The following is a 57,671-nucleotide window of genomic DNA, read 5'->3' on the forward strand; positions in this document are numbered from 1 at the left end:
TGTGGTGGAAATCCTGAAAAACTAAATGAAGTTTTATTGTGTAACACCTCATAAATATCTTTCGTACACCTATGGGCGTTGTCCAACCCTGTTTATACTTTTATCACTCATTACTTGACAAATTTAAAACGTATCAATCATGGCAAATTTTTGTTGCAATACGGTGCATTTTATTGGTGATGCTACTAAGAAGGAACAATTACCCGAACTGTTCGCTGCAATGGCTAAAAAAGAAGACGAAACACAGGAAGGGCAATTGCCGCCGTTTGTAGAAGCGACTGAGGGCTATCTATTCCAAACAGCTTTTGAAGATGGTGTGCTGTTCTACCAAACCATATGGTCGCCCAATTTTGAGGTCATTAAAAAAATAGCAGACCATTTTGAATTAGGTTTCCATATAGTTTATGACGAGTTGGGTATATGGTGTATGGTGAGGCTTTGTATGAGAATGGAAAACTGGTAGATGTGTTCTTGGAAGATAGTGATTTTGAACAGTATGAGTACCAAGAGGAAACCGAGGATTACCTATTCGAGGGCAAGGTTTATGAAAGTGATTATGACATTTTGGAAATACTCATGGAACGAAAGAAAGCGGCTTTGGAAGATGGATTTATGGTGACTTGGTAACAGCTACAACCAATTGTAAAACAGTAAATGAGCAATGATGGAACAGGTAAAAGCATTACAGGTTTTAAAAGATAAGTTATTGGGCTTTGAAAATGAAGTACAACAATTAATTGCAGATGAACTGGCAAGGATAAACAGAACAGTGAAAGTGAATGAGCTGGCTTTTGTGCTATTCATTGATGAGGTGGAAACTTATATTGAAGCCATCAAATTAGAAATGGAAGGGAAAGTAGTTGTTGAAACATCTTTTGCAGATGTTGAAGAAAAAGCTTTAGCAGATTTTATTAGCGATAACGAAATAACCCATTGGCAGTTGGTTGAACTGCTTGAAATGTTGATGAAAATAACGTAGTCATTGTTTATTTTGAAGAATGGAAACGAGCCGCTCTAGTATTTAGGGTGGCTCGTTCTATTATATGTATTTGTAATTAGGATTTTTACTTCGCAGCCTTAGTTTAGAGCTTGCTTCCAATCTATTTTAACGATAATAATCAATGAGACAATATTCAATTGAAAATTGAGTGACCACATCTGGTTTCTCAAGTATAAAAAGCTTTATACTTGCTGTGCTTGTTTGACTAAACGTAATGAGTAATTGTGCCTTTCGGATTCGGAACGGGTGGTCAAAACCTTTATCCGCACGTAAGCAAGTAACGTTTTGAATATTAAATGATTGGCTAATTTATTGGGCATCCATGCACCCAAAATTTCAACAGGTTTAATCCCCGTACGAAAAGTGTACCAGCGCTTGTTGATACAAATGCCAAAACCTGTAAATTTTTGCGAAATAATCATCCCGCAAGGTGTTTTTTCCATGAATTGTTTGGGCAACCAGGTAATATTCTTTTGAAAGGTGTCTTCAAAGTCATTTATCTCGCTGACACTGGTTTTTAAACAGCTTTCGATATCGCCTTTGATTTTAAGTCTTTTCTTTTTTGTTGTGCTGATTGATTTGAACTCATGAATGAGCCTGTTTTCAATAGCTTTATCTTGATCTAAATCATTCAATGAATAGAACTGTACGCCATAGTATGAATATTTATTACGTCTTCCATGTGGTTTCAGTACAATTGGTGCCAATAGCAAATTGAACAAGGCACCTGTCAAACTGGGTACTAATTCCTCCAGTTTACTTTTCTTTATCCTAGCTATTTCAATTTTAGGTTTGTCATCAACATTTTCTGTATTTCTTGTTATATGGAAGTTTATATCTGGTGAATTTGAATTATAAGAAATAGAAAAATGAACATCTTCCTGCATTCCTTGAAAACGAAACGAAATCATATGTCCCTGCACCATTAACCAAAGGACCTTATTAATAGAAATATTGTCAATTTGAGTGGGCATAATCGTTGTAAATCTTTATAAAAGTACCTATTCAATTTTCAATTCCGGACATTGTTCTGAGGAATAATTATTTTTTCTAAAAGGGAACAATAAATCTATAATGGTGATAAAACAGAGATTCAGCAAACCTACATAGACTTGGGTTCGAGGGAATTAGTTACTTTCGACGAGACGACATTTCCAAAAACAGCACATTTCTGCAACATCTTATACCGATATGACTGATAAAGAAAAATCAACAATTCAAGAACAACTTGCCACTCTTTATCTCCGTTTAAATGGCTATTTCACAACGGGCTATATTATCCATTCCGAAGAAAAGAAAATTGATGCAGAAATTGACATACTGGCTGTACGTTTCCCATCACATGCACAAGATGACACGGGACATAATTCTTCCCCATATTTGGAACTTTCTTCAAATATCGACATAATTATAGCAGAAGTAAAAAGCAAAGGAAAACCATTGCAGTTTAATGATTGTTTAAAACAGCAAAAAACGCTTGAACCATTAAAAAAACTTCTCCTTTGGGCAGGGATTTTGGACAATGACAAAATCAATGATATAGCTGTTGAACTGAATGCCCTTGTTCAGACAAAAGAAAATTCACAGCTAAAAACATTGCGTTCCACAAAAATTATTGCCACAAGTTTTGGAAATCTGGCAATCAGGCCAATTCTATTTAGTCCTGAACGGCTTAACATTAACAACGCAGACAAGTTTATTAATTGGACAGAATTAAATGATTTCATTTGGTTTTGTTTATGCCCGGCAGAAACAAGGGAAAACTGTGGAACCCGTTATGATTTTACCGCCTGGGGACAAGGCTTTAACGAGATAGTCAAAGCTTATAAGGGTAGGCAGATAACCCAAAATAAATTCAAAAATATTGATGAATTATATAAAGATATTCAGGACAGGCGACTATAGTATGTACGGCTATTTGAATTACTTAAGGTGGCATATTCATATAATTGCAGAATGATAAACGTGAAAATTAAGGCTTTAAAATAATTTTAAAAAAAGGCTAACTACCTTCAACAAAGGGACCAATCGTTTTTTACAAGAAATTCTTATTGCAATCCCCAAACAAAAAGTAAATATGTTCAAGAATGATTAGGATTGACAGCAAAACAAATATTAAATCATTGGAACTGGCTTATGCAGAATTAGCCAAAAAAGTCCCTGTTGACATATCTATATCAAAAGGGTTGTCATTAGCAGGTTTCGGCCTTATCCCAGCTATAATCCAATTCTTTGCTACTTGGTTTAACGATACGTCGGAGGGCAAAATAATTTTTGAGCTGAAGGCTGAGAATGAACTTCCTGAATTTTATGATTCCGACTACTTATTCCCTTCGATTGTATATTGTTGGAGCAGAGAAATCATAGACACTCAAGGCAACGATTTAAAGCCCTTACTTAAACAACAAAATACTATTAGGCATGACAAGATGAGAAAGCAAACTGAAGGAGGTGGTCTCAAAGTATTGCTTTCCTGTTTTGACCATCTATCAATTAGAAATGGCTTACTGAATGCCTTTTACATTGACGGGTATTTTATTGCAAATGAAATGCAGTTTGACTTTGCCATAGATAAATCAATAAGGCAGGTCTTTACATTCAACAAAAGTTTGCTTAGCAACAACCTAAGTCAATTCCACACAGAAATAATTGCGAGCATATATGAACTAATAAAGAACACAGATGATTGGGGCAGAACAGATGAGTACAATAAACCTTTGAACCCTAATTCGAGGGGGCTGTACCTAAAACTGCATAGAAGGACAAGGGAAAGTTTCATTACCGGCTTTGCCGATAATAAAGGGCTTAAAGACTATTTTTCGGCTGCGAATTTTGAGGCCAGCTCAATCAATGAACTATATTTTTTGGAGTTGGCAGTTTATGATACAGGCATTGGATTTATCCAAAGAAATTTAGGCACAGAAACCAACAATTTAGAGGCTGCTCAACAAGTTGAAATAATTAAGAAATGTTTGATTAAAAACAATACTACTGCTACTGGTATTGATAGAGGCATTAAAGGCCAAGGATTGGACAGGATAATGCAAATCCTTGATAACAAAGGACTGTTTTGGCTAAGGACTGGCAATGTTTCTGTATTTAGGAATCTACGAAAAAACAGGTATAGCGACAGTGGCCAAAGCAAGGACATTGAACTGTACGATTCCGTTACAAATTCATCCTCAATTTTCTCGACACTTGCATCTTCAAAAGGAAGTGTCGTTACTTTAGTTTATCCTATTTCAAACATCAGCAATGCCTAATTTTTATATCTACACATCAACCTATAACAAAGAGAATGAGCAGCAAGAAATAGTGCCTTGTTCCGTAACGGTTATTTTTTGCGATAGAGATACAATTGAAGATGTAAACCTCCAGAACGAAATCAAGGTTTTTTACGAGGCTAACTATCAAACTGACGAGATATTTATTATTGGTGGTGAATACAGTGAGGTACTTTTGGAAAAGCTTTTTATTACAGAGCAGCTAACCACTTTCAAGGACATTCCAAAACTTCAACGGGAACATCTTTCCGACACCCTTTTTTTATTTACGTTCAATAAAGATGGTAAGTTAAAATGCGTTAACAAACCAGGAGCAATAACAAAGGAAATTCTTGCCCTTTTAATCAATGATGGGCTGATAAATATTTTCAAGGAACGGGGAGGGTTAATTGAAGCAAAAGGCAATGCCCATCATTTCGTATTTCCTTCTGGAAAGCATTGCAATAAATTTTTGCGGACCGGTAATATTTTGCTCCATAGCTCAGAGATTTATTTTATTGCTTTCACCTTGCTGTCACGATATAAAGAGGATGAGCATAAACAGATATATTGTGATACATCTTCCATCAATACACTTGCATTTGCACTTCTGGAATTGAAAAGGAAACTAGTAGGTGAAACCTTTAAAATTATACCCGTAGAAAGCTTTTCATCTTACAGTGGTATATTTTCCAAATCGGTCAGGTTTTTTGGCAACTCTTTAATATTGATTTCTTCATCAACATCAGGTAATATCATTGAAAAGTTGATAAAACATGATGAAACAATTGACATTAGTAACCTCGTGATTTTATACTTTCTAGGGAGCGACAAGGATTATTTGAGAAACCGCCCGAACATCGTTTGCAACCTGACAAAATCTGCTTCGAATATGTTGGGCTTGCACCATTACGATACATACACTGAACGGGCTTGCATTTATTGCAAAAGTGGTTCTTACGCCGTTGAGGTAAAGGGGGACGTTTTTCTTTTAGAAAAACCCAAAATAAACCGGGTTACTATCAATGTTACAGATGCACCTAAAAGGATGTCAAATTTCATACAACAGTTCAAAACAAAAGCTACTGTAAACAATACCGTTTTTAAAGTCAACTATAAAGAAACGGTTGTTGTAAAAAACAAGTATGAAGTGTATTTTGACATGCACCATGTACTATGTGAAATTGAAAAAGACACCACAGGGAAAATATATAAAGAGTATAGGGAAAAGCTTTTTAATTATATCAATCAGTACATCCCAAGCAATGCAAAGTATTTTATAACACTTCCTGATGAAGGTTCGGGAAAACTGGCTGAAATAATTACAAACCATATTAGGCCAAATTATAAGGACGGGAAATTGCCTGAAATTGTAAAGTTTGATGATGTTGGGGAAAGAATAAAAGATGAGAAAGTAGAAGGTGCTGTTGTTATAATCGGCTCCTGCGTTTCCAATGGAAAAAACCTACTCTATTTAAGCAGGACATTACGCCCTTTTGACAAGTTGCGTTTGGTATATTTTATTGGTCTCACAAGAACCAATAATGAAGAGTATTTAAACTCACTCAAAAGCAATTTAAAACAGGGGCTGTATGGAAAAGAAAGCAACTCTTTTGTGGATGTAGATAATTTCTACTGCAATAAGGATTCAAAGGATACATCATGGTTGAAAGAGAAGGATTTTATTACTGAACTATTAGATGCTCTGGATGAACAATTGCCTGTTGCAGTTGCATATTTTAAAGCAAGAATTGCCATAATTGACGATAGCTTAAGCACCAAAGAAAAAGGGTTGGCCAATACTCTCTTCTACCCAAATACAGAAAAGAAAGAACTTGAATTTAGGAAAGGGTTTGCCTTTTTCAATTTTACAAATTATACCAAAGAAGTAAGCCAAGCGGATGTTTACTTTACAATGTCGGCAGTTATTAATAATTTGAGGAACAGTGATGATTATAAACATTGTTTAAAGCAAACAGAGTTTGTCAGGAATATGCTGGATCCGCATAACTTCAACAGATTCAACGACGGCATTATCCAGGCCTGTATTTTAAGGGGGGCTTTACCAAGTGAATTGTCCTATCATATTGACGAAGAACTAAGCAATGACATGAAGGGAATTCTAGAGAAAATAATAGAACAACACAAGACTCCACAAGGGGAAGGTTTAATTGAATTCCTGTATGCCATTTCGATTGAAAAACTTACGCTAAGAAAAGAGCATCTCACGGAATTATCGCAAAAGCTAGAATCAATTACAGATAACGAATTGGTATCTGCATTTAACTGGTTTATCAAAAAAAATATCCTTTCAGACAAGCCGACGATGCAGGAGCAAATTGAAAAATTAAAAAGGGAAATTGTGGAACTAAAGAATGTTAGATAAAAAGCAGTAAAAATCAATTAAGGGCTGAACAGTTCATCTTTAGTTTAAAACGACAGTGTCATCTGTTTAAAAATTAAAAGGTATTTGTATGTAATGTTAATTTGGATTAAGCATTTTCAATTGAGAAAAACAACTTCTTCAGATGGTTGATTTTGAATTAATAAAAGGCAGGATAAAACAGTACAAACTATCGTCTCTTGTTCATAATATTCTTGAAACATTAAACAGAATGCAAGCGGACAAGGATGGGATGTATCCATTCTGGAATTTGTTGACCTTATTGAAATGGTCATACCTGCATACGCAGGATAGTAACCTTCGCAAAAATGTAAAGCCTGGCGATTTAGAGTATTTACTCAAATTAATTGAAGACTTTGAAACCAACTATCATGGACTGAATTTTAAGGACATGCTATCTGTGAAAAAATCATTTCGGATTATTGCATACCAACAATTTCCATATCAGGATAATTTTTTCAACTCAGTTGTTGATAGGCAACTTGTCTTGTACCTGCAACTGAAATCAAGTTTTGACATAGATGCAGACTTTCAAAAAAGAACTGGAATAAGCATCCGTTCATTTCTCAACTACTGTTACTTTTCTAACTTGTATTTTAATATAGAAGACGTAAATAAAGATTTTAAATACGAGGGCATACTGCACAAAATATACTTCGATTTTTTTAAGGAAAAATTTCCCAACAGTGAATTACAAAAATTCATATCCTTACTTACCATTACCAAGGTTGAGGATTTTGATAGCCTACACAAACTGAATAATGAACTGTTGCAACTTTATGAAACGAATTTTTTCATTACAAAACCATTTCTACTTTTTAGGAACCAAATAAGACTTCCGCATAAAGCAATTTTTGTTCAAACCATTTCACACTTCATTTATTCGTACTTAAAAACCAATTCCCCTTTCTTTCCTGAAGAGTTTGGAAAAAGGCTTGAGAAATATTTAGAACTTGGCCTACAAGAAATCAAGGCAAATTTTATCAATGAAACAGAGCTCAAGAAAAAGTATTCGCTTAAAAAGGTTACAGACTTCCTTGTAGATGAGGATATTTTGGTAGAATGCAAGGCAATAGAGCTACATCCTCGTTCAGCAGTGCTGAGGGAACCGACTGTTATTTCCCAAGACCTGGACGGCACTATTATAAAGGCTTATATACAACTTTTATCTACCGCCAATTCAATTGACCCAAACAAGGAATGGTTCGGGATAATTGTAACCTATAAAGAAATGTATTTGGGCTTTGGTAATGAATCCTGGAATGAATTTTTAAAAGAACCAATAGAAACTTACATTAAAGAAAATTTTTTGAACATAAATACGCTTGCCCCAAGCAATCTGTTCTTTATGTCCATAGACAATTGGGACTGGGCTATGCAGGCACTAAAGGAAGGCACTGCTTCCAACTTTAAGGAAATCCTACTTACTGGGCAGGAATTGAGCAATATTGAAAATCCTCAGGAAAGTGTTTTTATGATGGAACAGGTATTAAAAAAACGCTTCTGAATTGACAGACTAACTTTATCTTATTTAGAGAATGCTCATGAGTTAATTGATGTGATTATGAAATAAACAAACCACAAATAACTTCATCAAACCATGTGATTTGAATTAGTTTACAACTAAGAATCTTTTAGCCAATCTATTTGAATCAAAGCATTGAAATTCGAGTCATCTTCATCTTTATCGCCTCGCCATTCTTCAACTAAATGGATATGGTCTATATCTTCCCATGTTGAAGATGGTGCATGTTCCAGAACAATTACTTGTGTTTGAAAATTCGTCCGAGTCATGAATTGATAGCAAGCCCCAAATATGGCTTTAGTATTTTTTATATCTTCCGATGTCTTTTGCTTTTTAACGGTATTGTCATTCTCATTTTGCTTTTCTGGAAACCCTTCAGGAAAATACACTTGACTTGGTTGATCTAAAACAATAAATGACGGGATATAATTGATTTTGCTCGTTTCAGGTAGCTTTAAGAAGTATTCGTGCAATCCTAATAAGCTTGCGATATGATAACACATGTGATTCGCACCACTACCCAATTTAGAGAGGAAGGTAGAATTCTTTGTTCTGGTATCTTCAATCTTAATACTAACGCTATTATCTGGGTCGAGTTTTACTCGCCTGCTATCCCGTTCTTCAATTGGTAATATTTTTATGTAATTGTCAATCGCTATAGAAACCTTTTCAAGACATAAATCTTTATCAAACTTTTCTTTCAAATTTTTCAGGCTCGCTCTTTTTCTCGACAATTGGCTTCTAATTGTTTCTAGTTCTATTGCCAATGAACCAGAAGGGGTTATCTTGTCTAAATTTTCTAATACATGCTCAATTTTACCAGAGAATTCAAAGATGTCTTGGTAGCTCTCATAATATGCTTTATTTTCATCTAATAGAATTTCAATATTTGCTTCAATATTTTTAATATTCTTTTCGGTTTTAACTATTTCAGTTTTATACTGTGTTTTTTCTTTTTCAAATGAGAATTCCCTAGAACTTGACTCTTCGATAATTGCTTTATTTATTTCTTGATGCCCTTTTAAATGCAACAGTTCATTTATAGCTTTATCAGATGTCGAATCGCAAAACGGACAAATATTCGATCCTTTCTGATTTAAGAACCAATCAATTGGTTTAAGCCTATTTTCAACTTCAATTGTAACTTGAGAGATATATAAATCCTTAGTTCTGTCGAACTTTTCAATCTTTTGCAGTTCGCTTTTTAGTATATCCAATTCCCTTAAGAAATTGACTCTTTGCTTATCCAGCTCTTCTAATTTCTCAGAATATCGCAATGACGAACCCTCTTTAAAAAATTCTCTCTGCTTAATACTTGTAACGATTTTACTTAACTCATCCTTTATCAAATTTACTTTTGATGAATCAATATCAATATCGCTATTGGTAAGACCTAGACTTATTGCCTTAGTGTAATGTTGGTAAATATCAGATTGCCAGTTTTCGTATTGATATTTTACATCGTCAAATTTCCTTTGCTTATCCTTCTCCTCTCTTTCTAATAATTCTATCTCTTTTTCTAACCGCAGCACTTCATACGATTTGTAGCCTAGTACCAAAGGGAACAATGTTTTTAGCCTTTTGAGATGTTCGAATGTATCTGTATTGTAAAATATAGTTGTCGGGTTTGCAATAATGCTTTGAGGCTGGAATTGAAATGCGGTAGTGTCTCTAAAACTTGCCGGTGTATCGAAACCACTTAAAGAAGCATCTCCTTTTTCAGAAATATTCTCAAACCCTGCAATTTCGCCAAGAAAATTCTTTAAATCGTCCCTTGTAGTTTTAAATTTTTCAGCATCTGGAATCCAATGATCAAGGCTGAAAGTCATTTCATCTTCTTTTTCATAGACTTCATAGAACATATTACCAGTCGAACTAAACCCTACAGGATTGTTTCTTGCTATAAATACGCTTTTGTCTCTAAGAGCAATATTTATTGCAAACCTATCGACTAGGTTTCTTATTTTGCCTATAGGAATATTGCATTCAGAACTTCCTAGGCAGTAGTCTATAATATGAATAATGGCAGACTTCCCTCGTTGACTATATCCTGTAATGACATTGACTTTGTTTTGTTCAAATTTTATCACCCGTGGTGTCAAAGCTTGATTTTTAGGATATAGTACGATGTGTTTTATTTTAAGTTTCATTAGAATCTAATATTTAGCTCAAATTGAATATTGTTGATACTTCTTTTTGCAAAAATTGCCCCTAACTTAAAGGCACAATCTTGTATCTTTTTAACACTGTTTTCCTTCAAGTTCATCGAAAGGGTTAATGGAAGTTTTTTGGATTGAAATCCATTTCCAAGTTCAATTGAATTGTTTTCTTTATTTAAAATCAATACCTTTTTACTAAAAGCCATATTTAAACTATCAAATGTTTTAGCTGACATTTTATTTGCTCTGTCCTGAAGTCCTAATACTATTGAACTATCTTTTAATAGTACGCTGTATAGTTCCTGTGAACCTTTGAAAACCTCCATAGCATCTTTATTGTAAACAATTGGAAGAACGTAAAATAAATAGCTTAAAGATGGATACTTTAAGTTATTCTCTTTGTGCTTTGCAACGTTATTATACCCAAGAGTGAAGCTATGTAAGGCAATAGCTCCAACAACAGAGTTTTGAAGTAAATCAAACAAATTATCCTTTTCCATTTATTTATATTTCTTTTCCCATTCAGGATGCCAACCTATTTTAGGAACGTTAGATAATTTTAAGAAACATCCATTTTTCACATACTCATTACTTGTAGTGAAATGGGTGCCTTCAATAAACTCTATTTTAATTTTAGACATTGTGCTATGATAAAGATCAATTGCAATATCAGTTTTCTCTCTTTCGGAATATTCAGTAATGTCATGGGCAATCTTTTGATCAACTAGTCCCTGCCAAATACCGTGGCATTCATCCAGGAAACATTCAAAGTCATGCTCTGTATAATCACCCTTATCAATAATGTATTTCAATTCAATATCAGAACATATAAAATCAATAATGGCATTTTTCACAATACGTTCTCTTGACGCTTTATTCATATCAATATCTTCTATTTGCTTTACAAACAGCTCTCTCTTTTTATTCAGAATTTCTTCATCCGTAATTGACCCTAGTGATTTTTTTGTTCTAAAAATAGCATTGACTATTATTGGGTTACTTATTATTTGAAGAAACTTATCATCAAATGATTTCTTGGTAAACTTTGCAGTCTTGTCATTGTTCCATTTTGCCTTGCTTCCATAAGAAATCCAACCATAAAAATTTTCAAATATTCTATCCTTTTGCAGTTGAGTAAGTTTATCTGAACCAAGATTTACTTTGTTCAAGAAGGCTGGTTTTACATCAATTTCATCTTCTATTTTAATGTTCTCTTTGATTTGTTTAAAAAGCTCTTTTTTTAACAATACCTTCTTAATTAATTCAATTGTTTTTTTCAAGCTAGAGCCGCCTTTTGGATCTTCTTTCCTAATTTCCTTTAGCTTATTTTTTTGGGATTGTAATAAACTCTCCACTTCGATAATAACATTATTAAAGTCCATATCCTTGATTTTGTATAATAAAGCTGTAGTAGGAATTTTCTTGTTTGTGGTACAAACAAACTCTGTTGTTATACTTAACAAATTACCTTCAAGTTTATCAATCCATATTTCCAATGTCCTCCATAGTGCAGTACTAGTATCCCCAAAAGTTGATCCACTACTGGCTATACTATGTTTTGCCTGAACAGTAATCAAGACAGTTCCATCTTCATGATGTGCAGCAATATCATCCACATCTTCAATCGTTACAAAATCATTGAAACCCAAGTTTGCTAACAAAAGCAGAGCTTTTTCAAATTGAAATAAATAGCCTGCTAATGGGCCTTTAGCTGAGTCTGACATTATATTCAGTTGCTTTTTAGTTGTATAAACAAATATAAATTAAATTTAAATGACTAGTTCAAAGAAGTTGTAAAGTCAATTAAAACAACAAATACTCCCTTAATTTAATTAGGGTGTTAATTATCTCATAACTTCCTTTAGCTTAGAGATCGATAAACCGTTATAATAAAAGGTTCTTTCAAAATTCATTATCCCGAGTTTTGAAAACTTCTAAATGCAATGCAAGCTTCCTTTTAGTTTCACCATCAAAACTTGCCAAATAATTTTCTGTAGTGGTCAGTGACTGATGACCAAGTGCTTCTTGTATATACCTTGTTGAAACCCCTGAATTCTTCATTATGGTGGAAAAGGTATGCCTAGCGACATAAGTGGTGATTTTCTTTGTAATGCCTAATTCCTTTTGCATATGCTTCAGCCAATCATTAATCATGTGAATGAACATCTTCCTATCCTCATGCTGCTTGTAAAGATTTGAAGTTAGGTCAAGAACCGGAAAAATGAGACTATTGGGTGACTTGTTTTTATTGCCCCAGTAATCCATTATTCTTTTCATGTCATCCGTAATAAAAACTGAAATTAATACAGGCTTCTCCCTGTTCGCCCTTTCCGTTTTTGCACGCTCAAATACAATGAAACCATCGTGAATGTTTTTGAACCTTAAATAAAGCATATCCTTAAAGTTAATCCCGTTGCCAAAATAGCTGAACAACCACATGTCCTTTGCCCTTTGTCCAGTTGGGTTGTTGGGGTCACAGGGATAGTTGTACATCTTCAATAGTTCCTCATGTGTCAATGCTTTTTTAATTCCTTTTCCAGTAGGCACAGTGTACTTGCGTTTCCCAAATGGGTATTGCTTTACAGTAACAATATCCTGAAAGATTGCCTCATTGAAAACTGCCCTCATGTTGCGTGTGTAAATACCGATTGTTGTTTTGGACACACCTCTCGCCAACAAGCAATTTTCAAACTGAATTAAATAAGAAACAGTAACCTGCTCCAAAAGAACATTGCCTTTAAACTTCTCAAAAGAACGGTAAGAAGTATAATAATTTTCTGCCGAACCGATACGTCCTTCCAGTATCAGTTTCTTAACGATACACTGGAATATATTTCCAATAGTGCCTTCGTCAAAATGCTGCGAGAGTATTTTGTAACGTTTGATAGCATCAGATGGCAACTCTTCGTTGCGGTACATTTCTGGCAATTCAGCTGAATATTTTCTGGATTGCTTTTTTACAATTAGCGGATGATGCTGTACAAACTTCCGCTCGAAATCAGCAAATTCAAAAGGCCTGTTTTCTTTGATAGCCTCTTCTGCCTGCCATTTCAATTCGTTCAGTTGGTCACGTATTTTCCTAAGCCCCTCCCCAATATTTTTGGCTTCCAACTTTTTAAAGTCGTCCTCGCTCAAATCAAGGACGGTCAAGTAAAATTCTGTTTTGCTTTGCGTATATACACGCAATTTAACAGGATAGGTCTTCGTTTTCTTCATTCTCCTTGTGTCAAGGAAAATGGATGTAGTTACAGACATAATCAAATTTTTTTATCATTTTCACAATACAGCCCTTCACAAAAATTTGCATAAAATTTGCACAAATCGAATGGTTAAACACCACCAAACTAGGTTTGACTAAATTAAGTAAATAATCTTTAAACCCTTTGCAGTAAAGGGTTTCAGTAAAATGAGGTAAAGTGGAATTAAGTGCGGTAAAGCCATTTTGAACCGCTCATAATCAGGGGGTCCCTGGATCATGCCCAGGTGGGCCCACAAAGGTTGTCAATAAAATTGGCAGCCTTTTTTTATGCTCGCCTTTTTCAATTTATACATTACACCTTTCCTCGTTTTCCTATTTCGCAATCATTTTTACCGATTGCTACACTTATTACGCCAATGCTTCCATAATCTTGCGGCTTGTAATTAATTAGCCTTATTTTGAACGGTTAATTAACTGCGCAATAGTATTAGTAAGTAAAATAGTATCATTAATGAAACAATGTCTCGTTACCATTTTTGCCTTGGCTGTATTAAGCCTTCAGGCACAAAAAAACACCCTATTAGACCAAGCCTTTTGGCGAAATAATCCTAACCTAGAAGCTGTTCAAGCAGAAATTGCAAAGGGTAGCAATCCATCTGAGTTTAATAGAAATATGTTCGACCCTGTTGTTTTGGCTATCAATAATCAGGCTTCTACAGATGTCATCAAGTTTTTAATAGACCAAAAAGGCAACGAGCCAAATAAGCTAACACACGATGGCAGAACTTATATTTTTTGGGCTGCTGCAAGAGGTAATGTAGAAGTGGTTGAATACCTAATAAGCAAAGGTGCTGATGTTAATATCATCGATAGTCATAGCGCTACCGCTATGTCATTGGCTGCAAGTAATGGTCAACAAAATACTAAGGTGTACGATGCCTTAATTAAAGCAGGTTCAGATGTAAAACAAAAAAGCCAAGAAGGTGCTAGTTTGCTTTTGCAAGCAATAGTAAGTGATAAAGATTTTGCCTTAACCAACTATTTTATTTCTAAAGGGTTAACCTTACAAGATGTAGACGCAGCAGGCAATACAGCCTTTAACTATATTGCAAGAACTGGCAATATAGAGCTAATGAAAACCCTTGTAGAAAAAGGTGTTAAGTACAATAACAACGCCATGATATTGGCTGCACAAGGCGGTAGAGGTGCTGCTACAAAACTAGAAGTGTACCAATATTTAGAAAGCTTAGGGATTAAACCAAATGCTGTAAATGCTAATGGTGAAAATGCATTACATGCATTGGCTCGCAAGCCTAATCAAAGCACCGTTATTAGTTATTTTATTTCAAAAGGTGCTGACGTAAACCAAGCAGATAATGAGGGTAACACACCGTTTATGTTAGCTGCTGGTTTTAACAGAGATACAGCTACAGTTGCTCTTTTCGCTGCTACTGTAAAAAATATAAATCTTGCCAATAAAAAAGGACTTACAGCTTTGGCAATGGCGACACGCAATAATTCTGCTGAAGTAATGCAATACCTAATAGCAAAAGGTGCTAATATAAATGCAGTAGATAAAGAAGGAAATAACTTGGTTTATTATTGGCTGCAATCTTACAGCTCACTTGCATTTCTTGGCAGACAAGAAGGCGGTAGACCAGAAGGCGCACCCAATAGTGGCGGCAGACCTCAAGAACAAGCAGCCCCAAAAACAGATGCTTTTACAGCTAAAATGCAAGTGCTACAAAACAATGGCTTTAATATTATCACACCACAAAAAGACGGTAGCACGTTGTACCACTTAGCTATTGTTAAAAACGATCTTAATTTACTAAATCGCATTGAACAATTAAAAGTAGATGTAAACGTAAAAAATAAAGAAGGATTAACACCTTTACTAAAAGCAGCGATGGTTGCTAAAGACGATGCCATTCTAAAATATCTATTAAGTATTGGTGCTAAAAAAGACAGCACTACAGACTTTAAAGAAACTGCTTACGACCTAGCTAAAGAGAACGAGTTTTTAACCAAGAATAAAATTTCTATAGATTTCTTAAAATAACACAATGGCAAGAACTTTTAAAGGATTAATGGCAACAGTAGTTTGCCTAATAATGACAGGCGCAGCGGTAGCACAAAAAACAGCAACCACAAAGTATAAGTGCATGGTACAAATGACCAATTACATCGGTGAAGGTGCTTACATGGTAGTATCGTTAATAGATAGTAAAGGCGCATACGAGAAAACATTGTATGTAATGGGTTCAGATAAAAAATGGTATCCTAATTTAAAATCTTGGCATACTGCTTTTAAAAAGAAACCAACCAATATTAGTGCTATTACAGGTGCTTCTGTTACTAATGGTGATAGAAGTGTTACTGTAATAGAAATTGAAACAGCTAAAATAAATGTAGGTTATAAACTACGTTTTGAAACGTCTGTAGAAGACAAACCTTACTACGAAAAAGACGTAGAAGTGCCTTTAACCACCGAAGGTTTAAATGGCAAAACAGATGGTACAGGCTACATTCGCTATGTACGTTTTAGCGCAACTAATTAATAGCACATCATGACGATTTCTGTATGGAGATACAGCCACTTAACCCTGGCTGTGTCTTCTTTTATTTTTATAGCATTAGCAGCCATTACAGGCATTGTATTAGCCCTTGAACCTATTAACAATAAGCTACCAGATTACAAGGCAAGTGGCTTTAACCAAATTACAGTAGCGCAAGCTTTGCATGCTATTAAAAAATTGTACACCGATATTACAGAAATCTCAGTTGATGCCAACCAATTTGTAATTGTAAAAGGTGCTGATAGTACAGGTAAAAATGTAGAAGTTTATGTACATCCTATTACAGGTGTTACATTAGGTAAAGTAAGTAAGCAAAGCGATTTCTTTCAGTGGGTTACTGCATTACATCGTTCCTTATTTCTGCATGAAGCAGGTAGATTTTTTGTGGGGTTAACTTGCTTTTTATTGTTGCTAATAGCCTTGTCTGGTAGCATCTTGGTTATTAAACGTCAGCGTGGCATAAAGCACTTTTTTGCAAAGATTATTAAAGAGCATCCTGCACAATATTTTCATGTATTGCTTGGTCGTTGGTCTTTAGTGCCTATCATCATTATTTGCTTGTCTGGTATCTATTTATCGTTGGTAAAATTTGGTGTATTCACAGAGAAAAAAATAACCCATAAAATAGACTTTGATAAGCTAGGTACAGGTGCTAAAAAAGACTTGAAAGACTTCGCCATTTTTAACAGTACACAATTGGCAGATGTACAAACCATTGATTTTCCTTTCTCTGATGATCCTGAAGATTATTACACGGTAAAACTAAAAGATAGAGAGCTAGTGGTAGACCAGTTTTCTGGTGATGTGTTAAGTAATATTGCTTACCCAACTACAGCGCTCATCAACAACCTTAGTCTTGATTTACATACTGGTAGAAAGAGTATTTTATGGGCTATTGTTTTAGGTATTGCTTCTGTTAATATTCTATACTTTATTTACTCTGGTTTTGTAATTACACTAAAGCGTAGAAGTGGTATTGTAAAAAATAAATACAAAGCAAATGATAGCCAATACATCCTACTAGTTGGTAGCGAAAATGGTAGCACATTTGGCTTTGCCAATGCCATTTACAAGCAGCTAATAGCAAGTGGTAAAAAAGTATTTATTACAGAACTAAACAAGTACCAGCTTTTCCCTCAGGCAGAACATTTACTAGTACTTACTGCTACGTATGGCTTAGGCGAAGCGCCTACGAATGCCAATAAGTTCGCCTCATTATTAAACAGATACCATCAAAAGCAAACCATACAATTTGCTGTGCTTGGCTTTGGCTCAAGGGTATACGCTGAGTATTGTAAATATGCCTATGATGCACATGCATTATTAGCAGCACAAGCTTGGGCCGCACCAATGCTTGATGTGCATACTGTGAATGATAAATCACCTGACCAGTTTAAAGTATGGTTAGATGCTTGGACAGAAAAAGCAGGTCTGCCAGCAATAGCTTTACCTGCTTCGCTACACCAGCAACCAAAAGGTTTGCAAAGCTTTAAGGTTGTGGGTAAAAGAACAAGTAGTCATGCAGATGAACCATTCTTAATCACATTACAACCTAGTGGCAAAACCTCGTTTACCTCAGGTGATTTATTAGCTATTTATCCTGCAAAAGATTACCGTGAACGCTTGTATTCTATTGGTAAAATTGGTAAGCGCATACAGTTGAGCGTAAAGCTATTGCCTAATGGTTTGGGCTCAAGCTTTTTGTACCAACTCAATAATAACGATACACTTGAAGCTAGGGTAATTAGTAACACGCATTTTCATGTGCCTAGTACTGCAACTACTGTGGTAATGATAGCCAATGGTACAGGTATTGCCCCGTTTTTAGGTATGATTGATGAGCATACCAAACACAAAGCGTATCACTTATACTTTGGTTGTAGAACGCAGCAAACCTATGCGATGTATGAAACAGCTATCAGTGCTGCTATTGATAACAAACAGCTTGCGCAAATAGAAGTTGCTTACTCACGTGAAGGGAAACAACAGTATGTAACTGATTTGCTAACAACCGATGCAGTTTTTATTGCAAACACATTAGATAGTAAAGGTGTATTGATGTTATGTGGCTCGCTTGCCATGCAGCAAAGTGTGATGGAAGTATTAGCTACTATTTGCACAGCACACACAAACAATACGCTACAATACTACCAAGCACAAGGGCAGATATTGACTGACTGCTATTGATGAAGTGTTTAAATGGTACAATGGTTTAATCTTGATAATTTATCTGCGTTTGTCTGCGTTATCTGCGAGCAACATATGCTTCTTAGAGGTATATACTTTGCCATCATCAGCTACCATAATGCAGCTATAGGCAGGGTACTGATGAATAAGCTGTAAGCCTGCCTCTTTGCCAAGTACCATTAGCGATGTACTAAAGCCGTTACACATCTCTGTACTAGGGCCAAAAACCGTAACACTACAAAGCCCAGTGGCAGGGTAACCTGTGGCAGGATTAATGATGTGCGAGTACCTTTTGCCATTAAACACTACAAACTTCTCGTAACTACCTGAGGTAGTAACTGAGCCACCTTTTAATGGTACAATGCCAAGCAGTTTACTCTTTTGTAAAGGATTGGTAATGCCAATATTCCAATCGTTACCATTTGGTTGCTTACCCCAAGTACTCATATCGCCAGAGCCGTTTACAATGCCTGCTTGTATACCCTTAGCCAGCATCATAGCTCTGCAACGGTCAGCGGCATAGCCTTCGCCAAGGGCACCAAAGCCTATCTTCATGCCGGGTAGCTTGAGAAAAATGGTTGAGTTAATTGAGTCTAAGATGATATTTTGATAGCCCACTTTTGCTACCGATTGTTTCACAGCTTCAGGGCTAGGCATGGCGGTCATAGAGCCATCAAACTTCCATATTCTATCCATTGCGGCAAAGCTGATATCGAAAGCGCCATTGGTGCGCCTAGACCATTCTATGCCCCTTTGGGTAAGCTCAAATACTTCTCTGTCTACCTTTACAGGTGCTATGCCTGCATTGCGGTTTACGGCTGATATTTGGGTTTCGGCTTTCCAGTCAGATATTAAATACTCTATCCTGCGTACCTCTGTTATTACTGTGTCTATGTAGTGCTCTGCTGCGGTAGAATCTTTGGCTACAATGGTAATGTCAAACCTGCTACCCATGAGCAATGTGGTGCGCTTACGTAATACCTGCGCCTCACTAGCCAACAAAAGCCCCATTGCCACCAATGTAAATACCAGTTGTAAATGCCTTATTGCTGCCATAGCCATGTAATAAATGAAGTGATAAGTGGATGTAAATGTTATTAAACGCTAGCCCCTTGCAAATAAACAGGTAATTGCTGCAAGTGGGTTTATAATTTAGGCAAAAACTGGTTATTGATTCGGTAATTTCTTTTACTTCTTTTATGTAACTAGCGCTAGTAATACTATGATGCTTAGGTTGTGTCACTCTACCGATAGCTATCGGTATGTACTTTCTGTTCGCTGTGGGGCTTTATCGCAGCGTAGGTATAATCACTTTTGTAATTCCCCAGTCCAAACCCAGGTCTCGAAGACCTGACGGGTCTCAAATAAAATAATCATTTATCTTTATCCCATGAGCCTGCATTCTATACACCAATACCAAAACGAAGTAGAAAAAATCATCCACTTTGGTGGCACTAAAAAAGAAACTGCCATACGCAATGCCTTTTACAACTTGCTAAACGACTATGCCAAGCAGAAGGGCTTAATGATAATACCAGAAATAACCATTAAAGCACCTAGCGGCAAAAATGTAACACCTGATGGTACTTTAAAAGACATGCTACGCCAAGACTGGGGCTACTGGGAAAGTAAAGACGAAAGCGACGACCTAAATGAGGAAATACAAAAGAAATTTGCCAAAGGCTACCCTAAAGACAATATACTTTTTGAAGATAGCAATACCGCTGTACTGATACAAAACGGTATAGAAAAACTACGCACCAATATCAACGATACCGAAGCACTTCACAAATTACTCACTGCGTTTATTACTTTTGAAAGACCTGAAGTACAAAACTTTAGAAGAGCCATTGAGCATTTTAAAGAAGATATACCCAAGGTTACAGATACCATTAGAAATATTATTGCCGAGGCACAACTATCAAATGCCAAATACCAAAAAGCGTCACATTTGTTTTTATTACTTTGCCACGATAGTATTAACCCTTATGTAACTGAGGCAGATGTGCATGAAATGATGATTCAGCACATACTCACCGAAGATATTTTTAATACCATATTCGATGAAACACAATTTCACCGAGAAAACAACATAGCCCGAGAGCTAGAGAAGGTAATACAAACCTTTTTTACAGGCAATATTAGACGCATGGCTTTAAGCGGTATTAAGCACTATTACGACGCTATTAACGCTGCTGCTGCTGGCATTGCCGACCACCACGAGAAACAAAAGTTTTTGAAAGTGGTGTACGAAACCTTTTACAAAAGCTATAACCCTAAAGCGGCAGACCGCCTTGGCGTGGTATATACCCCTAACGAGATAGTACGCTTTATGGTTGAAAGTACCGACTACCTACTGCACAAGCATTTTAATAAATACCTAGAAGATAGAGATGTAGAAATACTAGACCCTGCCACTGGCACAGGTACTTTTATATGCGACATAATAGATTATATACGCAAGGATAAGTTGGCTTACAAATACAAAAACGAACTACATGCCAATGAGGTAGCCATATTGCCCTACTACATAAGCAACCTAAACATAGAGTTTACCTATACCCAAAAAATGGGTACTTATGGCGAGTTTAAAAACCTTTGTTTTGTAGATACACTAGATAATATTGCAGGACTAAACGAGAAGGTTACCGGCATACACAGCAAGTACAAAGTAATGGGCGATTTATTTGCCGTAACTACCGAAAACTCGCAACGCATTATAGACCAAAACCGCAAAAAAATAAGCGTAGTAATAGGCAACCCACCCTATAATGCCAACCAAGCCAACGAGAACGACAACAATAAAAACCGTGAATACCCCACCATAGATAAGCGCATAAAAGACACGTTTATAAAACAAAGCACTGCCCAAAAAACAAAGGTGTATGATATGTATGCAAGGTTTTACCGTTGGGCATTTGATAGGCTAGATGGTGATGGTATAGTAGCCTATGTAACCAACCGCAGCTTTATAGATAGCCGCACATTTGATGGCTTTAGAAAAACCATACAAACCGAGTTTGATGCGGCTTATATAATAGATACCAAAAGCGATGTACGAGCCAACCCTAAAATAAGTGGTACAGGCCACAATGTATTTGGCATACAAACAGGTGTAGCAGTAATGTTTTTGGTAAAAAAGCTAAAAAAAGACAACGCCACCTGCAAAATACATTATGTAACCATGGACGATTTTTGGCGTAAAGAGCAAAAACTACAATGGTTTGCCGAAAACCCTTTGCAAAAAATAAGCTTTGAAATAGTACGCCCCGATAAAACAACAATTGGATAAACCTAGCAGACAATGATTTTGATAGTTTAATGCCTTTGTGTAGTAAAGATGTGAAAAGTGGTAAAAGTAAAAAGGCTTTGTTTGAGTTGATTTCTAACGGGATTGTAACAGCTAGGGATGAGTGGTCATATGATTTTAATAAAAAAATGCTTGCAGAAAAAGCTAATTTCTTCTGTGATTTTTATACTAATGAGCAAGAAAGGTGGGAAAATTCTAATAAGAAAACTACCGTAAATAATTTTGTTAAGAGAGAAATTAAGTTTGGATCTGAAATAGAATCACATCTTGTAAAAGGGGATGAATTGACTTTTGATGAAAGTAAAATTATTGAAATTAACTTCAGACCATTTTTGAAAAAAAGTTTATACTTCGATAGAATCTACACTCACAGAATTTATCAATTAGAAAATATATTTGGCTTAGATGCAGCTTATAAAAATATTGCTATTACTTTCTTAAGTATTGCTTCCTCACATTTAATTTCTTGTCTTTGTACTAGTACAATTTTCGATGCAGGATTTTTAAAGCAAGGAAATGGCTTAACAAGTTCAGTTTCTCTATATAAATACGATAAAGACGGCAATCAAATAGACAACATCACCGATTGGGGTTTACAACAATTTACTAAACAGTATGGCAAAAAAGGGGTTACTAAAGAAGCCATTTTTCATTACGTATATGCCGTATTGCATCACCCTGCCTATCGCAAAAAATACGAACTCAATTTAAAAAGAGAATTTCCACGCATTCCATTTTACGATAACTTTTTGCAATGGGCTACTTGGGGCAAGCTATTGATGGATTTACATATTAACTACGAAACAGTTGCACCTTATGGTTTAGAAGAAATAAACATAGTGGTTGACTTAGCAGCAGGTGCCAGTTTAGATAAGCTATACAAGCCCAAGCTAAAAGCAGATAAGCTAAATGGTAATATAGAAATAGATGGGTTTACAACACTAGAAGGTATCCCCTCAATAGCTTGGGATTATAAACTAGGTAATAGAAGTGCCTTAGAATGGATACTTGACCAATACAAAGAAAGTAAACCCAAAGACCCTACCATAGCAGCTAAATTTAACACCTACCAATTTGCAGATTATAAAGAACAGGTAATAGACCTATTGCAGCGTGTATGTACCGTAAGCGTACAAACCATGGAAATTATAGGGCAAATGCCAGAGCAGACCTGTCAGGTTTTAAAAACCTGACGGGTCTGTGTAAAGAAACCTGACAGGTCTAAAAAAACAAATAACATCTTAAAAAATGGCACATGAAACCACATGATACCATATTACAAGCAGGTAGATTTTACCACATCTACAATAGAGGTATCAACGGTACCAATTTGTTTTATGAAGAACGTAATTATGGTTACTTTTTACAGAAGTATGCCTATTACATGTGTGATGTAGTAGATACCTACGCTTATTGCTTATTGAAAAATCATTTTCATTTATTGGTACGGGTAAAGGAAGATTTACCAGACCCGTCAGGTTTCGAAAACTTACCAGACCCGTCAGGTCTTCAAGACCTGACGGGTTTAAATAAAAACCTGACGGGTATAAATAAAGGTTTAAAAAAAGGTCTCCATACACCAGAACACATCATTAGCAAAAAATTTTCAGACCTATTTAATGCCTACTCTAAAAGTATTAACAAAGCTTATAACCGCACAGGCGGCTTGTTTGAAACACCATTTAAGCGCATACTAGTAAGTGATGATACTTATTTAAATCGATTGGTTTGGTATATCCACTCAAATTCAGAAAAGCATGGTTTTGTAATAGATTTTAAAGACTATCCACATTCATCCTACCATAGTTTATTAGCTCAAAAGTCTACAAAGCTAGCAAGAGAAGAAGCGATTAGATTATTTGGAAATGCAGAAGCTTATATACAATACCATACAATAAAGCAAACCGAAAGCGTTTTTAACCACTTGGTTATTGAGTTCGATTAAACCTTCCTTTATACCCGTCAGGTTCAAGACCCGTCAGGTTTTTAAAACCTGACGGGTCTATTTATTAATAAGAGGGGTGGTCGCAGACCGGGGTGTCATACCTACCTACCAAACCTTAAAATTTCCTTAATATTATAAAACTAGCAACAAGTTTTTTATTTTGCTATATATAAAATGCCTATTTAGCATTACCCCCCGATGAACGTATATAAAGCTTTTTTTCACCTTTAAATACAAAAATCTATGGCACAGTCCAAAGACAACATCATCACCCACGGCCTAAGTGGTAAAGTAGGCAACATTTTAGTGTTCTCGCAACGCAATGGTAAAACTTACGTAAGTAAAGTACCTAAGCAATCTACCAAAGAACCCACAGCAGGTCAGGTAGCGCACCAACAAAAGTTTCAACGTGCCATTTTATATGGTAAATCAGCCATTGCTAATCCTGCAACCAAAGCCGAGTACGAAGCAGACGCAGAAGTAGGCGAAAGTGCATTTAATGTAGCCGTTGCCGATATGCTACAAGCCCCCGAAATAGATAGTATCGATTTATCGGGCTACACAGGTAAAGTAGGCGAGAAAATAGTAATTATAGCCACCGACGATTTTAAAGTAACAAGCGTAACCGTAAACATTTCAAACGCCGATGGTACATTGGTAGAAGAAGGTGCCGCCGTTTTAGGTAATACAGGGGTAGATTGGGTATATACAACCACTGCCGTTAATGCTAGCCTAGCAGGCGATAAAATTACTGTAGAAGCAAGCGATTTGCCTGGCAATCTGTCAGAGAAGCAAGTAACCATATAGTTAGTAAAAAGTAAAGAAGGAGTATACTTTGAGTATACCTAGAGTATACCCTTAGCACAAATAAAGCATAAAAACTGCCACTGCAATAGTGGCAGTTTTAGTGTTTTCACCTTTGTTGTTAAACAGCAAATTACAGGTGTAGAGCTTACTAGCAACCAACGGTTATGTTACTATTTGTTGTAAAAAGCAAAGACAAACAAACGTAAGTACAATTTCCACCCTTGCTTCTTTGCCCTGTGGTTAATCCCAAATTTCAAAGCCCCTCTTCTTCATCAAACTCAATTCTTCTCGTAATATCTTTCAAAGCACTAAGGCGCTGCACAGCATAAGGTATGGTATCTACACCGCCTACAAATTTTAAGATATAGTTGTAAATGGCTACAATATCGCCGGCTAAAAACCCCTCTTGCCAATGCTTGCCCGTGGTAATGAGTAATGAGGTAATAATAACTGCTAGCACCAATAGTTCCATGGTGCCGAAGTTCCAAGCTTCTTTATCAGATATTTTTACCTGCCACTTACGTAGGTTGTTGTAGTGTTGGGTTATTTTTTTGGTGTTGCGGCTGCCTATTATTTCTACTTGCTTTTCTAGTTCATCGTTTTTAAGTTGGTTAAGGCGCTTCATGCGCTTGCCATAAAAATAGCTAATGATAGATACTGGCACTAACATGGCTAGGCATACAAGCACTACTGCACGGTCGTAAAATAGCAGCATAATTAACGAGCCTAGCAAGTTGTAAGCTGCTTCTACTACATAGTTAAGGTCAAACTCAAGAAAGTCAATAAACTCACGGGCTAGTGTACTATGGGCACTTAATTTAGATACTTCATCGCTCTTGTATTTGCGAGATAATAAGCGGGTAACTAATGCTGTGTAAATGGCTGAGTAAGTACGTGTATCGTACATATGCCTAATGGTACCTGCAATTAACCATAGCACATGTGCTGCTGCTAAGTACACCAAACCTTGGTAGCTACCATCTAGTAAGCCATCTACTGCTTTGCCCAGAAAAAATGGTCGCATCAGTAAGCCCAACATCTCTACACTAAACAAGCTGTACGTGAGTAGTAGCTTGTATTTGTATTGTAGCATGATGGTTTTAAGGGCCTCAAATCTCGACATGGTTAGTGGTTATGTTTTGCTCTTTCGGTAATGGTATTATTGGCTGTACCTGTAATCAAGCCTCGGCAATTGCTAGCCCCACATTGGCACATAAATGGCTGCATATCGGTGCTTAAAAAACTACTGTAATCTAGCGTTAGCTCTTCACCTTTTGCTATCGCTTTTGTAGTATACACGTTTAAGCCTTGGTAAGCCGTATTAGCTTCACAGCTATGGTTTTGTGGTGCCCAATTTTCTGGCTGTTCATCCCACAAAATAAACACTTCATCGCTTATGGGGTAAGCGTAGCGCCTAAAATCTTCTTGCGCTTTTTCGTCCCAATGCTGTTGTACATAGGCTTTGGTAACAATACGCTGTGCAAGCCCTTCGCCTTCAAATAGTATATCACCTGCAGCAATAGGTTGCGTGGCGTAAATGCCAAAGCCTGCAATGGCGTTGCCTTTTACTTCGTATTTCTTTTGCTTGCGTTGGTGCCTAGCCATGCCTTCGGCAATAATATGTTGTAAAAATTTGCGCTGCCCATAGCCATCATGTTGCAGTATAAAATCTGCCGAACCTTCGTAGCCATCTTTGTAAAATACTGAGCAGGTAAAATTGATTTCTAAAAAATATAGCTTGCCTGTGGCAGCATCCATTCTAAAATCTAGTCTAGCGTAGCCCACACCATTAAAGCCTTTAAATATGGCTTCGGCAGCACTACGTAGCTGTGCACCTATTGCCGCATCGGTACAAGGTATATTAGCATTTGGGTGTAGTTCAGAGGTTTTAAGAGCATAGGTTTTGTACTGAAAATTATCAGGAAAAATATATTCTATGGGCTGAAACGTAGTCACTGTTTTGCCATCTGCATTAGCAGCAAGCATTACGGTAAATTCTCTGCCAGCAATATATTCTTCTACCAATAGTTCATCATATTCGGTAAGTACTTGGGCCACTTTTGCCCGTAAGGCAGCCATATCTTTTACCATACTATTATCGTCAATGCCCAGACTATCACCTGCTTTTGCAGGCTTTACAAACAAGGGAAACTGTAAGTGTTTGCAAGCAATAGTTACGTCATCTGTAGCGGTAATTAAAGCATAGCTAGGTGTAGCCACGCCAGCACAGTAAGCCACATATTTCATCAGGGGTTTTGGTGGGTCGTATAATTTGGTGGTAGGGCCAGTAAATGGTAGGTTTAGTAGTTCAAGCGTGTATATCACGTCTATAGATGGTACTTCCCATTCAAGGTAGCCCTCGCACAAGTTTACAAATACATCGTAACCCTTATACTGCAAGGCTTTTAGCTGCTTGTAGGTAGTCAGCTTGTTTAAAAAAACAGTGTCTACCTGTGCTTCAGGTAGTAAGGGTTGTAAGTCTCTTGCAGGGTCGTAATATTGGTAATCTACCGCCGAGGTTGAATAGTCTGGCAGTAGCACACATACTTTAAGCTGCTTAGTAACAGCTGATTGTAAAATGAGTAACCGCTGATTATCTTGATTGGTATGATGTGCCATGATTTATTAACGCTGATGAATGATTAGTAACCGTTGATTAATTATGATATAATGATGTAATTATGATAGGATGGATAAAAGCATCATAGACAACCATACGCATCATTATTAATCAGCGGTTAAGGCTGTTATTAATTATCTGCACTACCAACTCAGTAAAGCTAATATTTGCGAAGCGTAAAATAGCGCCAATGCTCGTAAAGTTTTCATCATCACTTATACCGCATTGTGCATTTACCTCTAGTACATATAGCTTGCCAGTGGCTTTTTCCATACGTATATCTACCCTTGTATAGCCAATGCCTTTTACCGCCACATAAGCATCCCAAGCGACTTGCATGATGCTAGTGTGCAAGGTTTTGTCTGGTACTGCGTACTCATAAAAGTTAGCATTGTTAGGCATGGGTGTTTCATCTTCATATATTTCCCATAGCCTGTCAAACGATAAAAACTGTTCGTGTGGTGGTAAGCTTTCATGAAATACCCTTTCTACCGGTGGGTACACAATGGCTTTGTCTGGTTGGTGGTGGTTGCCCACTATTAACACTGTAAATTCTGGTCCATCTATAAATGCTTCGGCTACCAAACCATCGGTAGCTAGCTGCCATCCACGGTAGCCCGCAAACATGGTCGCTACCTGTTCTTGCAAGGCTGGCATAGTATGTACCACATTTTTTACACCCACACCCATACTACCGCCCGATACAGATGGCTTTACAATAGCAGGTGTGCCTAGTTGGGTAAATAATTCGCTCACATCATCGGTAGGCTGCCTGACGGCTAGCCACTTAGGTGTGGGCACAGCAGCGGCATCAAAAGCCTGCTTCATATCTATTTTAGAGGTAGTAATGTGGTAAAAAAAGGCATCAGCCCCCGTGTAGCAAAGGCCATATTGGGCAAGCAATTTTACTACAGAAATACCCGGTGTGCCATTTATTTCGTCACCATCGCAAAGGTTAAGTACCACTTGCTGTACACTTGTGCTCACTTGTGTTTGAGCTATTTGTGTAATAATATCGGCATAGCTAGCCATGGTTACAGGCTGCCATTGCCAGCTTACGCCTAGCTGAGCAAATACAGCTGTGTATTCAGCAATGCTTTGGGTAAAGTCGTAGTAGTAATCTAGGTTAGCATCGTTGGTTACTACATAGGGCGCAAGCACCCATACATGTAACGCATTGGCAGGTAAGGCAAGGGTTGTGGTATTTGGCATTGGTACATGGGTACTACTTGAAAGCAGCAAGTTGTTGTTTAATAAAATCGGTAAAGCGCTGTTGTGCAATAGCACTATTGCTAAGATAGGCTGCGCCTTGTATTAATTGCAAACAATTTTCAGCGCCACAGTTACACAGAAAGGGTTGGTCCATTTGCCACTCCGTAGATGGGTAGAAAAAACGCAGTTCTTCGCCCTCTGATATCGGCTTAATGCATACCAATTGCATAAGTGTGGTATCGAAAAATACATTGGGGCTGCAACTATGGTTGATGTATTGTAGAAATTCAGGCATCAGCGTAATATGCTTATCAATACCCACTTGTACGGTGAGGTAGCTAGGCCTTGTAAAGGTTTCTTTAGCATTAAAAAAGCTAATTACTTCGCCTGCTGCTATTAGCTTTGTAGCATTTAATGATTTTTGATTGGTATCTGTATTTAGTAATACATCTGCAAACGCATGACGGCTAATAATGGTAAATGTTGGGCTGGCAATGTTATTCATGCAGTATAAGAGTAGCTTACCCCTAAAAGGTTTAACTATAAGTACTCCTTAAAACCTTAAAAATCCATTAATTTATAGCGTAGCCAAGTATTCCATCACTTCGCTAAGTGATTTTTTAAACGAGATATTGTTAGGCACTTTCTTTTTGTACTGCTGCGTAAGCAAGCCCGATACAATCAATTTACCATCAAAAAAGCGGTGGTGTGCGTTTATTAAAAATTTCTCGAAGTTAAAGTTTTGTGCCACAGCTGTAAGGTGCGTGTATAGGTAAGTAGGCTTTTTAAGGTTGGCTACAAACTCTACATCTTTCAGTGGTACATTGGCACCAAGGTATATTACTTTTACGCCCCTTGTTTTTAGCAGGTAGTACATAAATAGCAGGCCAAGTTCGTGGTGTTCGCCTTCTGGCAAAAACAATAACATGGTTTTTGAGCTAGAAATATGGGTAACTAAACCTTCAATACCAACTATTAATTTTTGGCGAATAACATTAGTTACCAAATGTTCCTGTGCAGGATTCACATGGTTGGTAATCCATAAAATGCCTATACGTTCAAGAAAAGGAAAAATAATTTGAGTAATTGTTTTTTCAATACCACGAGCCGAAATATGCGTATCTAATAGTGCTTCAAAGTCTTCTATTTTCATATCCACCATGTGGTGAATCAACTCGTTAATGGCACGTTCTTGCTGCGCCTGGCTTTGCGATAGCGATACGATTTTATCCTTCATTTCAGGATAACTCATACGATCTATATGCGATATCTTGAACCCGTACTTGTTTAGTAGGGCAATGTTTAGTACGGTTTTCAGCTCATCGTTAGTGTAGTAGCGAATATTGGTATCGGTACGCTGCGGCTTTAAAAAACCATAACGTTGTTCCCATATACGAATGGTATGGGCTTTTATGCCAGACAATAACTCTAAATCTTTAATGGTAAAAGCGTTCATGTAGATAGAACAACAGTTTTGGGAAAAGGTTTAAACTTGGGCTGCGTAACGTTAAACAAAGGTAGGGTAGTTGAGTCTGGAAGGCAAATGGGCAGGAAGGCTTCAAGGTAGTATACTTTATAATTTTTTATTTCATTATTCAAGTAAAAAATCATCGTAAATCCGTCCCAACTGCGTCATTCGTGCTCCTATCTTCTTAACTTTAACACTAAAACCAAACTATACATGAAAGCAATATTTGCCATAGGCTTGCTCTGTACTATTTTTTCGATAAGCAGCTTTACACCAACTGCCCCTACACCAGATGCAGCAAAAGACAAACAACTAATAGCGGCTATGCTAGATAGCTTTAACGTCGCAGCATGCAAGGCCAATTATCAGGCTTACTTTAACTTCTATACAAGCGATGCTATTTTTATAGGCACCGATGCTACAGAACGCTGGGATAAAACCCAGTTTATGGTATGGGCCAAGCCTTATTTCGACCGTGGTAAAGCATGGAACTTTAAAGCCTTAGAGCGCCACATTTACCTAAATGCTAAAGGTGATATGGGCTGGTTTGACGAACTACTACAAACACAAATGAAAATATGTCGTGGCTCGGGTGTAGTAGTAAAACAAGGCAATACCTGGAAGGTGCAGCAGTATGTACTATCTATGACCATACCTAACAGCAAAGTAGATAGTATTGTAGCTATAAAAGCACCTATTGATGATGTCTTAATTAGTAATTTAATAAAATAATATGTGCCAATGTTATAGTTATCAGCGTTTAGAAAAAGCTTCTAACAATTCTCTTTCACGCTTGCTTAAGTTATCTATACCATGCCTGCCAATTTTATCTAGTATCGCATCTATGGTATCTGCTTCCATCTTCTTTTGGGCATTATATTTTTGGTCAATAGTGTAATAGGGTAGGTTGTTTTTTACAAATAAATTATCTACCAATAGTAAGTGCGGCTTGATAATAATCATGTAAATGAAAATAATAGCAGGAACAGTAATGAGTAAAATGGCTGTGTAGTTATAGCGTAATACTTCTGGCTCGCAGGCAATAGCTGCAAGCATACCTACTAATGCACCACCAAGATGAGCCTCGTGGCCAATATTGTCTTTCTGAGACTTAATACCATAAATAGACACTGCTACAAATAGAATACCGTATAGCCAACCCGGTAAGTAGAAAAATACCGATATGCTAGGCTGCAAGGCAATAGCTGCGAAAATAATACCACTTATAGCACCGGATGCACCCACTGCACTATAATCGCTGTGATGCCTGTGTACAAATAGCGATAGCAAATTGCCACCCACCAAACTGATAAAATATATCAGCAGAAACATGCCGCCACCAAACACTAGTTCTACACTATTGCTAAACATGTACAGGCTAAGCATATTAAACACTAAGTGCTGCCAATTAACATGTAAGAACCCTGAAGTAATGAGACGTTTATAATCTTTACGTTTTAAAATGGCATCAACCTCAAACTTATAACCATCAAAAAAGGTTTGGTTTGTAAACCCTTGATAAGACGCAATAACGTTGATAACAATAAGTATAAAACCTAAAATACCACTGAACGACATACAAATAGATTTAGCGCATTGGTGTTAAACAAATATAATGCGTGTGGTAATATTTGTGACAATAGCTATCCACTTGTTCTGCTATTTTCAGCTAAATAATTTTAATTTGAATTAAACTCTTATTTACTTAAAGGCGTTGTATCGTTACAGTATTTTTGTAGTCTCTTTAATTAAACCACCTAACAATGCCTTTTTTACAAATAGCCGATGTGCCTGTTACCGATATTATTGAAGGATATCATGCCCAATTTATTCATACAGATAGTATGACTTTTAGTTTTATAGATGTAGATGCGAATAGTGCTTTGCCTTTGCATAGTCATCCACACGAGCAAGTGAGTCAAGTAATTTCTGGTAAGTTTGAACTAACAGTAGATGGTGTTTCAAAAGTATTAGAACCGGGTGATGTAGCTGTCATTCCTTCAAACGTGGTGCACGGTGGTGTGGCTATTACCGATTGCAAATTGCTAGATGTATTTACACCAGTAAGAGAAGATTATTTGCAAAAAAGCTTGGCCGCAGCTGCGAAAAGACAGGAACACTGATTTTAAAAGATTTAAAGGGATAGACAAAGGATGGAATCAGTGCAAATCAGTTGTATCTGTGACATCTGTGTTACTATCAAATTACTTCATCATTTGCTGTAAATGCAACATTGCAGCAGTGTTAATGCTATCATTTAGCGATACTGCTATGTCGTTTTTCTCAGCTGTTGTTAAGTGAAAGCTTAAACTAGCTCTTGCGGCTTCTTTGGTAGGTATGTATTGAAAAGTGACACGATTAAAGTTGCTACCATAACTACGGCGTAAATATTCTATCGCATCATGCTGGTAATAGTCTTGCATTTTAAACCAGTTGTTTTGCAACAGCAAAAATGGTTTTGTAAAAAAGCTGACAATGCTATTGCCATCCATCGGTTTATCCCAATCATCCATGGCTCTGTCGCGTATTTGAATTAACACCACACCGCTTGTATTTGCTTGTAGCCAATCTTTAAATGTTTCTATAAAACGCAGTGTTGTTTCTTGCCCAAAATTATCTCGTAAGCCTGCATCCATTACATCAATAATAGGATTGGTAGGTAACCATACATTAGGCAATACATAAGGAAACGTTGCATTCATACGCAAAGCACTCAATACTCTAATATTGGTACTGCCTTGTTTAGCAAATAAGCTATTAAAATCAACCGCATCTGGTTGGTAAACCGTTAAGCGATTACTATCTGTAACAGGTTGCATTAAAAAACGCATAGGCTGTGTGCCAATAATCATTTTCCTGCCATCTCTAGAAATAACTGAGCTGTAAAGCATAGTAGGAATATTGGCGGCAACTTCATCTTTTATGTAAGCTTTTAAAGGCTTGTCTAGTAGGTTATTCGTGTTAGTATTTAATTGCTGCTCAAAAGCATAGCCTCTATCTTTTGTGTACTTAATATTGTTGTTGGTAAATTTTTGTGCTGGTCCTAAAATATCTCTAGCTACAAACGATGAAAACAAAGGATTTAAAAGGTCTTTAGAAATGTCATCTACATAAGTTTTCTGAAAGAGATTGATGGGCCTGCCTTTCAGCTTTTGCAAATACAATTCACGATAATAAGCAGCACCAAGCATACCGCCAGAAGCACCATTAATTAACATGGTTTGGCGCATTAATGTACCGCCCATGAGGCTATCAATACGCTGTAATGTGTGCATGGTAAATGTAGCACTACGCGTACCACCGCCACTTACATTAATGATGTACATGATAGGCTTATTGGTAGTTTGTTGTTGTTTCCAATTATTTAAGCGTTGCAAAAATAGTTGCTTATCTGCCAGTTGGTTGCTATCACTTGCAAGGGCGTTAATGGTCTCAGAATTATAGAGCGGCCTATCATCTTTTGTTTGATAAGCAAGACCGTAAGCTTTGTTTCGTGGGTCAAAATACTCTTGCTCGTACAAGTAGTTGAACAATAAAAAAGTTACTAGTAATACAGGAATGCTCCAATTTTTTAAGAGGATAGAAAAAGCACCGCCAACCGCTACCAATATGGCAAAGAGTAAGGTAATACTAGCGGCAGCAGGTATTATAAACACAGGATTATCCAAGAAGAAGCTTATGCCTACCAAAAACATAAAAGCAATAAGAATGGCATATACAGACGCCAAGTGGTGTCGCTTAAAAATACTGTTTAAATAATCATCTGAATAGTGCCGTACATCTCGTGGCTGACGCAAATGAAACATGGCACTTAAAAACCAATCAACTCTTATGTCATCATGCTTTGCAGGTAATTTCTTTCGGCTTACTACACGATTATAATGTTTATTGGCGCTAGTAATTACAGCCACCATACTGCGATAAATGGTTTTATCGGCTGTAAAAAAATATAAAAATGCTATGGCAATAGCAGCCATTAAACCAACAACAAACCCCATTACAAGCAGTACAATACTTGCAGTAGAATTGTATTCTTCCTGTTGCTCGTACTTAATGGCTTTTAATAAATAATACAGTAAAAATGTTACAGGAATAATGGAATTGTTAATACAGTATTTTAAAAAAGGCTGTGCAGTTGTCGCTAAAAAGCGTACTACTTTGCTATGCAGAATAAAGGTGGTGATGTTCCAACTCATGATAAATACACCAATGGCAACACCTACAATAGCCGAACTGAAAAAGCTCACATTGCCCATGTATTCAGGCGCAAGAAATAAAGACACCGCACCAAAACTGCTCATGAAATTACTAGCTATGGTAGCAAATAATATATACCAAAATACTAGGAATATTTGGTAGCGTTTAAAGTGTAGTAAGCACAATTGTATGGGCAAACTATACCAAAACCCAATAAGGTATTTCTTCATGGGCAAGTGAAATTATTACACAACAATGTAGCATAAAAATAGCAAGATTGCCTGCTATTTATTTTACTTTTAGCTGTAAGAAATTGTTAAATACTACAGCCACTAATATTGACGATACAAGCAAATGTGCAGGTTGTGCCGCAGGCGGAAAATTTACATACACCAATATAATACCTACAATAATTTCTAACAGTATCACACCAATGGTATTTTTAAAGCGTACCGCAGTTTTAAACACTGTTCTTGATTGTAAGTAGGCATAAATGGCAAGGGCAACAATTACCAAAGAAAAACTTCTATGAATGTAGAAATATAGATTCAATTGTTCAACCCAGCCGCTACGATTTAAGTAGTTTAAATGTTCGGCTATCGTATCTATTTGTGTACGTACATTGGTGCCAAGTATTATTTGTGCAAATACAAGTAATAGCAATACCACATTAAGGTTCACAATTTTTCGAGACGTAAATACCAAGCGTTTGCCTTTTACCAAAAACATAATGTACAAGCATAAAAATACCATTGCCAATGCACCAAACATGTGTAGTGATATTTTAAGTGCAGCGAGGTTACTATCAACTACTGTCTTTCCAAGCCAAGCTTGAAAACCTGTTAATAGAATTAAGCCAAAACTAAGTAAGGCAATGCTTTTCTTTTGGCGCCAAAACCACAAACTCCAAATAAATTGGATGGCAATGAAAATACCTAGTAAAGCACCTAGTAAGCGGTTAATGTATTCAATCCAAGTATTTAAAACGTTGAATACAGCATAATTGTGTTTCTCGTATTGTTTCCAATTCGTAGGGTTAAATGTTGTGCCACTTACAAACTTTTCTTGTGCATATTTCAAGCTATCATTATGAATAATAAACTGCCCTTTTTTATAAGCATGATTGGGTTGAAACATGACTTCTTTAACATCAGTTGGTGGTATGGCTTTGCCAAAACAAGTAGGCCAATCTGGGCAGCCCATACCACTTTGCGTAGTGCGTACAACGCTACCTGCAATTATTACTAAAAATACATTTACCAACACAAACCACAGGTATATTCTAAAACTTCGTGAAGCTGTCATTGCCATTCAATTAAGTCGGTAAAGTTAGGTTTAATAAGTATGATTTATGGGTGGCTGTTAAAACAAACGGCTTCTTATTCTTCTAAGCGAAGAACAAAAAGCCGTTTAAATGTTGAGATAAAATAGTTATCTATTCTTCTATTTTTTCGTACTCACCTTGTAATGCGTACCAGCCAAATATTACTAAGCCAATGGCTATTGGAATGAATATGGCGATGAAAACACCCCATTGAATTTTAGTATCAATAACAGGCTTTTTTTCCATTTCATGCCAAGCTGTAACTACTAAATAGTATAAACTTATTGGGCCTAATAGTAGCCAAATGATGCCGAGATATTTTTTTATTGCGTTCATAAATAACCGCTGATTTATTTGATTGAATGTAACCGTTGATTAGAATTGATAGAATGATGTACCATGATTCAAAACATCATAGTAAATCCAGTTATCATTATTCATCAGCGGTTTCTGTTACTTTTTTATTTGTTATATACACAGCACCAATTACCAAGCATACTGTTGCTACGATAATTGGGTACGATAAACCTGCTAATTTATCATTGGTATAAATAGTAGTTAATAGCGTTGCAATAAAAGGTGTTAAACCACCAAAAACACCATTACCTATGTGATAAGGCAAACTCATAGATGTGTAGCGAATTTTTGTAGGGAACATCTCAACCAAAAAGGCTGCAATTGGTCCGTACACCATGGTTACATATACAATCATAATGAATACTAAGCCTATCATTTTCCAATAACTACTAGTGCCAAGCGTTTTGACTGTAGTTAAAGAAACAGGTGATTTTAAGTTAAGCGTAGCTACATCACTTGAATCTCTTACTGTTCTAGTAATAGTAGTGCCATCATCGTAGTAGTTGGTTGTTTTAATCACTCTTACAAATTCCTTACTATCTTTTACAGGATAAGAAATAGACTCAATCTTTTTGCTATCAACTACTTCTACTTTGCTTTTCTCGTTACTTAGTTCTAATAAGCCTGAAAATAAAGGTTTGTAGGTAACAACTGCTAGCAACATACCTACTAGCATAATCCATTTACGACCAATTTTATCGCTCCAGCCACCAAACAATACAAAGCCCGGTGTAGCAAATACAATTGCCCAAATCAATATGGTTCTGCTTTGTTCAAAGTCTACCTTACACACGTTTTCAATAAAGCTTTGTGCATAAAACTGCCCTGTGTACCACACTACACCTTGCCCCATAGTAGCGCCAAACAATGCTAGCAATACCATCTTTAAATTTTGCTTTTTGCCAAAGCTTTCTTTTAGAGGATTGGTGGAAGTTTTACCTTCAGCTTTCATTTTACTAAACAATGGGCTTTCGCTCATTTTTAAGCGTATGTAAATAGACAAACCAACCAATGCTATAGACACCCAAAAAGGAACACGCCAGCCCCAATCGTTAAACGTATCTACGCCTAAAGATTTACGTGTTAGTAATATTACACCAAGAGACACGAACAAGCCCAATGTGGCGGTGGTTTGTATCCAACTGGTAAAATAGCCACGTCTGTTAGCAGGTGAATGTTCGGCCACATAAGTAGCGGCACCACCATATTCACCACCAAGTGCAAGGCCTTGAATTAAGCGTAACAACAACACCAAAATAGGTGCTACATAACCAATTTTAGAGAAGGATGGTATTAAGCCAATGGCAAATGTAGAGCCACCCATTAGCACTAGCGTTAGTAAAAAGGTATACTTTCTACCAACAATATCACCCAGCCTACCAAATACCAATGCACCAAAAGGTCTCACAATAAAGCCTGCGGCAAATGTGGCTAATGTACTAAGTAAAGCTGCTGTAGGATTGGTAGAAGGGAAAAACTGCGCTGCAATAATAGGCGCAAGACTACCAAAAATGTAAAAGTCGTACCACTCAATAAGGGTACCCATAGACGAGGCCATAATTACTTTTCTAATGGCACTGCTGTTTAATTCCATAAGGCGTTAGTTATATCGTTTAAGTTTTGAAAATAATACTTTATCTATTACAAACCATGCTGCCCCATCTTGCAACGAGAATTAGTTGATCATAAATTCCTTTTCAATTATTCCCAACATCAAATTATCTTCATCACTTAAAAAATAAAAGTATTTAACGAGCCATGTCATATCCTTACCAGATTAATTCATTTGAAGATTACCAATCAGCGTATAAACAAAGTATAGAAAACCCTGAAGATTTTTGGGGTGAAATTGCCAGCAATTTTATTTGGCGAAAAAAATGGGATAAAGTTCTTAATTGGAATTTTAAAGACCCAACTATTGAATGGTTTAAAGGTGGTAAACTTAATATTACAGAGAACTGTATTGATAGGCATTTAGCCACTATGGGTGAAAGACCAGCTATCATTTGGGAGCCAAATAATCCTGAAGAAAGAACACGTATTGTAACCTATAATCGTTTACACAAAAGGGTTTGCCAGTTTGCACAAGTACTTATTAATAATGGTGTAAAAAAAGGTGACCGTGTATGTATTTACATGGGTATGGTGCCAGAACTAGCTTATGCTGTGCTTGGTTGTGCTAGAATTGGTGCTATTCATTCTGTAATATTTGGTGGTTTTTCTGCGCAAAGTATTGCTGATAGATTGTACGATGCTGGTGCAGAATTTATAGTTACTTGTGATGGTGCTTACAGAGGCGAAAAAGTAATTCCGCTTAAAAATGTAATTGACGATGCTTTGATTGGCAACAGAACGGTGAAAAAAGTAATTGTGTATACACGCACAAGAACACCAGTGTCTATGCTAAAAGGTAGAGATGTATGGTGGGAGGACGAAATGGAACACGCAGAACATCAAGTAGAGAAAGATGGTGTTGTAAGCTTTCCTGCTGAAGAAATGGATGCAGAAGATCCGCTGTTTATATTGTACACAAGTGGTAGTACTGGCAAGCCAAAAGGTGTGGTACATACTTGTGGTGGTTATATGGTATACACTAACTACACTTTTGTAAATGTGTTTAATTACAAACAAGGCCAAGTACATTTTTGTACTGCCGATATAGGTTGGATTACAGGGCATTCGTACATTGTATATGGCCCTTTAAGTGCTGGTGGTACAAGCTTAATGTTTGAAGGTGTACCTACGTACCCTAATGCTGGTAGATTTTGGGATATTGTAGACAAGTATAAAGTGAGCATTTTATACACAGCGCCTACAGCTATTAGAAGTTTAATGGGCTTTGGTTTAGAGCCTTTGCAAGGCAAAGATTTATCATCGTTAAAAGTGTTAGGCACAGTAGGCGAACCAATTAATGAAGAAGCATGGCATTGGTATGATGAACACATTGGTAAGAAGAAATGCCCAATTGTAGATACTTGGTGGCAAACAGAAACAGGTGGTGTACTAATAAGCAATATTGCTGGCATTACACCATCAAAACCAGGCTGGGCAACATTACCACTGCCAGGTGTGCAAATGGTACTAGTAGATGAAAAAGGCGAAATTGTAGAAGATGGTGAGGAAGACACAGTGAGTGGTAACTTATGTATTAAAGCGCCTTGGCCTTCTGTTTTACGTACCACTTATGGTGACCATGAACGTTGCCGTGTAAACTATTTTGCTACGTATGAAGATTTGTATTTTACTGGTGATGGTGCATTGAGAAATAAAGATGGTTTTTATAGAATTACAGGTCGTGTAGATGATGTATTAAATGTTAGCGGCCACCGTATAGGAACTGCAGAAGTTGAGAATGCATTGAACATGCACGCTGGTGTAATAGAAAGTGCTGTAGTTGGCTATCCACACGATATTAAAGGGCAAGGTATTTATGCGTATGTGGTGCTAGATAAAGTACATGGCTCGCATAATAATGATGAAGCGTTAACCAGAAAAGATATTTTACAAACTGTAACAAGAGTAATTGGTGCTATTGCAAAGCCAGATAAAATACAGTTTGTGAGTGGCTTGCCTAAAACTAGAAGTGGTAAAATTATGCGTCGTATTTTAAGAAAGATAGCAGAAGGTGAAGTTGAAAATTTAGGTGATACTTCTACACTATTAGACCCAAGTGTGGTTGATGAAATTAAAAATAATAAGCTGTAATTAGCAATAGCTTAAGTATTAAAAAGCCCTACAGTTATAGTACTGTAGGGCTTCTTTATTATTCGCACTTAGCGTTTATTTTTAAAAAAATCTTTCATTAGTTTGGCACATTCAAAAGCTAAAATACCAGATATAATTTCTGTTTTTGGGTGTAAAGGACTGCTACTTGTGAATTTTCTGTAACCATTTTTGTCATCAGTAGTGCCATAAACAATTTTACCAATTTTACCCCAATACATGGCGCCGCAACACATCAGGCATGGCTCTACCGTTACGTACAAGGTAGCATCTGGTAAATATTTACTACCAAAAGCATTGTAGGCTGTTGTTAATGCTAATATTTCAGCATGCGCTGTACTGTCGTTTAGTATTTCTACTTGGTTATGGCCTTTGGCAATAATTTTATTATTCACCACTACCACAGCACCTACAGGTACTTCATCTTTATAAAATGCTTCTTCAGCTTCTCTTAAAGCTTGGCGCATAAAATATTCATGTGAAAATTTAACCTCATCAAACATTTGCGCAAAATAATCATTTGTTGAAAGCTGTATAAAAAAGATGAACTTGGCAACTTATTTCGTCCATTTTTCGTTTTACTTAAAAATCAATCCATGACCGTTAGACAACGCATTTTAAAAGCCATTTATCCATTAATCATGTTGAAAGGAAAATTGTTTCCTTCTAAAATTGATGTACAGAAAAATGTTTTACAAGCACCTAGTACTACATCAATATACGACTTAGAATTCGTTTTAAATAATGGTACTACCGTTGCTCTGAGCAAATACAAAGGGCAGAAATTGGTAATTGTAAATACTGCTAGCGACTGCGGTTATACTGGTCAATACGATGAATTGGAAAGTGTTTTTACTGAATACAAAGGCAAAGTGATGATGCTTGCATTTCCTGCTAATGATTTTAAAAACCAAGAAACCGCAGATGATAACACTATTGCGCAGTTTTGCAGAATGAATTATGGTATTAGTTTTCCTATTGCGCAAAAGACTAACGTTGTCAAAAGTGCTAGTCAGCATCCTATTTTTCAATGGCTTTCTAGTAAAGAAAAAAACGGTTGGTGCCGCCAAGCACCCGTTTGGAATTTTTGTAAATACGTAATTAACGAGGAGGGAATTTTAACCCATTTCTTCTCGCAAAATATTTCCCCTGCGAGTAAGGTGTTTTTAGAATCCCTAGTTTAAGGGGTGTGTAATTGTTAAGCTATTTGCAAATTGTCTGTACTTTTATCTGCCCTAACAAATTAAAGAATTGCCATGCTTACGAAAAACGACATTGAAAGATATTTTATTTCCGAAAAAAACGACGCTCGTATTTTTATTATTATTGGAATTACTTCTGCTATCATTGGCATTTTAGGCTTTTTTATTTACAAGTCTCAAGCCTGGAAAGGCGCAGCACTGCCATTAATTACAATTGGTTTTATAGAGGTAATAGTTGGTTACTCAACTTTTAAAAGAAGCGATGATGATAGGTTAAGAATGATTTATGCTTACGATATGAATCCGAGTGAAATTAAATCGTACGAACTACCTAGAATGAATGTGGTAAATAAAAATTTTACAACGTACCGCTTATTAGAATTAGGATTGGTAATAGCTGGTATAATGTTGGTATTTTATAATAGTTTCTTCTCGTTACCTGAATACAAACAAACAGAAGAGTATTCATTTTCTCATGGCCTAGGCATTGCATTAGCTATTCAGGCGGTTATTTTATTAAGTACCGATTTTTTTGCTGAGAAGCGTGCCGCTAAATACACCACACAAATTAAAAGCTACGTTCAAGAACTTAAAATTTCTAGATAAATCTTTTACCCTGTAAAACTTATTAAGCCTTCTACGGCTTTATCTAAAGTTGTTTTCTGCTTCGCAAAGCAAAAACGCAGCACCTGATTATCTGTACCATCTTTGTAAAATGCTGATATAGGTACAGTTGCAATGCCATGATGTTTGGTGAGATAAATAGCTAAGTCTTTATCCGACAAATTGCTCAAACCTTTGTAGCTATAGCACTCAAAATAGCTACCATGTGATGGTATTAATTTAAAAGCTGTGTTTGCCATCAAGCTTCTGAAATAATCACGTTTTTCTTGTAATGTTTCACCAAGCGATAAATAGGCGTCTTTATTAGTAATGTATTCTGCTAATGCTACTTGCTTTGGTGTATCGCAACTAAAACAATTAAACTGGTGTACTTTTCTAAACTCAGCCATTAAACTTGGCGCAGCAATACAATAGCCCAATTTCCATCCTGTACAGTGATATGTTTTGCCAAAAGAAAAACATACAAAACTGCGTTCTAGCAAGTCTGCGTGGCGCAAAATGCTTTGATGTGTAATGCCATCATATATCAAATGTTCGTACACTTCATCGCTTAAAATAATGATGTTGGTATTGGCTACAATACTTCTCAATTCTACAATGTCTTTTTCACTCAGCACACTACCTGTTGGGTTATGTGGGCTGTTTATCATGATCATTCTTGTTTTGTTGGTGAGCTTTGCCCTTACTTCATCCCAAGGAATTGAATAATCTGGATATTGCAATGCAATGCGCACCGCTACACCACCATTTACTTCTATGTTAGGTATATAACTATCATAGGCTGGTTAAAAAACAATTACTTCGTCACCTGGTTGCAATACAGTAGTTAATGCTGTGTAAATGGCGTAAGTGCCGCCAGGTGTAACGGTTATTTGTGTATCTGGGTTAATAGTAGTTTGATACAATTGGGCTACTTTCTCAGCCAATCTTTCTCTTAACAATGGTAGCCCATTCATGTGTGCATATTGGTTAAAACCATCACGCATGGCTTTGGTTACAAGGTCAGTTAGTTCTGCACTCATCATAAAGTCAGGAAAACCCTGCCCTAGGTTTATAGCTTTGTGTTCTATTGCTAGCTGACTCATTAATGTAAAAATGGTTGTGCCTACATTGGGTAGTTTCGATTGAATGTGCATCAGAGATATAATTGAGATTACTTGCTTCTAAGATTTTTATAAATTTTTATAGCACTCATTAGCACGGCAATAAAACAAGCCAAGCCTACCAAGCCCCATACTAAACTCATGGCTTGTTTTACTACTACAAGCATTACAATTACTATTAAAAATATGGTGGCAACTTCATTCCATACACGCATTTGCTGCGATGAATATTTAAACACACCTTTCACTTGCTGCTTAAATAAAACATGTAGCGTATAAAAGTATGCGTACAAAAAAACAACGAAAATGAGCTTTAGTAATAGCCATCTGCTACCAGTATCTAATAAGCCGTATTGCCAGTGACCCATAAATAAAATGGCTGGTCCAAATATGAGTGTTAATACAGCTGATGGCCATGTAATTCCATACCATAAGCGTTTCATCATTATGGTAAATTGTTCTCGTAGAGCCTGCTTAGCTTCTTCAGGTTTTTCACCTGCTTCTATGTTGTAAATGAACAAGCGAGGCATGTAAAACATACCAGCAAACCATGTGACAATAAATATGATGTGCAAGGCTTTTAGATATAAATACATAACCGCTGATTAATAATGATAGTATGATATGCTATGCAATTATACACTTTATCTCAATTTCCCTTCATTGTCGCATTATCAAATCATCACATTATACCATTACGGCTTCACCCTCACTTTCCTTTACCCATTTTGTTACTGCATTTATCCATAGTGGATGCGTGTTTAAGCAAGGTATCATTTCGTAGCTTTCACCACCTGCTTCTATAAAATCTTCTTTACCACGTATTGCTATTTCTTCTAGGGTTTCTAAGCAATCACTTACAAATGCAGGGCAAACTACCAATAGCTTTTTAATCCCTTCACCTGGCATGTCTTTTAATCTAAAATCGGTGTAAGGTTTTAACCAAGGGTCTCTACCAAGCCTTGATTGAAACGAATAGCTGTATTTATCTTTTGGCAAGCCTAATGCTTGTGCAGTTAATTCTGTAGTAACTAAACATTGGTGTCTATAGCAAGTTTCATGCGCTACAGAATCTACGCTACAGCAGTTTTCTTGCATCAAGCAATGTTGCTTAGTAGGGTCAGTTTTTTTCAAATGTCTTTCTGGTATACCATGATAGCTAAATAATATATGGTCATACTCTTGCGACAAATACGGCTTTATATTTTCTGCAAAAGCATGAATATAATCTACATTATTATAGTAAGGCTTTATCGTTTGCAGCTTAAATGGGTATTGATATTTTGAATGTACTTCTTTCATGTAGTCAACAGCCGTTTCATAACTACTCATGGCATAATGCGGGTAAAGCGGCACCAATACAACTTCTTCAATGCCTGAATGTTCTTGCATCAATTTGTCGTAAGCATATTTTGGCGAAGGATTACCATAGCGCATTGCAATCTCTACTGGTTCTTCAAAGTTCTCTTGCACTTTAGCTTGCAGTTGCTTCGTTATTTGTATCAGTGGTGAGCCTTCTTTCCACCAAATTGTTTGGTAAGCATGTGCACTTTTAGGCGCACGTAGCGGCACAATAATACCACGTACCAATAATAAACGCACCAAATAAGGGATGTCTATCACTTTCTCGTCCATCAAAAACTCAGCTAAATATTTGCGTACATCACTCGTTTTGGTACTATCTGGCGAACCAAGATTCATTAAAATAATACCACGTTTTATATTACTCATGTAAATTGTTTTAAAAGTTGTGCTAGCGTTTCTGCGCTGTTTTTAATGGTTTCTCTTTTGGCGTTCCCTTCGGTCGGGCTTTGCGTTGCAAGTCCTCGCAACACTTTGTGTTGCTGTGGGCTTTCCACTGCCATCCCTTACGCAATAGCACAGTCACACTTTTTATTTGGCAACACCAGCTCTTTGTCTATCAAAGTTGCCCGCAAAAATAACCGTCATTCAACCAAATTGTTCGGCAATATGATATTAATCAGGTTTCAACAATTTATGACATTAGCATGACAGAGAAAAGCATCCTCGAACAAACTCAGCAATACCTTTGCATCTAATTAAGAGGAATAAAGCAAGCAGATGAACCCAAAACAATCGATTGACATTTCTAATTTTTACATTGTAGGTATCAATTACCGCAAGTCAGATGCGTCAATTCGTGGGCATTTTGCTATTTCAAACGAGCGTAACGCTATTCTTCTTCAATCAGCCGCACAATATCATGTAGACGAGTTTTTTGTACTATCTACTTGTAACCGTACCGAAATTTATGGTGTAGCACCAAGTGCTGATAACTTAATCGACTTATTGTGTACAGAAACTGTGGGCGATAAAACAACATTCAAACAAATGGCTTACATCAAACGTGGTTATGATGCTATCAACCATTTGTTTTCTGTAGCCGCAGGTTTAGATTCTCAAATTTTAGGCGATTACGAAATTGTGGGCCAATTAAAATTGGCTGTAAAACTTGCTAGAGAATATAATTGTATCGGTGCATTTTTAGATAGATTGGTAAATATTGTATTGCAAGCATCCAAAAGCATCAAAAATAACACCCAATTAAGCGGTGGTACAGTGTCTGTTTCTTTTGCAGCTATCCAGTTTTTAAAAGAAAATGTAAGCGACATCGCTAGTAAAAAAATTGTGTTACTCGGTACAGGTAAAATTGGTAGAAATACTTGTAAAAATGTGGTTGATTATTTAGAAACCACCAATGTTACTTTAATAAACCGCACAGAAGATAAAGCCATCGAATTGGCCGCAACTTTAGGCTTACGTACAGCGCCTTACAGCAGCATAGAACAAGAGGTAGCTTCAGCAGATATCATAATTGTAGCTACCAATTCTCAAGAACCTATTATTACAAAAGCACAGCTACAACATAGTAATAGCAAGGTGTTGATAGATTTATCAATACCAAATAATATAGATCCACGTTGTAAAGAGTTGTCACATATTACATTGGTAAATGTGGATGATTTATCTAAAATTAACGACGCTACTTTACAGAAACGTGTGGCCGAAGTGCCAAAGGCGAAAGCCATCATTCAAACGCACATTAATGAGTTTGCAGAATGGTATCAAATGCGTAAAAACGTACCAGTTATTACTGCTGTAAAAACGAAACTACAACACATGCAAGCCTGCAACTTGTACATGAATTATTCATCACAATTTACAAGTACAGCCACTGCATTACCTACAGAAGAGCGCATTAAAAAGGTAATTAACAACATGGCGCAAAATATGCGCAAGCAAAATAAAGGCGGCTGTAATTATATAGAAGCTATCAACGATTTTATGGCTCATAGCGCCAACTAATTTCATTATGCATACACCCATTCGCATAGGCACAAGAGAAAGCCAGCTAGCCGTATGGCAAGCTACCATTGTACAGCAATTATTATTACAAAACGGCTTTGCTGCCAAACTTGTGTACATTAAAAGTGATGGTGATATTGACCTTAAAACACCTTTGTACGAAATGGGTGTGCAAGGTATTTTTACACGTAGTTTAGATATTGCTTTACTCAATGGAAGCATTGATATTGCTGTACATTCAATGAAAGATGTACCAACGCAATTGCCAAAAGGTATTATACAAAGTGCTGTTTTAGAAAGAGCAAGTTTCAAAGATATTTTGGTACTCAATAGTCAATGGTCAATAGTCAATGGTCAATTGCCAACAGATATTGTCGATTATCAGCAACCAGCAACTAGTAACCAGCAACTTGTCATCGCTACTAGCAGCATTCGCAGAAAAGCACAGTGGCTACATCGCTATCCAAACCATAGTATTGAGAATTTAAGAGGTAATGTAAATACACGATTAAAGAAAGTGGCAGAAAGCAATTGGGACGGAGCCATTTTTGCAGGTGCAGGTTTAGAGCGTATTAATTTACGTCCAGCAAATAGCATTGATTTAAATTGGATGTTGCCAGCACCAGCACAAGGCGCTATCATGGTAGTTTGTAGAGAAGGCGATGCAACATGCTTTGAAGCCTGTCAGCATTTTCATCATGCTGAAACAGCTTTATGTACACAAATAGAACGCGACTTTTTAAGAGCGTTAATGGGCGGCTGTTCTACACCAATAAGTGCATTGGCACAAATACAAAACAATCAGGTACATTTTAAGGGAAATATTGTAGCCGTTGACGGCACTGCGAAAGTAGAGATAGAAAAAACAGTTCTTGTTTCTGAAGCAACAGACTTAGGTTATATTGCGGCAAAAGAAATTTTAGAACAAGGCGGCAAAGCCATTGTAGACACTATTAACCATGCTAACTAAACCTGTAAACGTTTTATTTACCCGACCATTAGATACGATACTTGAGCAAAAAGCATCGTTAAGAAAAGTATTTGTAGACACTGCCAAATTTATTGAAACAAAAACTACTACTGACGAGGCAACAATTACTAGTGTAAAAGCAACGAGTGATAATACAGCAACTGTTGTTTTTACAAGTACCAATGCTGTAGAAGCGGTTGCATCTTTTATCAATAATAAACCAAACTGGGACATTTATTGTATTGGTGGTGCTACTAAAGATGCTGTGATTGAAGTATTCGGTGAAGCAGCAATTAAAGCTTTAGCTAAAAGTGCAGCAAACTTGGCGGACAAAATTATAGCTACTGGCACGGTAAAGAAGGTAGTATTTTTTTGTGGTGATCAGCGCTTAACTACCTTGCCTGAAACACTTGCTGCACATGGTATTGAGGTAGAAGAATTGGTAGTGTATAATACAGAATTAACACCGCAGATTGTAGAGAAAAATTATCATGGGGTGGCCTTTTTTAGCCCCAGCGCTGTGCATAGTTTTTTCTCTGAAAATACAGTTGCTACAAATGTTATCATGTTTGCAATTGGTAAAACAACTGCAGCCACCATTGCTAGCTATTGTAGCAATAAAATAGTTACCTGCGAATGGCCAGGTAGTGAGCAAATGCTTGATACGGTCATTCATTACTTTGAGAAGAATTAAACTTAAACCTATAAGGTTTTTAAAACCTTATAGGTTTATAATACAAATAGAACAATGCTACAAAACGATTTACTATTACGCACATTACGTGGCGAGGCAACAGAAAGAGTACCAGTTTGGATGATGCGTCAAGCAGGTAGATTTTTACCTGAATACAGAGCGTTGAGAGAGAAGTATAGTTTCTTTGAAAGATGCCAAACACCAGCATTAGCGGCTGAAATTACTATTCAACCAGTTGATATTGTAGGTGTAGATGCAGCTATCTTATTCTCTGATATTTTAGTAGTGCCACAGGCCATGGGCTTAGAGGTGCAAATGGTAGAAAGTAAAGGCCCTATTTTACCAGAACCAATATTAACACAAGCAGATTTAGCTCGTATTCAAGTGCCAAATGTGGATGAAACATTAGGCTATGTTTTTGATGCTGTAAAATTGATTAAGCAAGAATTAAATGGTAGTGTACCGTTAATTGGTTTTGCTGGTGCACCTTGGACGTTGTTGTGTTATATGGTAGAAGGTAAAGGCTCTAAAACTTTTGATAAGGCTAAGCAATTTTGCTATGCACAGCCTGAACTAGCGCATACGGTGTTGCAAATGATTACCGATACTACCATTGCCTACTTAAAAGGTCAGGCGAAAGCAGGTGTTGATGTGGTACAGATTTTTGATAGTTGGGGTGGCTTGTTAAGCCCTACAGATTTTGAAAATTTATCGTTGAAATATATTCGTCAGATTGTTGCTGCTTTAAAAGATGAAGTGTTAACGATTGTATTTGCAAAAGGTGCATTTAATAGTTTAGATGCTATGGCAGCAACTGGTGCAGCTGGCTTAGGCATTGATTGGTGTATTAAACCACAATTGGCTCGTCAGTTGGCTGGTGATAATATAACCTTGCAAGGCAATTTTGACCCAGCAAAATTATTAGCACCAATACCAGTGATTGTTGAAGAAACAAAAGCCATGTTGAAGGCTTTTGGTAAGGGTAGGTATATCGCTAATCTTGGTCATGGTATTTTGCCAAATGTGCCTGTAGACCATGCGAAAGCATTTATCAATACGATTAAAGAATGGCGAAGCGAGTAGTAAAAAGTGAAAACCGTTTTTGCGAAGCTAAAAAAGCACCGTCAACCAGTTAATTATGCTTTTTTCACTATGCAGAAGCTCGTTTACTGGTTAAAACCGTTTTCGTGAAGCTAAAAAAGTACCGTCAACCAGTTAATTATGCTTTTTTCACTATGCAGAAGCTCGTTTACTGGTTCAAACCGTTTTTGCGAAGCTAAAAAAGCACCGTCAACCAGTTAATTATGCTTTTTTCATTATGCAGAAGCCCGTTTACTGGGTAAAACTGTTTTTGCGAAGCTAAAAAAGCACTCATAGATGCTTTACAACCTATAATATGGATTTAAACAATATTATCAGTACTACAAAATCATCCCCTTTGGGGATTAAGGGGCTTTGGATTAACTACATTCATACGCTTCAAAATCATATTTGTCAGGCACTAGAGCTTGCCGATGGCAAAGCGGTGTTTGTAGAAGATGCGTGGGAAAGACCTGAAGGTGGTGGGGGCAAAACGAGAGTGATTGCCAATGGCGATGTGTTTGAAAAAGGTGGTGTAAATACATCGGTGGTGGAAGGTTTGGTAACCGATGCAATGCGTAAGCAACTAAATATTCAAGGCCATAAATGGTTTGCATGCGGCTTAAGTTTGGTGATACATCCTTACAATCCTTTTGTGCCTACGGTGCATTGCAACTACCGCATGTTTGAGTTGTACGATGAGCAAGATAATGTGATAGATAGATGGTTTGGTGGTGGTACAGATTTAACGCCTTACTACTTGTTTGAAGAAGATGCCAAGCATTTTCATTTGACGTATAAAACGGTTTGCGATGGGTTCGATAAAAGCTTTTACCCAACCTTTAAAAAAGTGTGTGATGACTATTTTGTAAACACACATCGTGGTACTGAAAGACGCGGTATTGGTGGTATTTTTTATGACCATCAAAAGCCTTCAGAAACAAAGGATATTAACTTTTGGATGAACTTTGGAAAAGCTTGTGGCAATGCATTTACAGAGGCTTACATACCTATTGTAGAACGCCGAAAACACATGGCTTTCACGCCTGAAAATAAACATTGGCAAGAGATAAGAAGAGGCCGATATGTAGAGTTTAATTTGGTGCATGATAGAGGTACTTTGTTTGGTTTAAAAACCAACGGTCGTATTGAAAGTATATTGATGAGCTTGCCGCCAACAGTGCGTTTCGAGTACAATTATCAGCCTGTTGCTGGCAGTGAAGAAGATAAGTTATTACAAGCTTGTTTGCACCCAAAAGAATGGGTGAGTGAGCAAGAAATTGATGCAGATGTGTGGGCAAGAAAAGTGAATAGTTGTTAGGATATTTTGGTGACCAGCTTTTGTTTTTCAATTAAACAGCGTTGCGTCGCACACTGCAAGGTTTAGCTCTTTTCTTAACAAAAAGAACTTTGGCTAAAGCCAAAATATACTAGTCATTTAACCCAAGGCTTAAGCCTTGGGTTAAAACAAGAATCTACAAAAGGCTTTAGCCAAAGACTAGCCTTTGCGGGTTCTGTAAAAAATAAAATCACACAATTATGATTTTACAACGTAGAAATCGCATCCTTCGTCAGTCCTCTGCTATTCGTAGCCTTGTAGCAGAAACTATTTTAACGCCAAACGACTTTATTGTGCCTTTGTTTATTGTAGAAGGTGAAAACATAACAGAAGAGATTGCTTCTATGCCAGGCTATTATCGCTACTCATTAGATAATACAGTGAAAGAAGTGAAACACTTATGGTCAATGGGTTTAAAGTGTGTATTGCTGTTTGTAAAGTGTAAAGACGAGTTAAAAAACCAATATGGTACAGAAGCTTTAAATACCAATGGATTAATGCAACGTAGCATAAAAGCTATTAAGGATGCGGTGCCAGAGATGCTTATCATGACAGATGTAGCATTAGACCCTTTTAACTCTGATGGTCATGATGGGGTGGTAAAAAATGGTGAAATTGTAAATGATGTTACAGTTGATATTTTAGCAAAAATGAGCGTAAGCCATGCACAAGCAGGTGCTGATTTTGTAGCACCAAGCGATATGATGGATGGCCGTATTGCAGCGATACGCATGGCTTTGGAAGAAAATAATTTCACCAAAACAGGCATTATGGCCTATAGTGCCAAATATGCGTCTTGCTTTTATGGGCCGTTTAGAGATGCGTTAGATTCAGCACCAGGCTTTGGTGATAAGAAGACGTACCAAATGGATTATTGCAACCGCACAGAGGCTGTAAAAGAAGCGATCATGGATGTTGAAGAAGGTGCTGATATTATTATGGTGAAGCCAGCATTAAGCTATTTAGATATTATTCGTGAAGTGAAAAATGCGGTTGACTTACCAGTAAGTGCTTACAATATAAGTGGTGAATATGCCATGATAAAAGCGGCTGCTAAAATGGGCTGGATTGATGAGAATAAAGCCATCTTAGAAACACTCACCTCTATTAAAAGGGCAGGTGCAGATATGATTGCTACTTACTTTGCTAAGGATGTGGTGAAACTGATAAGCCAGGGTTAACCACAAAGGCACAACGACACAATGAAATAATTACGTTGTGAATCGATGTGTCGAAGTGTCGTTGTGGTAAAATTTTCGCTTCGGTAAAAGCTGAATAAAGTATCTAGCCGTTGAAGTGTGCGACGCAACGAAGACCAATAGAATTACAAAAGCTGATAAACAAAATATTATGTACGCATCGAGTAAAACATTGTTTGAGAGGGCACAATTGAGTATTCCTGGTGGGGTAAACTCGCCTGTTAGGGCTTTTAAAAGTGTGGGCGGCACGCCTTTGTTTATAAAGCATGCTAAAGGTGCTTACTTGTATGATGTAGATGATAACAAATACATTGATTACATCGCCTCATGGGGGCCAATGATTTTAGGCCATGCTTACGAGCCTGTGGTAAAAGCAATACAAGAGCAAGCGGTGTATTCAACATCGTATGGGGCGCCAACTGAGTTAGAGGTAAAGATGGCTGAGTTAATAAAAAGCATGGCACCAAATGTAGACTTGATACGCATGGTGAGCAGCGGTACAGAGGCCTGTATGAGTGCATTGCGTGTGGCACGTGGCTATACGGGTAAAAACAAAGTGATCAAATTTGAAGGTTGCTATCATGGTCACGCAGATAGTTTTTTAGTAAAAGCTGGTAGTGGTTTGGCAACATTGAACATTCAAACAGTACCTGGTATTACAGCAGGTGTGGCTAACGATACATTAACGTGTGCTTATAATGATTTAGATGCCGTGAAAGCCTTGGTAGCAGCTAATGAGAATGAAGTTGCAGCCATTATTGTAGAACCTGTGGCAGGTAATATGGGTTGTATTTTGCCTGCAGAAGGCTTTTTAGAAGGGCTAAGAGCAATATGCGATGCGAACAATATTGTATTGATTTTTGATGAGGTGATGACAGGCTTTAGACTAGCGAGAGGTGGTGTGCAAGAGAAGCTGAAAGTTGATGCAGACCTGGTAACTTACGGTAAAGTGATAGGTGCAGGGTTGCCTGTTGGCGCCTTTGGCGGTAAGCGACATATTATGGAAGTAGTTGCGCCGTTGGGTGGTGTGTATCAGGCGGGTACTTTAAGTGGTAACCCAATAGCTATGATAGCTGGTTATACAATGTTAACCACTTTAAATAACCATCCTGAACTATTGGATGAGTTAGATGCGAAAACACAATACCTAAAGGAAGGCCTTGACAGCGTACTAAAAGCATCAGGAACGCCTTATGTGATTAACCATCTTGGCTCTATGATTAGTGTGCATTTTAGCGATAAACCTGTAACAGATTTTGCTAGTGCTGCTGCTGCCAATAATGAGTTGTTTAAACAACTGTTTCATGCAATGTTACGCAGAGGGGTTTATTTGCCACCTAGCGCTTTTGAGAGCTGGTTTTTAAATAACGCCCTTAGCTATGCTGACTTAGACGCAACGATTGTAGCATTTGAAGCAAGCTTGAAAGAGATTTTATAAGGTCATGTGTGGATGTATAGTTACAGTTTAGATGAAAAACTACCTCTATAAAAAAGTACGACATCGAAAAATTCAATAGTGTGGCAGCATAAATCATCTACTTTTTTTGATTGACTGTGATAAATAAACCAATTAACTTCCATCCCTTAAAATGATACAAAATATGTTGCAAAAGATTAGTTGGTTATCACTTTGCTTGTTTGCTGTAACAACTGCCAAGGCGCAATACAGACGCATAGATACTACCATGAAATACACAACAGCAGGTTATAGAGTGTATACTAATAATAAATCGGCTGATAAAAATACCATTACTATTTCGCTAGTAGGTTTTGATAGTAAAGCTCAAAGAGATGCATCTTTTGAAATTAAAGGTGTGGTAAAAGGTGCTGCTGTAGATGATTTTAACAACGATGGTTTTCCTGATTTGGTCATCTATCTTTATGCTGGTAAAGATGCTATAATGGGTAGTGTAGTAGCTATCGCATCGGAAAAAAATGAAGGTATTAGACCGATTATTTTTCCAGATATTTTAGATGATTCGAAACTACGAGTAGGGTATAAAGGGCAAGACAAATTTCAATTGATAGAAGGTACTTTGTTACGAAGCTTTCCTGTATATGATGCAACCGATACAACTAATGTCTTGAAGCCATTAAATGTTGTAAGGAATATACAATACAGAGTAATAAGCGGTGAAAATGGCGTACTTAAATTTAAGGCCGTCAGAACCTACGAAACCAAGTTGTAAAAAGCAAGTATTGAATTAGAAGTGCAATTAACTTTATACTTTAAAAAGTAAACAATGAGTGTAGTAATAGCAGATATAAGAAGAGATTATAAGTTACAATCGCTTAGTGAAGAAGATGTTGCAAGTAATCCTATCGATCAATTTACCAAATGGTGGGATGAAGCAGTTGCAAGCAATATCGACGAAGTAAATGCGATGACTTTAGCCACAGTAGATGTCAATAGTAAACCTTCAGCACGTATTGTTCTGCTAAAAGGTTATGCCGCTGATGGTTTTACATTTTTTACCAATTATAACAGTCAAAAAGGTCAAGAAATTGCAGCCAATCCATTTGTATCATTGGTGTTTTTTTGGAAAGAATTAGAAAGACAAGTGTGCATAGAAGGTACAATAGAAAAAGTGAGCGATGAAGAGAGTGATGCTTATTTCTACAGCAGACCAGTAGGTAGTAGAATTGGTGCTTGGAGCTCTCCACAAAGCAGCGTAATAAGCGATAGAAGTATTTTAGAAAATAACGCAAAACAATACGCTGTGCAGTTTGGTGAAACCGTACCAAGGCCGCCGCATTGGGGTGGATATATAGTAAAACCTATGCAAGCTGAGTTTTGGCAGGGCAGAAGCAGTAGATTACATGATAGAATTGTTTATAAAAAAGAAAAAATAACAGATAATTGGCAGATTGTTAGGCTTGCACCGTAGTTTTTACACTTTACATCATTACATTTGTTTATACACTTTATTAATTTATGCTTAAAAGAATAATAATAATAGTCGTTTTTATAAGTACACTGCAAGCTGCTACTGCCCAAATGTATGATGCATATGTGCACAAGGGTGAGTTAGGTGCGTCAATAGGTCTTGGTCATTATTTTGGTGACTTAAATACAAGTGCTGCTATTAACAAGCCCAAGTTTTCTGCTGGGGTTTATTATTTAAAACAGTTTAATGGCTATGTAGGCTTAAAAATAGATGGCTCGTACACGTTTCTTGGTTACAGCGATGCTAATAGCCCAAATGTGGTGCAAAGAACACGTAACCTAAGTTTTAATACCGATGTATATGAGCTAAGTGTAAGTGGGTATTTTAATTTCTTTAAATTTCTACCAGGTTTTCCTGAATACAGTTATACACCTTATGTAAGCCTTGGTGTTGGTGTTTTTTCTTACGATCCTTATGCTTATTTAAATGGTGAAAAATACTATTTACGCTCAATAGGTACTGAAGGTCAAGGTAGTACACAATATCCTGAACGTAAGCAATACGGTGGTACTGCTATGAGTATTCCTTTAAGTTTTGGTTTTAAATATGCTATTAATGAGCGTATCAACTGGTATGCAGAAGTCTCTTATCGCTTTACTGGTACCGATTATTTAGACGATGTAAGTGGTACTTATGCGCCTGATGCTTTCCCTGCAGATCCCAATACAGGCTTACCAACTATTGGTTATTTATTGCAAGATAGAAGTTACGAACTTACTGGTACTAATGTGGGAAATAAAGGCAGACAACGTGGTAACAGTGCACAGAAAGATGCATTTGCAACTTTTAGAGTTGGATTATCATTTAATTTACAATCTTACAGATGCCCTACAGCGAAATAAAAAAGCTCAAAAACTATTATCATTTTTAAACATGGCGCTGAAATGATTCTTACTACTGGTATAATATACAATAGATAGCTTTTGAACTACTAGTGGAATTGTGTTTTAGGTATAAGCATTACTACAACCCTACTTTGCTTAAAAAAAGCAATTACCAGCTATTTCTAAATTTAAAAAAGACTGCCCTAGAATAGAAATAATAAGGCAGTTTTCGAAAACCAAAAACAAGTATGAGAAAAAACAAACTTTATTTACAAACTACGTTTTGTGTAATAGTTAAATTATAAATGCTAGTGGTTGCATTATACGAACCTGTACAAGTAAGACCGTTTACAGTAAAATTGCCAACAATTGAAGAACTTACAGTGCCATAGCTTGAAGCGCTTCTGTAGGTTGTATAATCTACGCCATATATATAGTAATTTGCACCATCTTCTAATTGAAAAGAAGCCCTGCCATTGTAAGCATACACCCACTGACCATAATAGGTACCAGCTTTTTGGAAATATAACCACCCATTGAAGTATGATAAGGCATTTTTATTTGTGCATTTACCATAGGCTAGTAAATTTACTGTAAATATCTTAGGTAATGGCGGTCTTGTAATATTTAAAGTTATTATTCCCGATTGACTACATGGTGTAAATGCTGCAGACCTAGCTACAACTTGCCCCGTTAATCTATCTAGTATAATTACTTGAGCTGCTTGTGTACTTACAAAATTATTTAAAAAATTAAAATACGAGTTATGTCTAATGCTACTACCATAAAATCCACCAAGAAAGCCTGTTTGCCAATTATAGTTAAATGATGCATATCCACTGCTATAAAAGGGTGAGAAATTAGGTGAAGCAAGTATAATATCGTATTTGCCAGATTCGTAATTGCTTTGGTCGGTTGTTGTAACTCTTATATATACACTTCTGAAACATCTTGTAATAACTGGTCTGATAAACCAATCTATATTCCATGGCGATAGGTGTGATGCCAGAAATACAACATAAGGATTACCATTTGCATCAAGGGCTACTGTGGCTTCACTTTCGTACTTCCATTGCCCTGTTTCTTCATTCATGCTCCAAATTGGTATTTTATCACCAGATTTTACTGCAACTCCTGTTTCAGGGTTAATTAAGTTTTTGTTTATTTCTACATTTACATTAATAGGGGTGCTAAACCTTTTAACTTCTGTATTGCCAGCTTTCATATTTATTGATACAAGCCCTGCTGTTTTAAAAGAAGTGCCATCAACTATTGGTGTTCCGCCGGGGCCAATAACATCTTTTGGCTCTAACCCGCCAGGAAATGCATCTAAAGATGATGATGTATTTGGACTAAAATATACAATCTCTGATTTTAAAGTAGCAGCATTAATAGTATTTCCATTTGCATCTTGCATTACTGTACTAGCAGGTATTGTAATGGTAGCTTTTTCTGTTGCTTGACCTACTATTGGCGTACTTATGATTCGTTGTGAAGACGTGCCTCCGGATAATGAAGTAATATCTATTTTAGATGATGTACCGTTTACTGGGTTATAATAATCAACCATTTTAACAGTTTGCACAGTAGACGTGGTATCACTAATAATAATAGTTTGGCTAGTTGGCGCAAAGCTATCTATTGCCACATTTACATTAAAGGTAATAGGGCTTGTAGCAGTTGGTACTGCTGTACTTAATAAAGCTAATTGTAACATACCACCTACTACTTTAAAGTTAGTACCACCAGATTGCATCACTACTTTGGCTGCATCTTTCCCAGTAATGGTTACTGTAAAATCCCTCGGCTGTACTGGTGATGTTTCATTGGCATTTACAAAACTTATTACTGTTGGTGCTATATAAATATTTGTATTAATAACAGTGTCAATACCTTCTGTTAATTCTCTTTTGCAGCCAGCAAACAGCAAGGCTGTGAATAGTGTTAAAACGGTTAATTTATTTAATATTTTTTTCATTGTTTTATATTTTAAAATTTAAAAGTGAAGTTTAATTGCAATACTGGTAAAAAACGGTAATCTGCTGCATTCTCGGTTAGTTTAGCATCATTTGCTCCATTGTCTCTATAAGACCCTGTGCCAATAAATGAGCCTTGTGGCGCACTTAAGTAATAAGTACCTAAGTCTAGGTTTATATTAAATACTTTTTTAGGAAAACATTTAAACAAACCAATACCTACATATGGTGCTACACCTTGCCAATCTAGGTTAGTGGTTAGAGTACCAGTTTCGGCAGCAGTAAGCTCTATATTTATGTACGTAAACTTATCAGTTGGCTGCATTAAAATACTAGCTTTAGCAGTAGTAAAATACGCAGCACCGCCAACCAATCTAAAACCTTTGCCTTTAAAAGGTGCATAGTCAATAAATAAATGTGCATTTGTAAAATTTGCAGATGCGTACGTAGTAGATTTAATATCTTTTGTTACTATTAAATCTACTATATCAGGTACCGTTAGAAAACCAACACCGGCTCTAAGTGCTAATTTTGGCTTTAGTCCGTACTTTAATTCAAATACCCCACCTTGTGTGCCACCTGCAAATGCTATTGCAAAAGGGTGTTTTTTTTCTTTTGGGTTTATGGTTTGCTTTGGCTTTGCTGCCGAATCTGGAAAAAGACTCGTTTGTTTACTTGTTGTTGTACTGTCCTGCGCCTTTGCCAGCATTGTAGCACTTAGCAGCAGCAGTAGCAATTTTGTTGCTTTCATGGTTGCTTTGTTTTGTTAGTAAAAATGGTTATTTGTTTAGGAAATAGTTTGGTCAGTTTCTATTTTGCATACTTAAGTACCATAGTATTGCTTCACTTCTATTACGTACTTGCAGTTTTTTATAAATGTTGGTTGTATGTTTTTTTACTGTGTTTACACTAATGTTTGTTTGAGCACTTATTTCTTTATTTAAGCTACCTCTTGCAATAAACACAAGAATTTCTAGCTCTTTTGTTGTAAGATTTGCGGCTAACATTTATTTAGGTTTTGGTTGCTTATAGAGATTATGTAAATGTGAGATGTTTTATTGATGAAAAAAATAGCACTTTGGTAGTAGATGGCTCAATTTAATCAT

The 57,671-nt window shown here is 36.7% G+C and carries 51 protein-coding genes and 1 pseudogene; 29 read left to right on the forward strand and 23 right to left on the reverse strand.

Annotation, left to right across the window (positions count from 1 at the left end):
* The first annotated feature begins 139 nt into the window (after window positions 1-139).
* The 3 genes from ACT9TX_RS08625 to ACT9TX_RS08635 are packed head-to-tail and all read left to right on the forward strand — an operon-like array spanning window position 140 to window position 979.
* Complete coding sequence (locus ACT9TX_RS08625) at window positions 140-463, forward strand: DUF1281 family ferredoxin-like fold protein (RefSeq protein WP_481337874.1); 324 nt, start codon at window positions 140-142, stop codon at window positions 461-463.
* An 8-nt stretch (window positions 464-471) separates the two neighbouring features.
* Entirely contained in the window at window positions 472-627 is a 156-nt protein-coding gene (locus ACT9TX_RS08630; protein WP_481337875.1) for a hypothetical protein, read from the forward strand.
* Window positions 628-664: 37 nt separating this feature from the next.
* Entirely contained in the window at window positions 665-979 is a 315-nt protein-coding gene (locus tag ACT9TX_RS08635) for a hypothetical protein (RefSeq protein WP_481337876.1), read from the forward strand.
* A 203-nt stretch (window positions 980-1,182) separates the two neighbouring features.
* Here the strand turns inward: ACT9TX_RS08635 and ACT9TX_RS08640 are convergent, their stop codons facing one another.
* On the reverse strand, window positions 1,183-1,974 hold the full coding sequence (locus ACT9TX_RS08640) for a hypothetical protein (RefSeq protein ID WP_481337877.1): 792 nt from the start codon (window positions 1,972-1,974) through the stop codon (window positions 1,183-1,185).
* Window positions 1,975-2,191: 217 nt separating this feature from the next.
* Between ACT9TX_RS08640 and ACT9TX_RS08645 the strand changes: the two genes are divergently transcribed.
* The 4 genes from ACT9TX_RS08645 (at window position 2,192) to ACT9TX_RS08660 (ending at window position 8,174) form a co-directional block, all read left to right on the forward strand.
* Entirely contained in the window at window positions 2,192-2,905 is a 714-nt protein-coding gene (locus ACT9TX_RS08645; RefSeq protein ID WP_481337878.1) for a hypothetical protein, read from the forward strand.
* Between the two features lie 182 nt (window positions 2,906-3,087).
* Window positions 3,088-4,263 (forward strand): hypothetical protein, encoded by a 1,176-nt coding sequence (locus ACT9TX_RS08650; protein WP_481337879.1) that lies wholly within the window; start codon window positions 3,088-3,090, stop codon window positions 4,261-4,263.
* Entirely contained in the window at window positions 4,256-6,649 is a 2,394-nt protein-coding gene (locus tag ACT9TX_RS08655) for a hypothetical protein (protein WP_481337880.1), read from the forward strand. The genes ACT9TX_RS08650 and ACT9TX_RS08655 overlap by 8 nt, the downstream gene beginning before the upstream one ends.
* Before the next feature lie 142 nt (window positions 6,650-6,791).
* Complete coding sequence (locus tag ACT9TX_RS08660; RefSeq protein WP_481337881.1) at window positions 6,792-8,174, forward strand: hypothetical protein; 1,383 nt, start codon at window positions 6,792-6,794, stop codon at window positions 8,172-8,174.
* A gap of 116 nt (window positions 8,175-8,290) precedes the next feature.
* On the opposite strand, the gene ACT9TX_RS08665 is transcribed toward ACT9TX_RS08660, so the two are convergent.
* From ACT9TX_RS08665 to ACT9TX_RS08680, 4 genes are all read right to left on the reverse strand, one after another.
* Complete coding sequence (locus ACT9TX_RS08665; RefSeq protein WP_481337882.1) at window positions 8,291-10,342, reverse strand: DUF3732 domain-containing protein; 2,052 nt, start codon at window positions 10,340-10,342, stop codon at window positions 8,291-8,293.
* Window positions 10,342-10,851, reverse strand: a complete 510-nt coding sequence (locus tag ACT9TX_RS08670; RefSeq protein WP_481337883.1) for a three component ABC system middle component — start codon at window positions 10,849-10,851, stop codon at window positions 10,342-10,344. Before ACT9TX_RS08670 ends, ACT9TX_RS08665 begins: the two co-directional genes overlap by 1 nt.
* Window positions 10,852-12,075 carry an ABC-three component system protein gene (locus ACT9TX_RS08675; protein ID WP_481337884.1) on the reverse strand — a complete coding sequence of 408 codons (1,224 nt, stop codon included), beginning with the start codon at window positions 12,073-12,075 and terminating at the stop codon, window positions 10,852-10,854.
* Between the two features lie 178 nt (window positions 12,076-12,253).
* Window positions 12,254-13,606 (reverse strand): tyrosine-type recombinase/integrase, encoded by a 1,353-nt coding sequence (locus tag ACT9TX_RS08680; RefSeq protein ID WP_481337885.1) that lies wholly within the window; start codon window positions 13,604-13,606, stop codon window positions 12,254-12,256.
* A gap of 455 nt (window positions 13,607-14,061) precedes the next feature.
* On the opposite strand from ACT9TX_RS08680, the gene ACT9TX_RS08685 reads away from it, so the two are divergent.
* The 3 genes from ACT9TX_RS08685 to ACT9TX_RS08695 are packed head-to-tail and all read left to right on the forward strand — an operon-like array spanning window position 14,062 to window position 18,316.
* On the forward strand, window positions 14,062-15,612 hold the full coding sequence (locus ACT9TX_RS08685) for an ankyrin repeat domain-containing protein (protein ID WP_481337886.1): 1,551 nt from the start codon (window positions 14,062-14,064) through the stop codon (window positions 15,610-15,612).
* 4 nt (window positions 15,613-15,616) lie between these two features.
* Window positions 15,617-16,111 (forward strand): DUF2271 domain-containing protein, encoded by a 495-nt coding sequence (locus ACT9TX_RS08690; RefSeq protein WP_481337887.1) that lies wholly within the window; start codon window positions 15,617-15,619, stop codon window positions 16,109-16,111.
* A 9-nt stretch (window positions 16,112-16,120) separates the two neighbouring features.
* A complete protein-coding gene (locus ACT9TX_RS08695; RefSeq protein ID WP_481337888.1) occupies window positions 16,121-18,316 on the forward strand; it encodes a PepSY domain-containing protein in 2,196 nt (731 codons plus the stop codon).
* Between the two features lie 39 nt (window positions 18,317-18,355).
* On the opposite strand, the gene ACT9TX_RS08700 is transcribed toward ACT9TX_RS08695, so the two are convergent.
* Window positions 18,356-19,372 (reverse strand): FAD:protein FMN transferase, encoded by a 1,017-nt coding sequence (locus ACT9TX_RS08700; RefSeq protein WP_481337889.1) that lies wholly within the window; start codon window positions 19,370-19,372, stop codon window positions 18,356-18,358.
* A gap of 334 nt (window positions 19,373-19,706) precedes the next feature.
* Here ACT9TX_RS08700 and ACT9TX_RS08705 point away from each other — a divergent pair, with 334 nt between their 5' ends.
* The 4 genes from ACT9TX_RS08705 (at window position 19,707) to ACT9TX_RS08720 (ending at window position 24,378) form a co-directional block, all read left to right on the forward strand.
* Window positions 19,707-21,608, forward strand: a complete 1,902-nt coding sequence (locus ACT9TX_RS08705) for an Eco57I restriction-modification methylase domain-containing protein (RefSeq protein ID WP_481337890.1) — start codon at window positions 19,707-19,709, stop codon at window positions 21,606-21,608.
* 29 nt (window positions 21,609-21,637) lie between these two features.
* Window positions 21,638-22,819, forward strand: coding sequence for a type ISP restriction/modification enzyme (locus ACT9TX_RS08710; RefSeq protein WP_481337891.1), 1,182 nt, complete (start codon window positions 21,638-21,640; stop codon window positions 22,817-22,819).
* 62 nt (window positions 22,820-22,881) lie between these two features.
* On the forward strand, window positions 22,882-23,571 hold the full coding sequence (locus ACT9TX_RS08715; RefSeq protein ID WP_481337892.1) for a transposase: 690 nt from the start codon (window positions 22,882-22,884) through the stop codon (window positions 23,569-23,571).
* 243 nt (window positions 23,572-23,814) lie between these two features.
* Window positions 23,815-24,378: a hypothetical protein gene (locus tag ACT9TX_RS08720; RefSeq protein ID WP_481337893.1), complete on the forward strand. Its 564-nt coding sequence runs from the start codon at window positions 23,815-23,817 to the stop codon at window positions 24,376-24,378.
* A gap of 253 nt (window positions 24,379-24,631) precedes the next feature.
* On the opposite strand, the gene ACT9TX_RS08725 is transcribed toward ACT9TX_RS08720, so the two are convergent.
* The 5 genes from ACT9TX_RS08725 to ACT9TX_RS08745 all read right to left on the reverse strand — a co-directional run bounded on the left by ACT9TX_RS08725 (window position 24,632) and on the right by ACT9TX_RS08745 (window position 29,666).
* Window positions 24,632-25,501, reverse strand: a complete 870-nt coding sequence (locus tag ACT9TX_RS08725; RefSeq protein ID WP_481337894.1) for an ABC transporter six-transmembrane domain-containing protein — start codon at window positions 25,499-25,501, stop codon at window positions 24,632-24,634.
* A gap of 2 nt (window positions 25,502-25,503) precedes the next feature.
* Window positions 25,504-26,997, reverse strand: coding sequence for an SET domain-containing protein-lysine N-methyltransferase (locus ACT9TX_RS08730; RefSeq protein WP_481337895.1), 1,494 nt, complete (start codon window positions 26,995-26,997; stop codon window positions 25,504-25,506).
* A gap of 112 nt (window positions 26,998-27,109) precedes the next feature.
* A complete protein-coding gene (locus tag ACT9TX_RS08735) occupies window positions 27,110-28,210 on the reverse strand; it encodes a D-alanine--D-alanine ligase family protein (protein ID WP_481337896.1) in 1,101 nt (366 codons plus the stop codon).
* Window positions 28,211-28,223: 13 nt separating this feature from the next.
* Complete coding sequence (locus ACT9TX_RS08740) at window positions 28,224-28,715, reverse strand: SET domain-containing protein-lysine N-methyltransferase (protein ID WP_481337897.1); 492 nt, start codon at window positions 28,713-28,715, stop codon at window positions 28,224-28,226.
* Window positions 28,716-28,787: 72 nt separating this feature from the next.
* Window positions 28,788-29,666 (reverse strand): MerR family transcriptional regulator, encoded by an 879-nt coding sequence (locus ACT9TX_RS08745; RefSeq protein WP_481337898.1) that lies wholly within the window; start codon window positions 29,664-29,666, stop codon window positions 28,788-28,790.
* Between the two features lie 225 nt (window positions 29,667-29,891).
* Here ACT9TX_RS08745 and ACT9TX_RS08750 point away from each other — a divergent pair, with 225 nt between their 5' ends.
* Window positions 29,892-30,410: a nuclear transport factor 2 family protein gene (locus tag ACT9TX_RS08750; protein ID WP_481337899.1), complete on the forward strand. Its 519-nt coding sequence runs from the start codon at window positions 29,892-29,894 to the stop codon at window positions 30,408-30,410.
* A gap of 21 nt (window positions 30,411-30,431) precedes the next feature.
* Here ACT9TX_RS08750 and ACT9TX_RS08755 read toward each other — a convergent pair whose 3' ends face one another.
* Window positions 30,432-31,256 (reverse strand): rhomboid family intramembrane serine protease, encoded by an 825-nt coding sequence (locus ACT9TX_RS08755; protein WP_481337900.1) that lies wholly within the window; start codon window positions 31,254-31,256, stop codon window positions 30,432-30,434.
* A gap of 185 nt (window positions 31,257-31,441) precedes the next feature.
* On the opposite strand from ACT9TX_RS08755, the gene ACT9TX_RS08760 reads away from it, so the two are divergent.
* Window positions 31,442-31,801: a cupin domain-containing protein gene (locus ACT9TX_RS08760; protein WP_481337901.1), complete on the forward strand. Its 360-nt coding sequence runs from the start codon at window positions 31,442-31,444 to the stop codon at window positions 31,799-31,801.
* Window positions 31,802-31,882: 81 nt separating this feature from the next.
* On the opposite strand, the gene ACT9TX_RS08765 is transcribed toward ACT9TX_RS08760, so the two are convergent.
* The 4 genes from ACT9TX_RS08765 to ACT9TX_RS08780 form a co-directional block, all read right to left on the reverse strand.
* On the reverse strand, window positions 31,883-34,105 hold the full coding sequence (locus ACT9TX_RS08765; protein WP_481337902.1) for a patatin-like phospholipase family protein: 2,223 nt from the start codon (window positions 34,103-34,105) through the stop codon (window positions 31,883-31,885).
* A 58-nt stretch (window positions 34,106-34,163) separates the two neighbouring features.
* Window positions 34,164-35,180 (reverse strand): COX15/CtaA family protein, encoded by a 1,017-nt coding sequence (locus ACT9TX_RS08770; RefSeq protein ID WP_481337903.1) that lies wholly within the window; start codon window positions 35,178-35,180, stop codon window positions 34,164-34,166.
* A gap of 130 nt (window positions 35,181-35,310) precedes the next feature.
* Entirely contained in the window at window positions 35,311-35,535 is a 225-nt protein-coding gene (locus ACT9TX_RS08775; RefSeq protein WP_481337904.1) for a DUF6814 family protein, read from the reverse strand.
* 97 nt (window positions 35,536-35,632) lie between these two features.
* Window positions 35,633-37,150 (reverse strand): MFS transporter, encoded by a 1,518-nt coding sequence (locus tag ACT9TX_RS08780; RefSeq protein WP_481337905.1) that lies wholly within the window; start codon window positions 37,148-37,150, stop codon window positions 35,633-35,635.
* A 164-nt stretch (window positions 37,151-37,314) separates the two neighbouring features.
* Between ACT9TX_RS08780 and acs the strand changes: the two genes are divergently transcribed.
* A complete protein-coding gene (acs, locus tag ACT9TX_RS08785; RefSeq protein WP_481337906.1) occupies window positions 37,315-39,261 on the forward strand; it encodes an acetate--CoA ligase in 1,947 nt (648 codons plus the stop codon).
* Window positions 39,262-39,329: 68 nt separating this feature from the next.
* On the opposite strand, the gene ACT9TX_RS08790 is transcribed toward acs, so the two are convergent.
* The gene (locus tag ACT9TX_RS08790; protein ID WP_481337907.1) at window positions 39,330-39,782 is read right to left on the reverse strand and encodes a nucleoside deaminase; all 453 of its coding nucleotides are present in this window, start codon (window positions 39,780-39,782) and stop codon (window positions 39,330-39,332) included.
* Window positions 39,783-39,875: 93 nt separating this feature from the next.
* Here ACT9TX_RS08790 and ACT9TX_RS08795 point away from each other — a divergent pair, with 93 nt between their 5' ends.
* Together ACT9TX_RS08795 and ACT9TX_RS08800 are read left to right on the forward strand one after the other, a co-directional pair.
* The gene (locus ACT9TX_RS08795; protein ID WP_481337908.1) at window positions 39,876-40,463 is read left to right on the forward strand and encodes a glutathione peroxidase; all 588 of its coding nucleotides are present in this window, start codon (window positions 39,876-39,878) and stop codon (window positions 40,461-40,463) included.
* Window positions 40,464-40,535: 72 nt separating this feature from the next.
* Window positions 40,536-41,087 (forward strand): hypothetical protein, encoded by a 552-nt coding sequence (locus tag ACT9TX_RS08800; RefSeq protein WP_481337909.1) that lies wholly within the window; start codon window positions 40,536-40,538, stop codon window positions 41,085-41,087.
* A gap of 5 nt (window positions 41,088-41,092) precedes the next feature.
* On the opposite strand, the pseudogene ACT9TX_RS08805 reads toward ACT9TX_RS08800, so the two are convergent.
* From ACT9TX_RS08805 to hemH, 3 genes and pseudogenes are all read right to left on the reverse strand, one after another.
* Window positions 41,093-42,241 (reverse strand): annotated as a pseudogene (locus tag ACT9TX_RS08805) (methionine aminotransferase).
* A 17-nt stretch (window positions 42,242-42,258) separates the two neighbouring features.
* Window positions 42,259-42,804, reverse strand: a complete 546-nt coding sequence (locus tag ACT9TX_RS08810; protein ID WP_481337910.1) for a CopD family protein — start codon at window positions 42,802-42,804, stop codon at window positions 42,259-42,261.
* Between the two features lie 91 nt (window positions 42,805-42,895).
* Complete coding sequence (hemH, locus tag ACT9TX_RS08815) at window positions 42,896-43,939, reverse strand: ferrochelatase (protein WP_481337911.1); 1,044 nt, start codon at window positions 43,937-43,939, stop codon at window positions 42,896-42,898.
* A gap of 351 nt (window positions 43,940-44,290) precedes the next feature.
* Between hemH and hemA the strand changes: the two genes are divergently transcribed.
* The 10 genes from hemA to ACT9TX_RS08865 all read left to right on the forward strand — a co-directional run bounded on the left by hemA (window position 44,291) and on the right by ACT9TX_RS08865 (window position 54,607).
* A complete protein-coding gene (gene hemA, locus ACT9TX_RS08820; protein ID WP_481337912.1) occupies window positions 44,291-45,535 on the forward strand; it encodes a glutamyl-tRNA reductase in 1,245 nt (414 codons plus the stop codon).
* Between the two features lie 7 nt (window positions 45,536-45,542).
* Window positions 45,543-46,505 carry a hydroxymethylbilane synthase gene (gene hemC / locus ACT9TX_RS08825; protein WP_481337913.1) on the forward strand — a complete coding sequence of 321 codons (963 nt, stop codon included), beginning with the start codon at window positions 45,543-45,545 and terminating at the stop codon, window positions 46,503-46,505.
* On the forward strand, window positions 46,495-47,199 hold the full coding sequence (locus tag ACT9TX_RS08830) for a uroporphyrinogen-III synthase (RefSeq protein ID WP_481337914.1): 705 nt from the start codon (window positions 46,495-46,497) through the stop codon (window positions 47,197-47,199). The genes hemC and ACT9TX_RS08830 overlap by 11 nt, the downstream gene beginning before the upstream one ends.
* 54 nt (window positions 47,200-47,253) lie before the next feature.
* Complete coding sequence (gene hemE / locus ACT9TX_RS08835) at window positions 47,254-48,282, forward strand: uroporphyrinogen decarboxylase (protein WP_481337915.1); 1,029 nt, start codon at window positions 47,254-47,256, stop codon at window positions 48,280-48,282.
* A gap of 313 nt (window positions 48,283-48,595) precedes the next feature.
* The gene (gene hemF, locus ACT9TX_RS08840) at window positions 48,596-49,600 is read left to right on the forward strand and encodes an oxygen-dependent coproporphyrinogen oxidase (protein WP_481337916.1); all 1,005 of its coding nucleotides are present in this window, start codon (window positions 48,596-48,598) and stop codon (window positions 49,598-49,600) included.
* Window positions 49,601-49,818: 218 nt separating this feature from the next.
* The gene (gene hemB / locus ACT9TX_RS08845) at window positions 49,819-50,799 is read left to right on the forward strand and encodes a porphobilinogen synthase (protein ID WP_481337917.1); all 981 of its coding nucleotides are present in this window, start codon (window positions 49,819-49,821) and stop codon (window positions 50,797-50,799) included.
* Window positions 50,800-50,968: 169 nt separating this feature from the next.
* The gene (gene hemL / locus ACT9TX_RS08850) at window positions 50,969-52,255 is read left to right on the forward strand and encodes a glutamate-1-semialdehyde 2,1-aminomutase (protein ID WP_481337918.1); all 1,287 of its coding nucleotides are present in this window, start codon (window positions 50,969-50,971) and stop codon (window positions 52,253-52,255) included.
* 163 nt (window positions 52,256-52,418) lie between these two features.
* Window positions 52,419-53,006, forward strand: a complete 588-nt coding sequence (locus ACT9TX_RS08855; RefSeq protein WP_481337919.1) for a hypothetical protein — start codon at window positions 52,419-52,421, stop codon at window positions 53,004-53,006.
* 54 nt (window positions 53,007-53,060) lie between these two features.
* A complete protein-coding gene (gene pdxH, locus ACT9TX_RS08860; RefSeq protein WP_481337920.1) occupies window positions 53,061-53,705 on the forward strand; it encodes a pyridoxamine 5'-phosphate oxidase in 645 nt (214 codons plus the stop codon).
* Between the two features lie 47 nt (window positions 53,706-53,752).
* Complete coding sequence (locus tag ACT9TX_RS08865; RefSeq protein ID WP_481337921.1) at window positions 53,753-54,607, forward strand: DUF6089 family protein; 855 nt, start codon at window positions 53,753-53,755, stop codon at window positions 54,605-54,607.
* 247 nt (window positions 54,608-54,854) lie between these two features.
* Here ACT9TX_RS08865 and ACT9TX_RS08870 read toward each other — a convergent pair whose 3' ends face one another.
* Genes ACT9TX_RS08870 through ACT9TX_RS08880 form a run of 3 tightly spaced genes read right to left on the reverse strand, consistent with a single transcriptional unit; the run spans window position 54,855 to window position 57,572 of the window.
* Window positions 54,855-56,567 (reverse strand): hypothetical protein, encoded by a 1,713-nt coding sequence (locus ACT9TX_RS08870; RefSeq protein WP_481337922.1) that lies wholly within the window; start codon window positions 56,565-56,567, stop codon window positions 54,855-54,857.
* Window positions 56,568-56,578: 11 nt separating this feature from the next.
* On the reverse strand, window positions 56,579-57,316 hold the full coding sequence (locus tag ACT9TX_RS08875; RefSeq protein WP_481337923.1) for a hypothetical protein: 738 nt from the start codon (window positions 57,314-57,316) through the stop codon (window positions 56,579-56,581).
* A gap of 52 nt (window positions 57,317-57,368) precedes the next feature.
* Window positions 57,369-57,572 carry a response regulator transcription factor gene (locus ACT9TX_RS08880; RefSeq protein WP_481337924.1) on the reverse strand — a complete coding sequence of 68 codons (204 nt, stop codon included), beginning with the start codon at window positions 57,570-57,572 and terminating at the stop codon, window positions 57,369-57,371.
* Window positions 57,573-57,671: the final 99 nt, after the last annotated feature.

The sequence above is a fragment of the Parasediminibacterium sp. HNIBRBA5674 genome (assembly GCF_056745525.1).

Bases quoted from the DNA above. Each gene is read 5' to 3' on its own strand.
- ACT9TX_RS08625 (WP_481337874.1), top strand. From the start codon at position 140: ATGGCAAATTTTTGTTGCAATACGGTGCATTTTATTGGTGATGCTACT.
- ACT9TX_RS08635 (WP_481337876.1), top strand. From the start codon at position 665: ATGGAACAGGTAAAAGCATTACAGGTTTTAAAAGATAAGTTATTGGGC.
- ACT9TX_RS08640 (WP_481337877.1), bottom strand. From the start codon at position 1,974: ATGCCCACTCAAATTGACAATATTTCTATTAATAAGGTCCTTTGGTTA.
- ACT9TX_RS08645 (WP_481337878.1), top strand. From the start codon at position 2,192: ATGACTGATAAAGAAAAATCAACAATTCAAGAACAACTTGCCACTCTT.
- ACT9TX_RS08650 (WP_481337879.1), top strand. From the start codon at position 3,088: ATGATTAGGATTGACAGCAAAACAAATATTAAATCATTGGAACTGGCT.
- ACT9TX_RS08655 (WP_481337880.1), top strand. From the start codon at position 4,256: ATGCCTAATTTTTATATCTACACATCAACCTATAACAAAGAGAATGAG.
- ACT9TX_RS08660 (WP_481337881.1), top strand. From the start codon at position 6,792: ATGGTTGATTTTGAATTAATAAAAGGCAGGATAAAACAGTACAAACTA.
- ACT9TX_RS08665 (WP_481337882.1), bottom strand. From the start codon at position 10,342: ATGAAACTTAAAATAAAACACATCGTACTATATCCTAAAAATCAAGCT.
- ACT9TX_RS08670 (WP_481337883.1), bottom strand. From the start codon at position 10,851: ATGGAAAAGGATAATTTGTTTGATTTACTTCAAAACTCTGTTGTTGGA.
- ACT9TX_RS08675 (WP_481337884.1), bottom strand. From the start codon at position 12,075: ATGTCAGACTCAGCTAAAGGCCCATTAGCAGGCTATTTATTTCAATTT.
- ACT9TX_RS08680 (WP_481337885.1), bottom strand. From the start codon at position 13,606: ATGTCTGTAACTACATCCATTTTCCTTGACACAAGGAGAATGAAGAAA.
- ACT9TX_RS08685 (WP_481337886.1), top strand. From the start codon at position 14,062: ATGAAACAATGTCTCGTTACCATTTTTGCCTTGGCTGTATTAAGCCTT.
- ACT9TX_RS08690 (WP_481337887.1), top strand. From the start codon at position 15,617: ATGGCAAGAACTTTTAAAGGATTAATGGCAACAGTAGTTTGCCTAATA.
- ACT9TX_RS08695 (WP_481337888.1), top strand. From the start codon at position 16,121: ATGACGATTTCTGTATGGAGATACAGCCACTTAACCCTGGCTGTGTCT.
- ACT9TX_RS08700 (WP_481337889.1), bottom strand. From the start codon at position 19,372: ATGGCAGCAATAAGGCATTTACAACTGGTATTTACATTGGTGGCAATG.
- ACT9TX_RS08705 (WP_481337890.1), top strand. From the start codon at position 19,707: ATGAGCCTGCATTCTATACACCAATACCAAAACGAAGTAGAAAAAATC.
- ACT9TX_RS08710 (WP_481337891.1), top strand. From the start codon at position 21,638: ATGCCTTTGTGTAGTAAAGATGTGAAAAGTGGTAAAAGTAAAAAGGCT.
- ACT9TX_RS08715 (WP_481337892.1), top strand. From the start codon at position 22,882: ATGAAACCACATGATACCATATTACAAGCAGGTAGATTTTACCACATC.
- ACT9TX_RS08720 (WP_481337893.1), top strand. From the start codon at position 23,815: ATGGCACAGTCCAAAGACAACATCATCACCCACGGCCTAAGTGGTAAA.
- ACT9TX_RS08725 (WP_481337894.1), bottom strand. From the start codon at position 25,501: ATGTCGAGATTTGAGGCCCTTAAAACCATCATGCTACAATACAAATAC.
- ACT9TX_RS08730 (WP_481337895.1), bottom strand. From the start codon at position 26,997: ATGGCACATCATACCAATCAAGATAATCAGCGGTTACTCATTTTACAA.
- ACT9TX_RS08735 (WP_481337896.1), bottom strand. From the start codon at position 28,210: ATGCCAAATACCACAACCCTTGCCTTACCTGCCAATGCGTTACATGTA.
- ACT9TX_RS08740 (WP_481337897.1), bottom strand. From the start codon at position 28,715: ATGAATAACATTGCCAGCCCAACATTTACCATTATTAGCCGTCATGCG.
- ACT9TX_RS08745 (WP_481337898.1), bottom strand. From the start codon at position 29,666: ATGAACGCTTTTACCATTAAAGATTTAGAGTTATTGTCTGGCATAAAA.
- ACT9TX_RS08750 (WP_481337899.1), top strand. From the start codon at position 29,892: ATGAAAGCAATATTTGCCATAGGCTTGCTCTGTACTATTTTTTCGATA.
- ACT9TX_RS08755 (WP_481337900.1), bottom strand. From the start codon at position 31,256: ATGTCGTTCAGTGGTATTTTAGGTTTTATACTTATTGTTATCAACGTT.
- ACT9TX_RS08760 (WP_481337901.1), top strand. From the start codon at position 31,442: ATGCCTTTTTTACAAATAGCCGATGTGCCTGTTACCGATATTATTGAA.
- ACT9TX_RS08765 (WP_481337902.1), bottom strand. From the start codon at position 34,105: ATGAAGAAATACCTTATTGGGTTTTGGTATAGTTTGCCCATACAATTG.
- ACT9TX_RS08770 (WP_481337903.1), bottom strand. From the start codon at position 35,180: ATGACAGCTTCACGAAGTTTTAGAATATACCTGTGGTTTGTGTTGGTA.
- ACT9TX_RS08775 (WP_481337904.1), bottom strand. From the start codon at position 35,535: ATGAACGCAATAAAAAAATATCTCGGCATCATTTGGCTACTATTAGGC.
- ACT9TX_RS08780 (WP_481337905.1), bottom strand. From the start codon at position 37,150: ATGGAATTAAACAGCAGTGCCATTAGAAAAGTAATTATGGCCTCGTCT.
- acs (WP_481337906.1), top strand. From the start codon at position 37,315: ATGTCATATCCTTACCAGATTAATTCATTTGAAGATTACCAATCAGCG.
- ACT9TX_RS08790 (WP_481337907.1), bottom strand. From the start codon at position 39,782: ATGTTTGATGAGGTTAAATTTTCACATGAATATTTTATGCGCCAAGCT.
- ACT9TX_RS08795 (WP_481337908.1), top strand. From the start codon at position 39,876: ATGACCGTTAGACAACGCATTTTAAAAGCCATTTATCCATTAATCATG.
- ACT9TX_RS08800 (WP_481337909.1), top strand. From the start codon at position 40,536: ATGCTTACGAAAAACGACATTGAAAGATATTTTATTTCCGAAAAAAAC.
- ACT9TX_RS08810 (WP_481337910.1), bottom strand. From the start codon at position 42,804: ATGTATTTATATCTAAAAGCCTTGCACATCATATTTATTGTCACATGG.
- hemH (WP_481337911.1), bottom strand. From the start codon at position 43,939: ATGAGTAATATAAAACGTGGTATTATTTTAATGAATCTTGGTTCGCCA.
- hemA (WP_481337912.1), top strand. From the start codon at position 44,291: ATGAACCCAAAACAATCGATTGACATTTCTAATTTTTACATTGTAGGT.
- hemC (WP_481337913.1), top strand. From the start codon at position 45,543: ATGCATACACCCATTCGCATAGGCACAAGAGAAAGCCAGCTAGCCGTA.
- ACT9TX_RS08830 (WP_481337914.1), top strand. From the start codon at position 46,495: ATGCTAACTAAACCTGTAAACGTTTTATTTACCCGACCATTAGATACG.
- hemE (WP_481337915.1), top strand. From the start codon at position 47,254: ATGCTACAAAACGATTTACTATTACGCACATTACGTGGCGAGGCAACA.
- hemF (WP_481337916.1), top strand. From the start codon at position 48,596: ATGGATTTAAACAATATTATCAGTACTACAAAATCATCCCCTTTGGGG.
- hemB (WP_481337917.1), top strand. From the start codon at position 49,819: ATGATTTTACAACGTAGAAATCGCATCCTTCGTCAGTCCTCTGCTATT.
- hemL (WP_481337918.1), top strand. From the start codon at position 50,969: ATGTACGCATCGAGTAAAACATTGTTTGAGAGGGCACAATTGAGTATT.
- ACT9TX_RS08855 (WP_481337919.1), top strand. From the start codon at position 52,419: ATGTTGCAAAAGATTAGTTGGTTATCACTTTGCTTGTTTGCTGTAACA.
- pdxH (WP_481337920.1), top strand. From the start codon at position 53,061: ATGAGTGTAGTAATAGCAGATATAAGAAGAGATTATAAGTTACAATCG.
- ACT9TX_RS08865 (WP_481337921.1), top strand. From the start codon at position 53,753: ATGCTTAAAAGAATAATAATAATAGTCGTTTTTATAAGTACACTGCAA.
- ACT9TX_RS08870 (WP_481337922.1), bottom strand. From the start codon at position 56,567: ATGAAAAAAATATTAAATAAATTAACCGTTTTAACACTATTCACAGCC.
- ACT9TX_RS08875 (WP_481337923.1), bottom strand. From the start codon at position 57,316: ATGAAAGCAACAAAATTGCTACTGCTGCTGCTAAGTGCTACAATGCTG.
- ACT9TX_RS08880 (WP_481337924.1), bottom strand. From the start codon at position 57,572: ATGTTAGCCGCAAATCTTACAACAAAAGAGCTAGAAATTCTTGTGTTT.